Below are 54,319 nucleotides of genomic sequence, written 5' to 3'. Positions count from 1 at the left end.
AGCAGCAGACCCGCGAAAAAAGTCGGAGCCCCAAGCGCAAGATACAGAAAGGGCAGCACAAGGTTGGGGTTCACCAATTGCGCCCCGATCGTCGCCAGCGATCCTGACCAGAATATCAGCTGGTAGTTACGCCCCTCATTGGGCTGTTTCAGGGTGCCTTTGTCGCTCATGAGTTTCTGTTTGCTGTGCCGCTATCGGTAATGCTTACCCAGGCCGGGCCAAGGTGCAACCGTTCTTGGGGCCGTGCTGTGGTAGCAGGCGCGCAACTGCTGTCTAAATCGCCAAATGCTGCGCGATGTTGCTTGCCTTGCGGTGGCGCATGCAGGCAGGTTGAGGCCCAGAAAACAAGATCAATGAGGTGAGCGTGAACCGGTCCATCAGGAAGGGCGGGCCTGTCAGGGCCCTTGGTGCGATGTCTGGCACGTCGCTGGACGGTGTGGATACGGCTGTGGTTGAAACCGACGGGCACCGGATCTTCGGCTTTGGGGCGTCTGGTTATCGTCCTTATTCCGAGGGTGAGCGCGCCGATCTGCGCGCCGCTTTGGGGCAGTGGCATGGTCCGGTCGTGGATCGGGCCTCGGAGGTGGTCACCTTTGCCCATGCCGAGGCTTTGGCCGAGTATGAAGAGGTCGATCTGATCGGCTTTCACGGCCAGACGCTGGCGCATGATCCGCACGGGCAGGGCACGTTGCAGGTGGGCGATGGCAAAGGGCTGGCGCAGGCGTTGGGCGTGCCGGTGGTGTGGGACTTCCGCAGCGACGACGTGGCCATGGGCGGCGAAGGTGCCCCGCTGGCGCCGTTCTTTCACTTTGCCTGCGCCAAGTGGATCGGCGCGGCTGAGCCGCTGTGTTTTCTGAACCTCGGCGGGGTGGGGAACCTGACCTATGTGGATCCCGGCTTTGACGGCCCCGAGGCCCCCGGCGCGCTGCTGGCCTTTGACACAGGCCCTGCCAATGCCCCGGTGGACGATCTGATGCAGGCCCGGTTTGACCTGCCCATGGATCGCGACGGTGCAGTGGCGCAGGGCGGAACCGTCGAGATGGGCGCGCTGGAACTGTTCCTGTCCGAGCCCTTCTTTACCCGCATGCCGCCCAAGTCGCTGGACCGGAACGATTTTGCCGAGATGATCGGGCTGGTGCAGGAACTCTCTGACGCCGACGCGGTTGCCACGCTAACCGGCATGTGCGCCGCCGGCGTGGTGCAGGGCATGGAACACTGCCCCAAACCGCCCGCCCGCGTGCTGGTCACCGGCGGCGGGCGGCACAATCCGGTCCTGATGGAAATGCTGCGCGTCTCGCTCGACTGTCCGGTCGAACCGGTTGAGGCGGTGGGCCTCGACGGAGACATGCTGGAGGCCCAAGCCTTCGCCTATCTCGCCGTCCGCGTCGCGCGGGGGCTGCCTACATCTTGTCCGGGTACGACTGGGGTCAAGGCTTTGGTTGGGGGTGGTGTTGTGAGTGCGGTTTAGGCAGACGGATGATGGTCGGAAAGGTCTGATGACATCAACTTGCACAGGTCAGGAGTTCGGTAGGTTCACTTAAGCGAACGCGCGTACTCATCGGCAAACTCTGAATACCCGTCCGAGGTTGATTTCAAATGCGACCGAGTCCAGCCGTGCAAGGCGGGCAACTGGTGAAATGGCACGTTGGGAAAGGCGTGGTGTTCGGCGTGATAGGGCATGTTCCAGGCCAGAGAACGCACGACCCGGTTGGTGAAGGTGGTGCGCGAGTTCTCAAGCATATTGGCAACCGGCGGGCAGAGGCCATGCTCGGCCAATAGATAGAGCCGCAGAAAGGGCTGCCCGATCAGCACCGGAACCAGCCAAAGCCAGATCAACGCTGGAGTTAAGAACAGGTTCAGGCCCGCAAGGGCGTATAGGCCAAGGATCAGGCGCGCCTCAATCCGCATGGCGCGGTGTTGGCGGGCGGGCAGGTAGGGTGCATCGATCCGGCCGCGGGCGTTATCGACCAGAACCTTTGCCATTCCAGCCCAATAAGGCCAGCCGCTGAGATAGATCAGCAGATCACGCCAGCTGTCGGGCCGGGGCTTGCCTGCAAGCTCGGGGTCTTTGTCGGGGTGGTTGGTCCATTTGTGATGCGCCAGATGGAAATAACGAAACCACGTAAAGGGCAGGGCGATGGGGACTGAGACCAGATGGCCGACGACCTCATTCAGCCACCCGCTGCGAAAGGGGGTCTTGTGGGTGCATTCGTGGCTGAGCGTAAAGAGAAAGACCAAAAGCACGCCCTGAGGCAGCAAGAACACAGGCCACATCGGCACCCTGAGCGCGATACACAGAGACGATGCGCCCAATACAGCGGTGTAAAGCGCCAGATGCCGCAGCCCGGCGGCATTTGACCGCCGTTGCAGGCTGTCTTTCGCTTCGGGCGGGATCGACGCTATGAGGGCGCGGTGATCCATGCCTCAGCCGCGTGGGATCTCGAACCCGGGCGCGGCCAGAACAAAGCCATCGAACTCGAACCCTGGGGACACGGTGCAACTGACCAGAGTGAACTCTCCGGTCGTTTGCGCCGATTGCCAGTGGTTTTCGGGCACGATCACCTGTGGCGCGCCCTTGTTCAGATCCGGGGTCAGCAGGTGATCACTTGCTGGACCCTCATCCGAGGGGCTGAGCGACAGGGTCAGCGGAGCGCCTGCGTGATACAGCCAGATTTCTGTCGCATCGACCCGGTGCCAGTGGCTGCGCTCGCCCGCTTGCAGCAGGAAATAGATGCAGGTGCCGGTGGCGCGGCCTTCGTTCTCGGCGCGCCATGTCTCGCGGAACCAGCCGCCCTCGGGGTGGCGTTGCAGGTTCAGGTGGTCGATGATCTCTTGCGCGGTCATGGGGGCCTCTTGGTTGGGTAGCGCAGATTATGCATGCGGGCGCGCGATCCGCTATGGTATTCGCGTGTATCAGCAATATGTTTGCGACATGACCCTGACGATCCCGTTTGACAACAGCTATGCCCGGCTTCCCAACAGTTTCTATGCGCGGCAGGCCCCGATACCTGTGCGCGCGCCGCAGCTGGTGGCGTTTAACGACGACCTCGCGCGTATCCTGCGCATCACCCCCGGCGACGTGCAGGAAATGGCCGAAGCCTTTGCCGGTAACACCCTGCCCGAAGGGGCCGAGCCGATTGCGCAGCTGTATTCCGGCCATCAGTTCGGCAGCTATAACCCGCAGCTTGGCGACGGGCGCGCCGTTCTGCTGGGGGAAACGGTCGGTGCGGACGGTATCCGCCGGGACATCCAACTGAAAGGCTCGGGGCCCACCCCGTTCAGCCGCAGGGGCGACGGGCGCGCATGGCTGGGGCCGGTGCTGCGCGAATACGTGGTGTCCGAGGCGATGCACGCGCTGGGCGTGCCCACAACCCGCGCCTTGGCCGCCGTGGAAACCGGTGAGGTCGTCCGACGCGAGGGTCCGATGCCCGGTGCGGTTCTGACCCGCGTGGCGCAAAGCCATTTGCGGGTGGGCACGTTTCAGGTCTTTGCTGGACGGCGGCAGATCGACAGCCTCAGAAAGCTCACCGACTATGCCATCGCGCGCCATTACCCCGATGCTGAGGGGCCTATGGGTCTGTTGCGGTCGGTTCGGGACGCGCAGGCGCGGCTGATTGCGCAGTGGATGGGCGTAGGCTTCATTCATGGGGTGATGAACACCGACAATTCTTCGATTGCCGGAGAGACGATCGACTATGGCCCCTGCGCCTTTATGGACAGCTACCACCCGAATACGGTCTTCAGTTCCATCGACCGGATGGGGCGGTACGCCTATGCCAACCAGCCCGACATCGCGGTATGGAACTTGGCGCAACTGGCGACGGCGCTGATTCAGCAGGTGGACGATCCCGAAACCGCCGTGGAAGAGGCGACCGAGATCGTGCACGCGATGCCAGAGCTGATCCACCAGGAATGGCTGGCGCGCTTTCGGGCCAAGATCGGTCTGACCACGCAGGACGAGGGCGATGAGGCCCTGATCACCGACCTGATGAAGCGCATGGCGGAAAACCGGGCCGATTTCACCAATACCTTCCGCGCGCTGGGCAGCGATACGGCGCGCGACCAGTTCCTTGCGCCCGAGGCGTTCGACACATGGGCTGAAGGCTGGCAAGCGCGCCTAACGCGCGAGGCCGATCCGCACACCGTAATGCGCGTCGCCAATCCTGCCTTCATCCCGCGCAACCACCGGGTTGAGCAGATGATCGAGGCGGCGGTGCAGGGCGACTATGCCCCGTTCCATCGCCTGAACACGGTGCTGGCGAAGCCCTACGAGGACCAGCCCGAGGCGGTTGACCTGACCCGCCCGCCGACCGAGAAAGAGGTGGTTCATGCGACGTTCTGCGGAACATAATTGTTGATCCGCCGGAATTCTGTGCGTTCAGGGCGGCAATAGCGAAATCGATACATCTCGCGACTTACCAACCCAGCAGAATGCTGCATAATAGGTGCCATAAGGATTTGGTCTGACAGATTTGAAGGAGCAGGGCATGCGCTACTCCATATTATTGGAAGATTCTCAGGGCGTTTCGTATTTTGAAGACCGTGATGTTGACCTTGAACTCAAAACCTTTGCGCCGCCTGCAAAGGCGTTTCAGGTCTCGGACGAATTCGACGCCGCGCGCTTTGTCTTTCTGACCTTGCCTGCGGGATGGAAAGGCATTCAGCACCGTTCCCCCAAACGCCAGCTAGCGACAGTTCTGTCGGGTATCTTTCGCGTTGAGGCCGGATCGGGCGAGGTTCGCGACTTTACGGCCGGAGACCTGTTCTGGGCGGAAGATGTTACCGGAACCGGACATGCCTCATCCGCCGAGGGGGGTGATCCGGTCAATTTGATGGTGACGCAGTTTTGAACGGGGCCGGGTTGCCTGGGATCGTCAAATGATAAGCGTAACCGTTTCATGACTCACACCCTGCGGATCGCCAGTTACAACATTCAGAAATGCGTCGGGCTGGATTTTCGCCGACAGCCGCAGCGGATTATGCAGGTGATCCATGCGATGCAGGCCGATATCGTGGTGCTGCAAGAGGCGGATAAACGCCTGCCGCCACGCCCCGCAGCGCTGCCGCATTTCATGCTGGACGAGGCCGGGTGGCAGATCGTCGATCTGGGCGGTGCCGGCAGTCTGGGCTGGCACGGTAACGCGGTGATCTGGCGCGGTGATGCGATCCAGGTGCGGCAGACCGGGCATCACGACCTGCCGGGGCTTGAGCCGCGCGGCGCGGTGCGGGTTGAGTTTGACACGCCCATCGGGCCGCTGCGGGTGATGGGGATGCATCTTGGGTTGTTGCCTGCATCCCGCCGTCAGCAGATCACCCATATGCGCCGCTGCGACGAGGACCTGACACAGATGCCCACCGTCTGGGCCGGGGATTTCAACGAATGGTCGCGCCAGCCGGTGCTGGACCATCTGGCCCCCGAGATGCGGTTCCTGCCGCCGTTGCCCAGTTTTCCGGCGCCGCAGCCTTTGGGCGCGCTGGACCGCATCGCGCTGGGCGCGGGGCTTGAGGCTGTGACCCACGGTGTCCACGACGCGCGGCCCGCGCATATCGCCTCGGATCACCTGCCGATCTGGGCCGATCTCAGGGCTGTGCGGGAAACCGCAATTCCGCAGTAGCGCCAGCCGTTCAGACGGTTTAAGACAGAAACCCGAACTACTCCGAAGGGTCACTCATGTCCGATACGATCATCGCCCGCTGCGAAGCCAAAGGCCTGCGTATGACCGGCCAACGCCGCACAATTGCGCAGGTTTTGCAACAAAGCGAAGACCACCCGGATGTTGAAGAGCTTTATGCCCGGGCCTCAAAGGTGGATTCGGGGATTTCCATCGCCACCGTTTATCGCACTGTGAAACTGTTCGAAGAGGCCGGGATTCTGGAACGGCTGGAATTCGGCGATGGACGCGCACGCTATGAAGACGCCGAGCGGGACCACCACGATCACCTGATCGACATGCAATCGGGCGAGGTAATCGAATTCGTTGACCCCGAGATCGAGGCGCTGCAGGAAAAAATCGCGGCCAAGCTGGGCTATAAGCTGAAAGGCCACCGGCTGGAGCTGTACGGCGTTCCTCTGGATCAGGATTGACCCATCACAAATCGCGAAGGGCAGGCGCACGGGATTTCATGAATCCCGCGCGGATAGGGCTTGCCTGACACCCGCTCCTTCGGGTTGGGTGGGACAAGGCGCGGCGCGCGGGCCGCATGGCTTTACGGACATGACCATGAATAACGTACACGGCATCTTGCTGGTTGTCGCTGCGATGGCGGCTTTTGCGCTTGAGGATATGTTCATCAAGCTGCTGTCAGTGTCTGTGCCGACAGGGCAGATCATGCTGTTGCTGGGCCTGGCCTGCGGTGTGCTGTTTGCGCTGATGGCGCTGGTCACGCGCAAGCGCATCTTTGATCCGCTGGCATGGCGTCCTTTGCCGTTGGCCCGCGCCGGGGCCGAGACGGTGGGCGCGTTGACTTTCGTGACCGCCCTGTCGCTGGTGGATCTGTCCACCGTGGCCGCCGTGTTCCAAGCCATGCCACTGGCCGTCACCATGGGGGCCGCGCTGTTTTTGGGCGAACAGGTCGGCTGGCGACGGTGGAGCGCCATCGGCGTCGGGTTTGTCGGGGTGCTGATGATCATTCGGCCCGGCTTTGAAGGGTTTCAGCCTGTGTCGCTGTTCGTGGTCGCCTCGGTGATCGCTATCGCGGCCCGCGACCTGATGACCCGCAAGCTGGACAGCCGGATTGCGTCCTCGGTCGTGGCACTGCAGGCCTATCTTGCGGTGGCTGTGTCGGGGGTTGCGCTGATGGTGTTCTCGGCTCAGCCGGTGATCGTGCTTGAAGCCTCTCATCTGGGCCCGTTCCTGGGGGCCATCGGATTTGGTGTTTTGGGTTATTACGGGATCATCACCGCCATGCGGATCGGTGAGGCCTCGGCGCTGACCCCGTTTCGGTACACGCGCCTGATCTTCTCGATCATGGCCGGGATGTTGATGTTTGGCGAACGCCCGGATGCGATGACACTGGCCGGGGCCTCGCTGATCATCGGGTCCGGCATGTATACCTTCCTGCGCGAACGCAAACTGTCCCGCGCCTTTGCGCCCGCGACCTGACGGATTGTCGCAGTTTTGCGCAAACAGAGTACCTTTCGCGCCAAAGGATCGGCAATTGTCGTGTTAGCGATAACATGAATGGTTTACTTTTTACCCGGTGATGCTATGAGGCTGGCAAGTTATTGCAGCCACAGGGACGGGCCTCATGAGCACGATTATCGACATCCACGCACGCGAAATTCTGGACAGCCGGGGCAATCCGACGGTTGAGGTGGACGTGATCCTGGAAGACGGCACCATGGGCCGTGCCGCTGTGCCCTCGGGCGCGTCGACCGGGGCGTATGAGGCGGTGGAAAAGCGTGACGGCGACAAATCCCGCTACATGGGTAAAGGTGTGCTTGAGGCCGTTGCTGCCGTAAACGGTGAAATCGCCGAGGAACTGGTCGGCTTTGACGCGACCGAGCAGGTGGCCATCGACCAGGCCATGATCGAACTGGACGGGACCGAAAACAAAGGCCGTCTGGGCGCAAACGCCATTCTAGGTGTCTCGCTTGCCACGGCCAAGGCGGCGGCGGATTTCACAACGCAGCCTCTGTACCGCTATGTGGGTGGCACCTCGGCCCGTGTTCTGCCGGTGCCGATGATGAACATCATCAATGGCGGCGAACATGCCGACAACCCCATCGACATTCAGGAATTCATGATCATGCCGACCTCGGCCGCGAATATCCGCGAGGCGGTGCGCATGGGGTCCGAGGTGTTCCACACCCTGAAGAAAGAACTGTCCGCCGCAGGTCTGGCCACCGGTGTGGGTGACGAGGGCGGCTTTGCCCCGAACATCGCCAGCACCCGTGAGGCGCTGGATTTCATCCTCAAGTCCATCGAAAAGGCCGGCTACAAACCGGGTGATGAAATCCACCTGGCGCTGGATTGCGCCGCGACCGAATACTACAAGGACGGCAAATACGTTCTGGCGGGTGAGGGCACGACGCTCACCTCGGACGAAAACGCGGCCTATCTGGCGGCGCTGGTGAACGACTATCCGATCATCTCGATCGAAGACGGCATGTCCGAAGATGACTGGGATGGCTGGAAAGCCCTGACCAACGCCATTGGCGACAAGGTGCAACTGGTCGGCGACGACCTGTTCGTGACCAACCCCGCGCGCCTGGCCGAAGGGATCGAGCGTGGTTGCGCAAACTCGATGCTGGTCAAGGTGAACCAGATCGGCTCGCTGACCGAGACGCTGCGCGCTGTCGATATGGCCCACCGTGCGCGGTACACCAACGTGATGTCGCACCGCTCGGGCGAGACCGAGGATGCTACCATTGCCGATCTGGCCGTGGCAACCAATTGCGGTCAGATCAAGACCGGCAGCCTCGCGCGGTCGGACCGGTTGGCCAAGTATAACCAGCTGATCCGCATCGAGGAATCGCTGGGTGAGGTTGCCGAATATGCCGGGGCTTCGATCCTGAAGCGTTAAGTGTTACCCTGATCCGCAATTGGATTTGAGGATCAGGATTTGCTTAAAGTTATACAAGCCACAACGCCGGACCACTTCGAGTCTGTCCGGCGTTTGTGTTGGGATTATCGCGATTTTCTGTTGACGCTGGATCCGGTGTCCCAAGAGGTCGTGCGTACCTATTACCCTCGTGAAAAATATGCGCGCCTCATGGACGTGATTGAGGTTGAACACGGCGCCCCGCATGGCGGGGTGCGCCTGGCCTTAAAAGATGATCAACCCGTCGGATGCGGCATGTTCCATACCATCGCGCCGGGTGTGGCCGAGATCAAACGGGTTTATGTCTCTGACAGTGCACGGGGGACCGGGGCAGGCTATGCGATCATGCAGTCGCTGATCGAAGCCTGCCGAGCCAAAGGCTTTGACTTTATCCGCATGGACACCGGCAAACCGCTTGAGGCGGCGACTCGGTTATACCTGTCTATGGGGTTCCAGTTGCGGGACGCTTATTCAGATATCCCCAAGATTGCAGAGGGGCATCTGCTGTTCTTTGAATTGGCGCTGTGACCGGAATTTAATCTTTGCGCCACCACATTGAAAATGCTCGTAAATTACAGATTCTGGCAGGGTGTGCCGTGTTAAGTTCCAATATGTGTGAACTTATTCATACTTCGGCTGAATAGCATTGACGTAGGGTCACCACATTACAGAAAAGGAGCATACCATGAGTGGTTCAAAATTCCTTCTCGTAGCGTCGGTGATCAGTGTTTTTGTTTTGGCGGCCTGTTCCGGGCCCGGTCACTATCCAGTTTCGGGAATGCCTGCGTCGTCCAGTGATCCGGTGATGGATATGGATGTTCCCGGCATGGATATGGGGATCGAGGCGCGTTAAAGCACCTTACTCATCAGCATATAGCGATCACGTGGTTTGAACCCTGTGCGCAGGTAGAGGTTCTGCGTGGCCGCGTTGCTGCGGTCGACCTCAAGATGCAGCGCTGTCAGCCCCGCGCCCGCAAGGGCCTTGGGCAGGTCCAGCAGCACTTCGGTCGCGATACCACGGCCCCGGACGGCAGGTCGGATATAGATCTCGTCCACAAAGCCGTCCATGCCGCCAAACTCGACCGACCAGCCAAAGGTCAGCACGATATAGCCCAACGGGGCCCGTCCGGGCCCGATCAGGTAGACACAACCATGTGGTATCCCCTCAAGCAGGGGGGCCAGCGCGTTGCGGGTACGATCCACGTCCTGTTCGATGCCGGTTTCGGCATGGAAAGCTGTGACCAGCGCCATCAGGCGGTCCAGATCGTCAGGACGGGCAAGTTTCAGTGCGGCGCTCATAGGCGGGCCAGCCTTTCTGTCAGCAGGTCGAAAAAGCCATCGGCGTCAATTTCGCCCATGAACATGGCGTTGGGTTCATGCGGCGTGACCCGCCACCAGTCGGCAACGGTCATGCCCATGGTCAGCTCAGATTGGGTTTCGATCTGAACGTTGATGTGACGGCCTTTGAACAAGTCCGGGCGGATCAGATAGGCGGTCACGCAAGGATCATGCAGCGGCGCCCCCTCAGAGCCGTACTTTTCCTTATCGAACCGTTCGAAGAAATCTGTCATCTCGGCGACCGCGTGGCCGACTTGGGAATTCAGCGCGCGGAAGGCATCATTGCGGTGTTTCGTGACCAGCGCGTCATGGGTCACGTCAAGTGGCATGACGACAATATGTACGCCAGATTTAAACACGATTTCAGCGGCTTCCGGGTCGACGTAAATGTTGAACTCAGCCGCTGGTGTGATGTTGCCGACCTGGAAATACGCGCCACCCATCAGGACGATTTCCTGTACTCGGTCGATGATGTCAGGTGCTTTTTGAAAGGCGGTGGCGATATTGGTCAGTGGCCCCAGCGGGCACAGCGTCACCGTGCCAGGCTCATGCGCGCGCAGCGTGTCGATGATAAAGTCTACCGCGTGGCCGTCGGCCAAAGCCATGTCAGGGTCAGGCAGCACGGGGCCGTCCAGACCGGTCTTCCCATGTACATGTTCTGCCGTGACCAGATCGCGGTTCAGGGGGCGGTCACACCCTGCGTAAACGGGGATATGCGTATGCCCGGCCAGCTCGCAGACAATGCGGGCGTTTTTGGCGGTCAGTTCCAGCGGTACGTTTCCGGCGACGGCGGTGAGGCCCAGAACCTCGATCTCTTCGGGGCTGGCCAGCGCCAACAGAATGGCAACGGCGTCGTCCTGACCGGGGTCGGTGTCGATGATGATCTTGCGGGGCATGGTCGTCTCCGGGGTCTTGAAGCGCGGACACTCGCAAGTGTCACCGCGCTTGTCCAGCGGTTTCAGCCCCCGGTCGCCGCATCCACAGGCGGGAGTTTGCCATTGGCGCGATGCTCTTCGGTCTTCACCTCGTCCCACAGGGCATCCATCTCGGCCAGATCGCTTTGGCTCGGTGTTTTGCCACGCGCGGCCAGTCGCGCCTCGACCTGTTCAAAGCGGCGGGTGAACTTGGCGTTGGTGCGACGCAGGGCGGCCTCGGGTTCGATCCCCAGATGTCGGCCCAGGTTGACGATGACGAACAGCAGGTCGCCAAATTCATCCTCAAGCGCGTCGGCATCCATGTTGTCGCGGGCCTCTTCCAACTCGGCGGCCTCTTCGGTGATCTTGGCAAGCACATGGCTGGCATCGGGCCAGTCGAACCCCACGCGGGCGGCGCGTTTCTGCAACTTGTGCGCGCGCAGCAGAGCAGGCAGGTTCGCGGCCACACCGTCCAGCGCGCCTTTCTGCTCCTTGCCCGCGCGTTCCGCCGCTTTGATGGTTTCCCAGTCCAGCGTTTGTTGTTCTGCGGACTTGTCGCGGGATTCGTCCCCGAACACATGCGGGTGGCGGGCCACCATCTTGTCCGACATGGTGCGCACCACGTCCTGAAAGGTGAAATGCCCCGCTTCTTCGGCCATTTGCGCGTGAAAGACCGATTGGAACAGCAGGTCGCCCAGTTCGCCCTTTAGCTCATCATACGCCTCACGCTCGATGGCATCGGCGACCTCATAAGCTTCTTCAATCGTATAGGGCGCAATGGTCGAGAAATCCTGTTCGATGTCCCACGGGCAGCCGCTTTGCGGGTCACGCAGGCGGCGCATGATTTCCAGCAGACGCTCGATCCCGGCGTCACTGTCGTGGATCAGAGGATTTTCGGCCATTGCGAACCCTTTCGTTCCGGTGTCAGATGCATCCATTCCGCAGTCCCGATCAGGAGTCCACCCCCGATGCCCGTCGTCAACCGAATTGCCGATTTCGCCGCCGATATGGCCGCATGGCGCCAGCACCTGCATTCGATCCCGGAATTGGAGTTCGACTGCTTTGAGACCGCCGCCTTTGTCGCCGATCGCCTGCGCGAGTTCGGGGTGGATGAACTGCACGAAGGGATCGCCAAAACCGGCATCGTTGCGATCATCAACGGGCAGGCGGATGGGCCCACGATTGGCCTGCGCGCCGATATGGACGCGCTGCCGATCCCCGAGGAGACGGGTGTGGACTATGCCTCGACCAATCCGGGCAAGATGCACGCCTGTGGTCATGATGGGCATACTACGATGCTGCTGGGAGCGGCGCGCTATCTGGCTGAGACGCGGAATTTTGCAGGCCGCGTAGCGCTGATCTTTCAGCCGGCCGAGGAAGAGGGCGGCGGCGCGGGCGTGATGGTCGAAGACGGCATCATGGACCGGTTCGACATCGCGCAGGTCTATGCCCTGCACAACGCGCCGGGGTTGCCCGAGGGCGCGTTCTATACCACGCCGGGCGCGATCATGGCGGCGGTGGATACGTTTCACGTTTATATTCAGGGCGTTGGCGGCCACGGGGCCATGCCGCATGAGACCCGCGATCCGGTGATGGCCGCTTGTGGCATCGCGCAGGCGCTGCAAACCATCGTCAGCCGCAACCACCATGCGCTGGACGATCTGGTGGTCTCGGTCACGCAGATCCACACCGGCACGGTCAACAACGTGATCCCCGACACCGCCTATATAAACGGCACCGTGCGCACCTTTGACCCGTCGGTTCAGAAAATGGTGATGGAGCGGATGGAACAGATCGTAAAGGGGCAGGCGGCATCCTACGGGGTTAAGGCGTGTCTGGAGTATGAGGTCAATTATCCTGCCACGATCAATGATGCGGCCAAGGCCGGGTTCGCAGCGGATGTGGCCCGCGAAATCTCGGGCGCAGATAACGTGGTCGACAACATGACCCGCAACATGGGGGCCGAGGATTTTTCGTACATGCTGAACGCGCGACCGGGGGCGTATCTGAACCTGGGGCAGGGGGACAGCGCCGGGCTGCATCACCCGAAATACAATTTCAATGATGAGATAGCACCGGTTGGCGCGTCCTTCTTTGCGCGCATCGTGGAAAAAGCGCAGCCGCTGGGCTGATAAGGGACAGATATGGGACTGGAAGACGCAAAAAATCAGGTCGATGAGGCCTTTACCAACCCCGACCTCAAAGGGTTGTCGTTTGAAAACACGTTTGGCGGGGCGACCTCGTTCCTGCGGAGGCTGTATACCAAGGACCTCAAGGGCGTGGATATTGCCGTGACCGGTGTGCCGTTCGATCAGGCGGTGACCAACCGCCCCGGCACCCGGCTGGGCCCCCGCGCGATCCGCGAGGCCAGCGCACTGCAATCGCCGGATGCCCCCTATGGCTGGCCGTTTGATGCGCTCAGCGAGCTGGCGATCGTGGACTATGGCGATGTGGCCTACGATTATGCCAATATCCCGGCCTTTCCCGATACGCTGACCGACCATATCCGCACCATTCTGGCAGCCGATGTGGCCTCGGTTGCGTTGGGCGGGGATCACTATATCAGCTTTCCGATCCTCAAGGCGTATGCTGAGAAATACGGGCCGATGTCGCTGCTGCAATTTGATGCGCATACTGACACCTGGGCCGATGACGACATGACCCGGGTGGATCACGGGACGATGTTCTACAAGGCGGTGAAATCGGGGATCGTGGACCCGAAACGCTCGGTTCAGGTCGGCATTCGCACCACCAATGAGGACACTTTGGGCGTCAACATCATCGACGCGCGCGAGGTCTACGAATCCGGCCCCGCCGCTGTGGCGCAAAAGATCAAAGGTATCCTTGGCGACAGCCCGGTCTATCTGAGCTTTGACATCGACGGCCTGGACCCGGCCTTTGCCCCCGGCACCGGCACGCCGGTGTGGGGCGGGCTGAGTTCAATTCAGGCCCAGATCATCCTGCGGGACATTGCCGGGATCAACATCAAGGGCGGCGACGTGGTCGAGGTTTCTCCGCCCTATGACACATCCGGCGCGACGGCGATTGCCGGGGCCCACGTGGCGACCCAGATCATTTGCCTATTGGGGTGGAACAAGCTGCAGCCTTAACCTTTGGTTAGTCATCTTTCCGGTATCAGTTAACCCAAAAGACCGGACGGGAGAGATACGGGCATGACAGAGTTTAACCAACCCATCAGCGGCAATGATTTGGCGCGGTTTTCGGGGCCGAATACGTTCATGCGGCTGCCGCAGGCGGATACGCTGGCGGGGCTGGATGTGGCCGTTCTGGGCATTCCGCTGGACATAGGAACCTCGTGGCGGTCCGGTGCGCGGTTGGGGCCGAAACATATCCGCAGCGAAAGCGCGATGATCCGGCCCTACAATATGGCCAACGGGGCCGCACCGTTTGATCACCTGCAGGTGGCCGATATTGGCGATCTGGCGATCAATACCTTCTCTCTGGCCGACAGCCTGAAGATCATCAAGGAAAGCTATGATGCCGTTCTGGCGCAGGGCGTGATCCCTGTGGCGATGGGGGGCGATCACTCGATCACGCTGCCGATCCTGCGGGCCATCGCGGCCAAGCGCGGGCCGGTTGCGCTGGTGCATGTGGATGCCCATGCGGACGTCAATGACGAGATGTTTGGTGAGCGTGAGACCCACGGCACCATCCTGCGCCGCGCTTATGAAGAGGGGCTGATCGTTCCCGATAAGACCTTTCAGATCGGGTTGCGCGGATCAGGCTATGGGGCCTCGGATTTCTCCGAGGCGCAGGGATGGGGGTTCCGTCAATTCTCCGCGTGGGAGCTGTGGCAGCAGAACCTGACCGAGATCGGCTCACAAGTGCGCAAAACTGTGGGCGATCACCCGACCTATATCTCGTTCGATATAGACAGCCTGGACCCGTCATTTGCCCCCGGCACCGGCACGCCCGAGATCGGCGGCCTGACCACCCCGCAGGTGCTGCAACTGATCCATGCGATGGCAGGTCTGAACGTGGTGGGCTGCGATCTGGTCGAGGTCTCTCCGCCCTATGATCCCACGGGCAACACGGCTTTGACTGCCGCGAACCTGTTGTTCGAACTGCTGTGCATCCTGCCCGGAGTGACGTGACGACAGGGGCCGATGCGCCTTGCCGGGGGCCGCATTCCGGCTAGGGTGAGGTCAAAGATTGGGGTTGGGATGATGAAAATGCTTCTGTGGCTGATCGTGGCGGTGGTTGTGGCCGCAGGTGCCTATATCCGGCTTGCGCCCTCTGACCCCGCGCAATGGCACATCGGGGTTGCGAACGCGTCGGATGTGGACATGCAAGGCGGCGTGGTGCGTATCGTTGAAACCGGGCCGGACGGTCTGGCGCGGATAGATGCCCTAGCACGGGTCACCCCGCGTACCTCGGTTCTGGCTGGGTCGGTGGACGAGGGCATGATCACCTATATCACACGCTCCAAGGTGATCGGTTTTCCGGATTACACCACTGTCTGGCAGGATGGCGACACCCTGCGCATCCATGCCCGCCTGCGGTTCGGACGGTCAGATTTTGGGGTAAACCGTGACCGTGTTGAGGGGTGGCTGGCTGCTCTGTAGTCGTGAAGATAGGCAGCCCTGGGATACTTCGCGCCACATGGGCACGTTCAACGACATCTGGCACTGGGCGGTGAACATGCGGCCGTCGACCTGCAGGCAGATCATCTGACCCAATTCGATGCGCGTGCCGGATTTATCGGTGCAATAACAGTCCTGAACCTTGCCTTTGGGGCCGGTCACATCGGCCATAGCAGGGCCTGCGCAGAGCAGGAAAACAAGTACCAAACATCTCATGCGCGGCAGCTTAGCACAGGGACGGGCCTTGACCAAAGGCTTCGGATGATAGACACCGCGCGGATGATCCCCGAAGAACGCCTTGAACAGATCACACAGCGATTCCAGTACCTCGAAGCGGCCATGGCGGATGGTGCCTCGGGAGGGGATATTGCGACCCTTGCCAAAGAATATTCCGACCTCAAGCCGGTGGTCGATCAGATCATGGCCTGGCGTCAGCTGGTGGCCGATCTGGCCGAGGCCGAGGCGATGCTGTCCGACCCAGATATGAAAGAGCTGGCCGAAGAGGAAATCCCCGACCTTCAGGCCCGCATCCCCGATGCCGAGCACGCGTTGCAACTGGCGCTGTTGCCTCGGGACGCAGCCGATGCGCGGCCCGCGATGCTGGAAATCCGTCCCGGTACGGGCGGGGATGAGGCCGCTCTGTTCGCCGGTGACTTGCTGCGCATGTATCAGCGATATGCCGAAGCGCGCGGCTGGCAGTTCGAGATCATCGAGGAACAGGCCTCGGATCTGGGCGGCATCAAAGAGGTTGTGGCCCATATCAAGGGCGACAATGTCTTTGCCCGGATGAAGTACGAATCCGGTGTGCATCGTGTGCAGCGGGTCCCCGAAACCGAAAGCGGCGGGCGCATCCATACCTCCGCCGCCACGGTTGCGGTTCTACCCGAGGCCGAGGATGTGGACATCCAGATCGATGCAAATGACATCCGCATCGATACGATGCGCAGTTCCGGCGCGGGCGGGCAGCACGTGAACACCACCGACTCGGCGGTGCGGATTACGCACCTGCCCACCGGGCTGGTTGTGACCAGTTCCGAGAAATCCCAACACCGCAATCGCGAGATTGCGATGCAGGTGTTGAAAACGCGTCTTTACGATCTGGAACGTCAGCGGATTGACAGTGAACGCTCGGCTGATCGCGCCAGTCAGGTGGGGTCGGGGGACCGGTCCGAGCGGATCAGGACCTATAACTTCCCCCAAGGGCGGATGACGGATCACCGCATTAACCTGACGCTGTACAAGCTGGATCAGGTGATGCAGGGCGATCTGGAAGAGGTCATCGATGCCCTGACCGCTGATGATCAGGCGCGTTTGCTGGCGGAGATGGCGCAGTGATTGCCGCCCTGACAGCGGCGCAGGCTATGGTCGCGGCCACCGCGCGCCTTCGCGCGGCTGGTGTTGATGACCCGGCGCGGGATGCGCGTGTTCTGCTGGCCCACGCGGCTCGGATCGAGGCCAGCCGAGTCACCCTGATCGCGCCCGAGGAGCTTTCGCCAGAGATTGCCGAACGCTATGACCAGTTGGTCTCGCTGCGCGCCATTCGCGTGCCGGTGTCGCATCTGTTAGGGGAACGTGAATTCTATGGCCGCCGCTTTCGCGTCAGCCGCGATGTGCTGGACCCGCGCCCCGAGACCGAAACCCTGATCGAAGCTGCGCTCAGCGAACCGTTCGACCATGTGCTGGATCTGGGCACCGGGTCCGGCTGTATCCTGATCACTCTGTTGACCGAGCGTGGCAGCGCCTCGGGCGTAGGGGCGGATCTGAGCGAGGCCGCTTGTCTGCAGGCCAGCGCCAACGCGGTGCAGCATCGCGTTCAGGGACGGGCCGAGATTTTGCGCTCCGACTGGTTTGAAAACATTGAAGGGCAGTTTGATCTGATTGTTTCCAATCCGCCTTATATTTCACTTGCGGAAATGGACGATCTGTCGCCCGAAGTGCGCGAACATGAACCTCGCATGGCGTTGACCGATGAAGGCGACGGGTTAGGGGCCTATCGTCATATCGCGGCATCGGCCCCGGATTTCCTGATCCCCGGAGGGCGCATACTGGTTGAGATCGGTCCGACCCAGGGGCCAAGCGTAGCAGGTCTGTTCAGCGCGGCTGGGCTGGTGGGTGCGCGCATCATTCCCGATCTGGACGGCCGCGACCGTGTTGTTTTGGCCAGAATGCCGTGATTCCCGGGGCAGGTGAGGCCGAAAAGCGCCGATTGATGTAAAAAAGCTGCGAAATTTTGGACAAACCTCTTGTCTGGACACGCAGGACATGTTTACTCAGAGTTAGTCGGAGAGGTTGACGCTGGTTCAGCGGGCCCCTGACGCCAAGCCCAAAAAAGTCGACATCGCGTGACGGCTAGTGCCCTTGAGCAGTGCAGGACGCGACGTGATCGACACCGTATGACAAGGCTGACGTAAAGTAAGATGAGATCTTCCAAATCCCGCTCACGGGCCAAGAATAACCGCAATCGTCCTTCTGGCGGCAATGTTGTTAACCGGGTTTTTGACAGCTCGGGTCCCGAAGGCAAGGTGCGTGGCACGCCCCAGCAGATCATTGACAAGTACAACCAGTTGGCGCGCGATGCCCAACTGTCGAATGACCGCGTGGCGGCTGAAAACTTTCAGCAACATGCTGAACACTACCTGCGCATGCTGAGCGAAGCGCAGCGCGAGATCGAAGCGCGCCGCGAAGAGCAGGAACGCCAAAACCGCGAACGCCAGGCCGAGCGTGACCGCGAACGCGCCGAACGTCAGGAACGCGAAGCGGCCCGTCAGGCTGATCCTGCCGAGGCACCGCAGCCCGACGTGATGGATTTCGGAGCCGGGGCTGCTGCGCCTGAATCGGGTTTGGTTGAGACACCGGAAAGCAAAGGCAACGCGCCCGAAGCGGATGCTGCGCCTGAGAAGAAAGAAAAGCCCGCCCGCCGCCCGCGTGCCCGCAAGCCCAAAGCGGCACCGGCGGAAGAGGCCCCCAAAACCGATGGGGACGCGCCCGAAGCGGCTGAGTGAACGCTGCGGTAAGAAATGCCAAAGCCCCGGAGTTTTTCCGGGGCTTTTTCTTTGGCTCAGGTTTTCTTTACTTCGCGGGCCAGCGCGCAGAACGCCTCAAGCGGGACCTGTTCTGCACGTTCCGTCGGCTGGATGCCGGCGGCCAAAAGGCGGTCTTCGATATCCGGGGCCGTGCCCTTTAACGAGGCGCGCAGCATCTTGCGGCGTTGGTTGAACGCGGCGGCCACAACGCGCGACAGGGTCGCGGCATCCGCAGGATAGCGCGGTTCGGGCAGGGCGGTCAGATGGACCACGGCGCTTGAGACTTTGGGGGGCGGCGTAAACGCACCGGGCGGCAGGGACATGGCGATCCGGGCCTCGGCCCGCCATTGGGCCAAAATCGCCAGACGACCATAGGCTTTGCCGCCCGGCTGGGCGACGATCCGCTCGGCCACTTCGCGCTGAAACATAAGCGTCAGGCTTTGCCAGAACGGTGGCCATTCCGGCGGGGTCAGCCAGCGCACCAACAGTTCGGTGCCCACGTTATAGGGCAGGTTGGCCGCGACGCGGATCGGTGGGGTCAGATGCTCAAGCGGGTTGATTTCCAGCGCGTCGCCATTGATCACCTCAAGCTGGCCGGGATAGGCGGCGGCGATGTCGTTCAACGCAGCGATGCAGCGGGTGTCTTTTTCCACGGCAACAACCCTGCGCGCGCCCTCAGACAGCAGCCCGCGGGTCAGACCGCCCGGACCGGGGCCGATTTCCAGCACGTCGCATTCGGTCAGGTCCCCGGCCTGACGTGCGATCTTGGCGGTCAGGTTCAGATCCAGCAGAAAGTTCTGACCCAGAGATTTGCGGGCCGACAGCTGGTGGGTCGCGATGACCTCGCGCAGAGGAGGGAGGGTGTCTATGGCGCTCATGATGGTCTACCGTGGCGCGGTTTGAGGAGATGCGCCAGTTTTTTGCCTCCGGCGGGGATACTTTCAGACATGTGAAGGGTCATGCGCTTTGCGCCATGCGTTGGGCCAGCTTCAGCGCCTCGATCAGACTGGTGGGGGTGGCGATGCCTTGTCCTGCGATGTCCAGCGCGGTGCCGTGATCAGGCGAGGTTCGGATGAAGGGCAGACCCAGCGTAACGTTCACGCCCCGGTCGAAATCCAGCGTTTTGATCGGGATCAGCGCCTGATCGTGATACATCGCTATCGCCGCGTCATAGCGCGCGCGTGCGGCGGCGTGAAACATCGTGTCGGCAGGGTGAGGGCCGTTGGCCGTGTAACTGTCACCGGGCAGGTCCGCAATCAGCGGGGCGATCCAGTCAAGCTCCTCATGGCCCATCTTGCCGCCTTCTCCGGCATGGGGGTTCAGGCCCGCAATGGCGATGCGCGGATGGGCAATGCCGAACTGGCGGCGCAGCCCTTCGGCGGTGATCGCGATCGTCTCGCGCAGCAGGTCCGGGGTCAGGGCCGAGGGGACCTCGGACAGGGCGATATGAATCGTCGCGGGCACCACGCGCAGCTGATCACTGGCCAGCATCATCACCACCCGGTCGCGGTTGGCCAGCGCGGCCAGAAACTCGGTATGGCCGGGATAGGCAAAGCCCGCGCCGTCAATCAGCGCCTTTTTGTGGATCGGCGCGGTGCACAGGGCCGAGGCCGCACCGGATCGCACCAGCGACACGCCTTGTTCGATGGCGTCGATGACGTAGGGCGCGTTCGCCGGGTCAGGCTGGCCCGGAAGGTTTGGGGCCGGAAACTCCAGATGCAGAACGGGCAATGCCTTGGCGCTGGCCGTGGTCGCCTCAGACGGGTCTGAAATACGCGCCACAGGCGTATCAGGCGGCAGATGTGTTGCGTCGCCTATGTAGAAAAAGGGGCAGCTATCCCGCAGGTCCGACCACGCTTTGGCTGCGATTTCCGGGCCGATACCGGCAGGCTCACCGCAGCTGAGCGCGATCGGTGGCATCATTGTTCCACGATATTCGCTTCGGCGCGCAGCTGTGCCAGTAGGCTGTTCGAGAACGCTTCGAGACGCTGCTGGGTCAGCGCGTTCGCCACATCCGCGCGGCTGGTGTCTTCGCCCATGTCGCGGGTGCGGGTGCACAGCATCAGGAACATCAGCGTTTGACCGTTATTGCTGGTCAGGGCGGTGGACACTTCGTTCAGGTCCAGTTTGGCAAGCTCCAGCGCCACGTCGCGCGGGATTTCGGAAGGGCTGGCCTGAATGCGTTGCAGAACGTCCTCGGGCTGGTCTTTGGCCAGACCGTAGAGATCGTCACAGGTGTCGATCTCTTCGCGCAGGCGGGTGGCCTCGGCCAGTGTGTCAGCACTGCGACCACCGGGCAGGTGATAGATCGCGTAGTCAATCTCGGAGAAGGTGGTGTTGCTTGTTGCAACCTCGCGCAGGCCCCGCATCTGGAACAGGGCGATGGCGTTCGGCAGCGACAGGGGTTGGGTGATGTCGCCGTTCTTCAAGCCGATGATCACGGGTTGCAGAGCAGGTGGCAAGTTCGACAGATTCAGCCATTCCAGACGCCCGCCGTTTTCGCGGGTGGCGGCGGCGGAATACTGGATCGCCGCTGAGGCGAAGGCATCAAACCCTTCGAGTTGCGAGATTTCTTCGGCCAGCAGTTCCGCCTGCGCAACGGTTTGCTGGTTAACGGGAATGATGATTTCGGACAGCAAAACCTGAAGACCGCCGCCATCGGTCTGACCCAGGGCCCGGTTGATTTCGTCTTCTGTCGGACGTGCCTGCGACAGGAACCGCGCGCTGATATAATCGCGCCAGACCAATTGGTCGGCAACAAAGTCACGAACGGTTTCCTGATCGACGCCCTGATCGGCCAGCAGCTGCAGGAACTGGTCACTGGACAGCTGACCGCGGGCTGCAAATTCATCAATGCCCACCTGCACGTCTTCGGGTGCGACCTGAATGCCCGCTTCGCGCAGGACCTGACGACGTAACCTTTCGTCGATCAGCGCGTCGCGCACTTCTTCTTCGGATGATCCTGGCGCGCCCAGAGCCGTCAGGAACTGTTGGCGCTGGTTCAGCTCATACCATGTAATGCTTTCCTGATTGACCTTGATCGCCGGCGAAAACAGGCTTTGGGCCTGTGTCTGTGGTGCTGTCAACGCGATCACGACACCGACAAAGACCGGGGCGACCGGTTTAAGCCAACCGGAGCGAAGGAAACTGGAGAAACCTGTTGTCAACTGCATCTTCTCTTGAACTGTTGGCCGCCACCTTCGACGGAGTATCCCGTCAAGGCCACGGTAAAGCCGAATTCTGTCGAAGGCTCAATACTTGATGAGGAAGTAAATCGCCTGCTGACATTCATGTTAACCTGTACGCATTCATTGCGGTACGTGACACCCAACCCATAGCGGATGGGCTCAGATTCGCTCAGGTCATAGCGCGCCAGAGCGTTTGTGTTCCAGTTCTGATCCACTTGGTAGCGCCCGGTCAACCTGATTTCTGAAATCTCGTCATCAACATTTTCGTCCGGGTCCGGTTCCTGCCAGACATAGCTGCCTGCGACGGCGGCTGTCGGGCGGCGCCATGCGGCGCGCAGCTCGGCCTTGGCAAAGCTGAAATCGCCGTTCAACAGGCCGCGCCCCGCCAGTGACCAGCCATTGGCTGTTTCAATCTGGCCCGCCAGCAGCAGGTCGGAAGCGGTGCCTTGCAGCCCCGATGTCAGGTTGAAATCTGGATCGGCATCGGCGCGAAAGACCTGACCGATGGTGGCCAGTGCGCGCCAGTTATTGGCCGCGTATCGCGACCAGTTCACCCCGACGACCCCTGTCAGACCGTCTTCGCGCCGGTCAGGGGCGGGAAAGCGTGACAGGGACAGCAGGTTGCCCTGATCGAACTCCTGAAACGTGCTTTCATCATTGGGGACATTGTCATCGGTGACATGGGTCCAGCCAATCTGGGCGATCGGCTCCAGAATCTGGGTCGCGCCCGTCTGTTCGCGCCGCTGCATCGGATAGCGCAGCGTCAGCGCGGCCCTTGGGGTGGCGCGCGTCAGCTGGCTTGGGAATTCACTGTCATTGCGAATGTTGAACGTGTCGACCGAAGTGCCGATGCGCGCCTCGGCCCTCAGACCCGAGGCATAGGTCCAGTTGCGCAGCCATTCCGCGTCAAACGTAGCGCGGGCCACGTCACGGCCTATAATGTCTTCGTCGCTTGTACGCTCATGGGCGTGGGTGATGAAACCCAACCGGACCTCTCCACCTACAGCGGTCGGGAACAGGCGTTTCTGGTAATAGAGGTCAAACACACGCGACGGGATTTCATCCTGATCCTCACTGTCGCGCAGCGACTTGAAATGAATAAAGCTGGTGCGGAAAGCCGTGTCGCGTTTGAACCGTTCCAGCGCGACCTCACTGCGCAGCCGATCCACATCGGGCAGGCCGTAATCGGCCAGATAGGCATCATCCGATGTGGTTCGGATATTGAACGTGAACCGGTAACCGTCATTCAGGTTGTACCAGCCATTGGCAAACAGGAATCCGCGATCCTCGCCGGGTTGCAGGTCGTCGCGGGTATAAGCGCCGTTCAGCGTAATCCGGCCCCGTTTGAACGCCTGGCGATAGCGCAGCCCCAGCGTTTTGGTGCGGGATGACACGTAAGGGGTCACCGTCAGGTCTTTGTGATCGCCCAGCTTGATAAAATATGGAACCTGCAGGCCGGTGCCCAATTGCGACGTGGTGCGCAGCGAGGGCACAAGAAACCCGGTCGCGCGATCCAGCGTCGGGTCGGGAAGACGCAGATAGGGGAAATAGAAGACAGGCACATCCAGAACGCGCAGCTGTGCGCCTTCGAAATACAACTGCCGTTCCAGCTGATCATGCGTGACCTTGCGGGCGCGAATCTGCCAGATCGGCGGTTTGCCATTGGCGCAGACATGGCACGACGTGGCCGAGACTTTGCTGAGCTGCGTGTAACGCCCGCCCGCGCGCGTCGCCTGAACCGAGGCGATCTGCACCTGCTGATCAAACACCATACGGGCCCCGATCAAAAGCCCGTTCTGAATGCCATCATCCAGTTCCGCCGAATCTGCCAGAATGGTGGTGTTGCCTGCCTGATCGATCCGGATCGGACCTTCCAAAGACAACGCGCCCGACTCGCGATCAAAGGTGATGCGGTCGGCAGAGATTTTGACATCGCCCTGAAAGGCTTCGACATTGCCCTCGGCCACCAAAAGGCGTTCCGGTGTGATGAAAATCTGATCAGCGACCAGCAGGGCAGGCTGGTCCTGTTCCTGCGCGTTCTGAGCCGGTGTGGGTCCGGGCTGGGCCTGTGCAAGGGCCGCGGTCGGCAGAGCCAGCGCAACCGCGCCGGACAAAAGTAGCTGAGAGAGACGCCGCATCAGCCATCCTCCGCATGTAGCAAAAGCCCAAGGGACAGAAGAATGGCGGCAAAGGGCGGGGCCCAGGCTGCGACGAGTATTGGCAATTGACCGTTTTCCCCGAGTATTTGGGCAAAGTTCCGAACGAAGTAGATGGCAAAGCCCAGCAGAACCGCGGACAGAACCGCGATGCCTGTGCCGCCAAACCGCACATGGCGCATTGTAAACGCCGCCCCGATCATCACCATCGAGATCAGAAAGATGGGCCGGGCAAGTTCAACCTGCAGCCAGACTTCGTATTGTTTGGTGGTAAACCCGGCCTCTTTCAGATCGCGGATTAACTGCGGCAGGTCATAGACCGACACCAGCCCCTGTTGGGTCAGCGTGTCCAGAATGCGCTGCCGGGTCAATGTGGTCGGGATTTCGATTTGCTCATGGAACCGGGCGTCGCTTTCCGGGTTTGCATCATCGCGCAAAGACCAGATCTTGGCGTTGTTCAGCACCCAGACCCCATCCGACAGCCGCGCTTGGTCGGCCACGATCTGCTGGGTCGGTTTGCCGTCCGGTGAAAAGTCGATGATCGTAACCCCTGTGAGTTCCAGATCATCCGAATTCGTCGTGCCACGCGCATGGATCACAGATTGCCCGCTGGCCGACCCCTGCCGCAGCCAGACCCCTTCGCTGGTGATCGACAGGGCAGATTGTTCCTTGTTTTTGTACAGGCTGGACAGCCGCCAGTATTTCTCGGACGTGGCCGCCGCGATGGGGTTCAGCAGCGCAACCGCAAGGGCCCCGATGAGCAGCGCCAGCGTCACTGGTGCCAGCAAGGCGCGAATACCCGACCGTCCGATGGCGCGTGTCACCACCAGTTCTGAACTGCGCGCCAGCCCGACAAACAGCGCAATGGTGGACAGGATCACCAACAGGGGCATCATTTCGCTGATCGCGGCAGGCGTATTCAGCAAGGTTAGATAAAGCAAAGTGCCAAAGGACAGGTTTTCACTGTCGAACCGGCGGGCCTGTTCCACCAGATCGATCAGAATCATCAGTGTCAGAAAGATGCCGCCGATGACCAGAAAGCTCTGAATGAACCGGCGGGCGAAATAGCGGTCGAGGATCACGAAAGCGCCTCCACCAGTTGGGCGTGACAGGCGGGCTCTGCGGTGGCGGGGGCAGAATCACAAATGCCCGCGCGGATGCGCAACGGCTTATGCCTGCCCTGTCTTGCCAACGTGCTCTCCCCCGATCTTGCCGGAATTTTTGGGGGACTGTACTGCAATTGAAGCGCGGGGAAAACTGCTATCTGGTCAAGTCGCGCAGCGCGGGCTAGGTCTTGGGGAGCAGATTTTCAGGAGTTCGCAATGAGCAGTTTAATCCCGATCCAGTTTCAGGCCTTTGATGTGGACATGATGGCGCAGGCCGAAGGGCGTGTTGTTGTCGTGCTGCCACCCGAGGCAAAGATGGGGCCTGCTGTGCGCCGGGCCAACCGCCTGACCCGCGGTGCGGTCGCTCGTCTGATCGAAAGCGACCGGTTCGAAAAGGTTAAGCCGGGCGATGTCGTGTCGCTGGCGTGGCCCAGCGGTATGGCGGCCGAGGCACTGGATATTCTGGTTCTGCCCAAACGCCCCGACGCGGCCGAGGCGCGCAAGGCCGGGGCCAAGCTGGCCAAGCTGGCGGACAATCAGCCCCTGCTGGTCATGGCCGGAAATCAGGTCCGGGTCGAGGAACTGGCGCTGGGGATCGCCCTGCGCAGCTATGATTTTGATGCTCACAAGTCCAAGGATGCGGCTGAGGTTGGCGCGGTCACCATCGCCCACCAAAAAGCCGATGAGGCACAGGCCGCCTTTGCGCCGCTTTATGCCATCGCGGACGGTGTGCGTATGACGCGTGACCTGACCAATGAACCGGCCAATGTTCTGACAACCACCGAATTCGCCGATCGTCTGGATGAGATGAAAGAGCTGGGCCTTGAGGTCGAAGTGCTGGAAGAGGACAAGCTGGAAGAGCTGGGCATGCGCACGCTGCTGAGCGTCGGGCAGGGCTCGGCAAGCCCCTCGAAGGTTGTGGTGATGCAGTGGAAGGGCGGCGACAAGGACGACGCGCCGCTGGCCTTGGTCGGGAAGGGTGTTGTGTTCGACACCGGGGGGATTTCGCTGAAACCTGCGGGCGGCATGGAAGACATGACAATGGATATGGGCGGCGCGGGCGTGGTCGCGGGCACCATGCGGGCGCTGGCCAAGCGCAAGGCCAAGGCCAATGTGGTCGGGCTGGTCGGACTGGTGGAAAACATGCCCTCGGGCAATGCCACGCGTCCCGGCGATGTGGTCAAGTCGATGAAGGGCGACACGGTCGAGATCATCAACACCGATGCCGAGGGCCGCTTGGTTCTGTGTGATGTGATGTGGTACGCGCAGGAACGCTTCAGCCCCGTTGGCATGATCGATCTGGCCACCCTGACCGGTGCGATCATCATTGGTCTGGGGCATGAGAATGCGGGTGTCTTCTCGAACAACGACACGTTCTGCGACGCGTTCCTGAAATCGGCCAAGGCCGAGGATGAGGGCGCGTGGCGGATGCCGCTGGGCGATGCCTATGACAAGATGCTGAAATCGCGCATCGCGGATATGAAGAACGTGGGCGGGCGTCCGGCGGGCTCGATCACGGCGGCGCAGTTTCTGCAACGGTTCGTGAAAGAGGAAACCCCGTGGATTCATCTGGATATCGCGGGTGTCGCCTCGGTATCGTCGGAAACATCCTATGCGCCCAAAGGGGCGACCGGCTGGGGCGTGCGTGCGCTCAGCCGGTTTGTGCAGGACAATTTCGAGTAAGCAGATGGGCGCTGTCTATTTCTACCACCTGACCCGTCAGCCATTGGAGTACACCTTGCCGGTTCTGCTGGACAAGGCGCGGCAGGCCGGGTGGAAGATTGCCGTGCGGGGCACCGATCCCGCGCGGATGGACTGGCTGGACGAAAAACTGTGGCTGGGGCCTGATGAGGGGTTCCTGCCACATGGCCGCGCGGGTGGGCCACATGACGCAGCGCAGCCGATATTGCTGACCACCGGGCCAGAAGCGGCCAACGCGCCCGCCTGTGTGATGGCCGTGGATGGTGCGCAGGTCGAGCCGGATGAAGTCACCGCGATGGAGCGGGTGTGCATTCTGTTCGACGGCAATGACGATCAGGCAGTGCAGCACGCGCGGGGGCAGTGGAAGGCCCTGACCGGGGCGGGTTGTTCGGCGCAATACTGGTCCGAGGAATCGGGCCGCTGGGAAAAAAAGGCCGAGGCCTAGGCCCGCGCCGGGATTTTCAGGAGAGTAACAGATGGAAATGAAGCCCCTGGGCCGCACCGGCATCATGGTGACCGACCTGTGCCTTGGTACGATGACTTTTGGCACCCAGACGTCCGAGGTTGATGCACATACCCAAATGGATATGGCGCTGGAGGCCGGGATCAATTTTGTCGATGCCGCCGAGATGTATCCGGTGAACCCGATCTCAAAGGAAACCGTGGGCCGGACCGAAGAGATTCTGGGCAATTGGAACGCTGCCAACCCGGCCCGTCGGGGCGATTACGTTCTGGCGACCAAGCATTCCGGTGCCGGTTTTGCCCATGCCCGCGATGGCGCGCCGATCACGGCGCAGACGATCCCGGTGGCCATCGAGGGCTCGCTGCGGCGGTTGCAGACGGACTGTATCGATCTTTACCAGTTTCATTGGCCGAACCGGGGCAGTTACATGTTCCGACAGAACTGGAACTATGCCCCGTCCGGGCACAACACCAACGAGGTTCTGGACAATATGCAGGACTGCCTTGAGGCCCTGCAGGCGCAGGTCGACAAGGGCAATATCCGCGCCTTTGGCCTGTCGAATGAAAGCGCATGGGGTACGGCGCAGTGGGTGCGGATCGCCGAGCAGATGGGCGCGCCGCGGGTGGCTTCGGTTCAGAATGAATATTCGCTGCTGTGTCGGCATTTCGATACGGACATGGCGGAACTCAGCGTGCATGAGGATGTGGGGCTGATGGCCTTTTCACCGCTGGGGGCGGGGTATTTGACCGGCAAGTATCAGAGGGGTGCTGTACCTGATGGGTCGCGTAAGTCGCTGAACCCGGAAATGGGCGAGCGTCAGACGGATCGGGTTCTGGAGGCCGTTGGGGCCTATCTGGAGATTGCTGAACGCCACGGGATTGATCCGATTCACATGGCACTGGCCTGGTGCCGGACACGCCCCTTCATGATGTCGGCAATCTTTGGGGCGACCTCGGTGGCGCAGCTTGCGCATATTCTGGACGGCAAGGACATGCGGTTGTCGGATGAGGTTCTGGCCGAGATTGGCCAGGCGCATCGCGCGCATCCGATGCCCTATTAGGGGGCTCTGCCCCCGCCGCGCTTTGCGCGCCTCCCCCGGGATATTTGGGGACAGATGAAGGGGATCCGGTCAGTGATGGGTGTGGGGCGCGCGCTCTTGCCTGAGGTCGCGGGCCGATTGGCCATGTGCGGTGCGGAAGGCGCGGGCAAAGCTGGATTGTGAGGCAAAGCCGGTGGCCAGCGCCACGTCCAGCAGGGACATATCCGTGTCGGTGACCAGACGGCGGGCCTCGGCCAGGCGCAATTGCAGGTAGTGGTCCTGCGGCGTGGTGTTCAGACGCAGGCGGAATTGTTGCTGCAGGGTGCGGGGGCTGGTGCCCAGCGTTTCGGCGATGTCCGCCAAGGGGAGGGGCTCGTCCAGAGACGATTCCATCAGCGTATTGGCCTTGGCGGTCAGGGCGGTATGGCGGTGGGGGGCACCGGTGCGGCTTTGGGGTTTGGCCGGGTCCGGCGCGCCCTCGTAGAGGAAGAGGCCCGCGACCCGTGCGGCAAAGCCTGCGCCGTGGCGCGCGGCGATGATGTGCAACATCATCTCAACCGCCGGGATCGCGCCGCCTGATGTGAGGCGGTTTTCCGAGACGGTGAACCGGTCAGGGCGCACGTCGACCTCAGGGAAGCGGGTTGCGAAATTGTCCAGGTCTTCCCAGTGGGTTGTGGCAGAATGGCCGTCCAGCAAACCCGCTTCGGCCAACAGCCAGGGGCCGCCGTCAATGCCAGCCATGGTGGCGCCTGTTCCTGCAATGCGGCGCAGACCGGCCAGCAGGCTGGGCGTGGCGTGGCGTGCCAGTTGGAACCCGGCGACGACGATCATCAGATCGCAGCTTTGCAGACGCGCCAGAGGGATACCCGGAACCGTCAGCGCACTGGTCAGCATCGCGGGCTCGGCCGTTGCGGTTACATAGTCCCAGTCAAAGGCCGGGCGATCCGCCAGCCGGTTGGCGGCGCGCATCGGATCAACCGCCGAGGCAAAGCTGAGCGTGTTGCATTCATCCAGCACCAGCACCGCCGTTTTCAGGGCGCGATGTTCGGGTTGGAGTATGTTTTTTGCGGATTTCATCAAGTTCGATTCGCATTCTGGCAAGTGTTTCCACAAGGCTGCGTCAGACTTGCAGGCAACGCAAATCGATTGCCGGGGAGAAGTCTGGGGAAAACTCAGGGCAAAACCGGGTATAAGCTGGGGAGAACGCCATGCCTTTGGAAATGAACCGCGAGGTCTTTATCACCTGTGCCGTCACCGGCTCGGGCGGGACGCAGGATCGCAGCCCGCATGTGCCGCGTTCACCGCAGCAGATTGCCGACAGCGCGATTGCCGCGGCCAAGGCGGGGGCGGCGGTGGTGCATTGCCATGTGCGCGACCCTGAAACCGGCGCGCCCTCGCGCGATCTGGGTCTGTATCGCGAGGTGACAGAGCGGATTCGCGAGGCCGAGGTCGATGTGGTTCTGAACCTGACCGCCGGGATGGGCGGGGATATGGTCTTTGGCCCGACCGAGCATCCTCTGCCTTTGAAAGAGGATGGCACTGACATGATCGGCGCGGCCGAGCGGGTGCAGCATGTGGCGGAATGCCTGCCGGAAATCTGCACGCTGGATTGCGGCACCATGAACTTTGCCGAAGCCGATTATGTCATGACCAACACGCCGGGCATGTTGCAGGCGATGGGCCGGATGATGACGCATCTGGGCGTGAAACCCGAGATCGAAGCCTTTGACACCGGCCATCTGTGGTACGCCAAGCAGTTGGTGAAAGACGGAATTCTGGAGCCCAACGCGCTGGTGCAGCTGTGCATGGGCGTGCCGTGGGGCGCGCCGGACGATCTGAACACCTTTATGGCGATGGTGAATAACGTGCCCGACGATTGGACGTTCAGCGCCTTTGGTCTGGGGCGCAATCAGATGGCCTATGTTGCAGCCTCGGTGTTGGCGGGTGGCAATGTGCGCGTCGGGTTGGAGGACAACCTGTGGCTTGAAAAAGGTGTGCTGGCTGAGAACTGGCAACTGGTCGAGCGGGCAGGGTCCATCATCGAGAACATGGGGGCCAAGGTCATTGGGCCTGCTGAGGTGCGCGAGAAGCTTGGTTTGACCAAGCGTGCGCCGGTGTCGAGGTAAGCGTGGATTGGGGGCCAGCCCCCAAACCCCCGGGATATTTTTAGCCAGATGAAGAGGCGGATCGACGTGAAAACAGCGGCAATCATTGGTGGCGGGGTCATTGGCGGCGGGTGGGCCGCGCGGTTCTTGCTGAACGGTTGGGACGTGCGGGTCTTTGACCCCGACCCCGAGGCCGAGCGCAAGATTGGTGAGGTTCTGGACAATGCGCGGCGTTCACTGCCGGGGCTGAGCGATGTTCCCTTGCCGGCTGAGGGCGCGTTGAGCTTTCATGATGACATGGCCGAGGCCGTGCAGGGTGCGGATTGGATTCAGGAAAGTGTGCCGGAACGGCTGGACCTGAAGCTAAAGGTTTACAAAGGTCTGCAAGAGGCGTGTGATCCGGGTGCGATCATTGGGTCCTCGACCAGCGGGTTCAAACCGTCGGAATTGCAAGAGGGCGCGTTGCGGCCCGAGCAGATCGTGGTGACGCATCCGTTCAACCCGGTGTACCTGCTGCCGCTGATTGAACTTGTTCCGACCGACAAGAACCCGCCCGAGATGGTGGCACGCGCGCAGGAACTGCTGAAATCTGTGGGCTTCTTCCCGCTGCATATTAAGAAAGAGATCGACGCCCATATCGCTGACCGCTTTCTTGAGGCCGTCTGGCGCGAAGCGCTTTGGCTGGTCAAGGACGGCATCGCCACCACCGAAGAGGTCGATGAGGCGATCCGAATGGGCTTTGGCATTCGCTGGGCGCAGATGGGCCTGTTCGAGACGTATCGCGTGGCCGGGGGTGAGGCCGGGATGCGGCATTTCATGGCGCAGTTCGGACCGGCGCTGAAATGGCCCTGGACCAAGTTGATGGATGTGCCAGACTTTACCGATGAACTGGTCGACATGATTGCTGATCAGTCGGATGCGCAATCGGGGATGCATACCATCCGTGAGTTGGAGCGTATCCGCGACAACAATCTTGTGGGGATGATGCGGGCGCTGAAGGCGCAGAATTATGGCGCGGGGGCGGTGCTGAACCAGCATGACGCGATGCTGAAGCCGGGGGCGTTGCCGACGATCGATCAGGCCGATTTGACCCAGCCGATCCTGACCTTGTCGCGCGCCGTGCCGCTGGATTGGACCGACTATAACGGTCACATGAACGAGGCCCGGTATCTGGAGGCTTTTGCCGCCGCCACCGACCGTTTCATGGAGGTCATAGGCTGTGACGCTGACTATATCGCCTCGGGCGGCAGCTATTTCACTGCTGAAAACCACATCCGCTATGTGGATGAGGTGCATGCAGGCGCAAAAATTCAGGTGCGCACGCAGATGCTGTTGGGGCAGGGCAAGAAGCTGCATGTCTTCCACAGCATGTTTGAGGGCGACAAGCTGTTGGCCACGGGTGAAAGCTTCCTGCTGCATGTCAGTCTGGACACCCGCCGCCCCAGCGCCCCCTCGGCCGAGATCGAGGCCGCGATGGCCCGGATAGCCGAGGCGCAGGCCGGTTTGCCATATCCCGAAGGCGCGGGTGCCGCGATCCGTAAACCTGCATGAGCCGGCGGGTTCTGATCACGGCCGGTGCCTCGGGCATCGGCCGGGCCATGGCCGAGGCGTTCGATGCTGCAGGGGCGCAGGTCTGGGTTGCTGATCTGGACTCGGCTGCCTTGCTGGATTGCCCCGCGCATTGGAAGCAGTCGCAACTGAACGTGTCTGACGAAGCCGCTGTGGCCACGCTGTTTGCTGAGATTGACCAGGAATGGGGTGGCCTTGAAACGCTTTGTGCCAATGCGGGGGTCGCGGGTCCCACCGCTTTGGTCGAGGATATAGCGCTGGAGGATTGGCGCGCCTGTCTGGCAGTCAACCTTGAGGGCGCGTTTCTCTGTGCGAAATACGCGGCCCCGATCCTGAAACGGCAGGGCAGCGGGGCGGTGGTGATCACCTCTTCTACGGCGGGACAGTACGGCTATCCCAACCGCGCACCTTATGCAGCGGCGAAATGGGGGGTGATTGGGTTGGGCAAGACGCTGGCAATGGAGCTGGGGCCCTTTGGCGTTCGCTGCAACACCATCTGCCCCGGCGCGGTCGAAGGCCCCCGGATGGACGGCGTTCTTGCCCGCGAAGCCGCCGCCAAAGGCATGAGCCGCGATCAGGTCTACGACGGCTACGCCTCGGGCACGTCGATGGGCCGGTTTGTCGAGGCGCAGGACATCGCCAATATGGCTGTTTTCCTCGCCTCGGATGCGGCGCGGCTGGTGTCGGGTCAGGTGATTGCCGTGGACGGCCATACGGTGAACCCCGACCCGAAAATTTAGGCCGTATCAGCCCTGATTTGGCCCCCGGATCTGGCGGATGGTCTGACGGACCGCCTGCCAGTCTTTGGCTTCCTGAACATTTCCCGCGGCTTCACATTCGCGCATGCGCTGCGCTGCTTCGGCCTCGGCCCGGTCACCATGAGCGGTATAGAGCGCCCGTGCGTATTGAGCGGTTTGTAATGCGTCCATTCCTGTCGTCCTCCGTCTGTTGTCGGAATACCCGAAGGTTCGCGCCAAAGCACGATACCACATCAGGGCGGATCGCGCAGTCCTAGTGTTCGGAGATCATAGCCCGCAGCTGTTTCAGGTGATCGGGAAAGTCGCGCGCGGTCAGATCGGCCTCGCGCACGAGGCGGTCGAAATGGCGGGTAAAGGCCTCAATCCGGTCGCGGTCGCGGAAGGCCATGTAATGGCTTCCGGCGTAGAACACACATAGAAGTGGGCCGAAAATAGTGACTGGAGCGGAGTAGAGCCGTTTCGCATCAAACAGATAGATGCGCAGGCGGGGATATAGCTGCTCGCAAATTTCCAGCAGGTGATCGATCTGTTCCAGCCGTATTCTGGGGCAAAGTCCTTCATAATAACTGGTGGCCCGCGCGAAACTGTCGATTTCAAACAGCGGCATGGCGATTTCATAGTCAGATTGCGCTCGGCGCATCCAGGTCAACCGGTCCTCTGAGGCGCCGATGGCCTGATCCGCCGTGCGGCCCAGATGCGGGGCATATTCCCATTCCAACACCGCGCGGGTTTTCAGCATGTCCGGCAAAGTCGCTGGAACATAACGGATTTTGTAGCCCGCTGCCTCTTGGTGCCATTCGAAAATCCGTTCATCCACCAGCGCGCGGGGGGCCTCGGTCACGGTCAGAGAGCCGGCCAGCAATTCCGCCGCGCTTTCGGGCCGGTCCGACAGGCTCAGCAGCCAGTCCGCCGACACGCCAAGGGCCGAGGCACAGCTGCCCACCACATGCGCATTGGGCAGACGCGCGCCCGCATCGGTCAAAAGTTGCGATACTGTTGATCGATCCACGCCGATATGTCGGGCCAGCGCGCTTTGGCTGACGTGGCGCTCCTCCATCGCGCGGGCAAGGCGCAGGCGGAACTGGGCGGCGCGGTCTCTTTTGTCTATTTTATCCTGCATATGTTTGAAAATATCACATTTGATGAATTTTGTTAATCATATTCAGAATTTTCAACGACCTCGATCAGTCGTAATTTTGAAGACATAACAACAAATTGGGTGACGGAATGGAAACACGACGCAGATCGGTCGTGAAGGCGGTGCTGTGGAATGCGATGGGGCTGGCCGTAATGACTCTGGTTGGTCTTGTCGCAACCGGATCGGCGGCCATCGGGGGAACGCTGGCGATTGTGAACACGGCCATCGGCCTGACGATGTATGTGATTTACGAGCGTATCTGGGCAGGGATCACGTGGGGCCGCAATGTCTAGGGCGACGCCGGAATGGGGCACCTTGGCCCTGATCGGGTTCTGCTATGGGACGTGGCTGGCCGTGATGTTCCTGTTGCCGCTGTGGCTAGCGATTCCGGCCATGGGGCTGGTCGCGGCCTTGCATTCGTCACTGACCCATGAGGCGCTGCACGGCCACCCGTTCCGCACGCGTTGGCTGAATGAGGCGTTGATGGCGTTGCCCTTGACGCTGTTCATCCCGTATCAGCGCTTTCGCGACCTGCACCTGGCGCATCACCGGGATGAGACGCTGACCGATCCCTATGATGACCCCGAGACGAACTATCTGGACCCGCAGGTCTGGGCGGCGCTGTCGGGCTGGCAGAAACGCTTGCTGAGGGCGAATAATACGCTGCTGGGCCGCATGGTTATGGGGCCGGCGATCGGGCAGGTCACGTTCCTGCGCGCTGAGCTACGTGCCGGGCGTGCTGTTCTAAGGGCCTGGGCGTTACATCTGGTCGGAGTCGCTGTGGTCGTAGGGGTTGTGGCACAGTCCCCGATGCCTGTCTGGGCCTATCTGGTTTCCGCCTATGCCGGGCTGGGGTTGATCAAGATCCGCACCTTTCTGGAACATCGTGCCCACGATTGCTCCGGCGCCCGCACGGTGATCATCGAAGATCAGGGGCCGCTGGCATTCTTGTTTCTGAACAATAACCTGCACGTGGTTCATCACATGAATCCTTCGGCCCCATGGTATCGGCTACCGCGCCTCTACCGTGCCGAAAAGGCGCGGTATCAGGAGCGGAACAAGGCATATGTCTATCGATCATACACGCAGATTTTCCGGTCGTATTTCCTGCGGGCCAAAGACCCGGTGGCGCATCCGCTCTGGCCAAAGGGTTGATTTGACGACACAAGGGACGCCATGAGTTTATGGATTCCCGTCACCATCGCAGCCGCGTCGTTCCAGACCGTGCGGTTCATGCTGCAAAAGTCTCTCAGTACCGTCAAGCTGACAGCCGCGGGGGCGACTTTTGCCCGGTTTGCCTATTCCCTGCCGCTGGCGCTGTTGGGGTTGTTTGTGGCGTTGCAGGTCACGGGGTACAGCCTGCCGCCGCTGACGGGGTGGTTCTGGGTGTTTGCGGTCATCGGCGGCACCTCGCAAATCCTTGCGACGATCTGTGTGGTCGCCCTGTTCAAACAGCGCAATTTTGCCGTTGGGATCACCTTTAAGAAGACCGAAGTCATCCAGACTGCAATCCTCGGATTTCTGGTTCTGGGTGATCAGGTTTCCATCGGAGCGCTGGGGGCGATTTTGATTGGGCTGCTGGCGGTGCTGCTGCTGTCGAAATCGCCCGAGGGGGACGGGGCGTGGTGGCAGCACCTGACCAACCGCGCGTCACGGCTGGGGCTGGGGTCGGGGGTGCTGTTTGCCTTTTCCTCGGTCAGCTATCGCGGCGCCTCGTTGGAGCTGGGCGATATGGACGCGTGGTTTCGCGCCTTGGTGACGCTGGCCGTTGTCGTCAGCTTTCAGTTTCTCAGCATGGGTCTGTGGCTGCTGTGGCGTGACCGGGCCGAGCTGTTGGCCGTCTGGCAGGCGCGCCGCACGGCTGTTTTTGTCGGCCTGACCAGCCTGTGCGGATCGTTCTGCTGGTTCTTTGCCTTCACGCTGCAGAACGCGGCCTATGTCAAAGCGTTGGGGCAGGCTGAGCTGCTGCTCAGCCTGTTTGCGTCGCTTTTGTTTTTCCGGGAAACCATCACCCGGCGTGAAATCGCCGGGATGACATTGCTTGGTGTCTCGATACTGGCGCTGGTGCTGGCAATTTAGGTCGTGGTTGATTTCACGAGCGCAGAGCACCGGTTCAACGCAATCAAATACGACTAGCCAGCGCGGCGCTCATCAAAGCTGAGGGCGATAAAGCTGGGCAGGTGATCGCCCATGCCCACTACCGCAGGGCCATTGTCTTCGCGACGGCCACGACCGCGCGGTTCTTTGTCCCTCTTGCGGTCAGGCTTTCTCTCGGTCTTTTTCTCATCCGAGGGTTTGGCCTTTCTCTCGCGCTTGGGGGCCTCGTCCTTAGGCGCGTCCTTGATCGGATTGTCGAGCCGGGGAATTTCCTTCTGGATCAGCTTTTCAATCGCATCCAGCGCCTTTTCATCACGGCCCGAGCAGATGGTGATCGCCTTGCCCTCGCGCCCGGCGCGGCCTGTGCGGCCGATGCGGTGTACGTAATCCTCGGCATGGCCAGGCACGTCAAAGTTGAACACATGGCTGACCGACGGAATATCCAAGCCGCGCGCGGCCACATCTGATGCCACCAGCAGGCGCAGTGATCCGTCGCGGAACCCGTCCAGCGTTTTCATCCGCTGCGACTGGTCCAGGTCGCCATGGATGGCGGCAGCGTTATAGCCGTATTTCTTCAGCGATTTCGCGCAGATGTCCACATCCGTCTTGCGGTTGCAGAAGATGATCGCGTTGGAGCATTTGTCGCCCTCGGCATCGATCAGCGCGCGCAGAACATTGCGCTTGGCGCTGGCCTCACGGTCGCGGCGCCCGCCCTTGAACATGACCACGCCCTGTTCGATGGTCTCGGACGCGGTGGCCTGACGGGCAACCTCGATCCGGGCAGGGGCGGACAGGAACGTATCCGTGATGCGCTCAATCTCGGAGGCCATGGTGGCTGAGAAGAACAGCGTCTGGCGGGTGAAAGGCGTCAGTGAGAAGATGCGTTCGATGTCGGGGATGAACCCCATATCCAGCATCCGGTCGGCTTCGTCCACCACCATGATCTGCACGCCGGTCAGCAGCAGTTTACCGCGCTCGAAATGGTCCAGCAGCCGGCCCGGTGTGGCGATCAAAACGTCCACGCCGCGATCGATCAGGGCATCTTGTTCCTTAAAGCTGACACCGCCGATCAACAGCGCTTTGGTCAGTTTCACATTCTTGGCATAGGTGTCGAAATTCTCGGCCACCTGTGCGGCCAGTTCCCGTGTCGGGCACAGCACCAAAGATCGCGGCATCCGCGCACGGGCGCGCCCACGGGCCAGCAGGGTGATCATCGGCAGCGTGAAGCTGGCGGTTTTGCCCGTGCCGGTCTGGGCGATGCCCAGAACATCCTTGCCCTCAAGCGCAGGCGGAATCGCTCCGGCCTGAATCGGGGTGGGGGTTTCGTATCCGGCTTCCTCAATGGCTTTGAGGACCTTCGGGTTCAGGTTCAGTTCGTTAAACTTTGTCATGTATGTCCGGTTCAAGCGGACACTAGACCTGGCCCGCGCGTCAGAGGTTTGCCGGGCCCGGATGGCCATGCGCGCACTTGCGCAAATTCGGCTTGGAGGGGGACATAACAAAATCGTAGGTCGGGGTCAAATGAAGACCTTTTCAGGGTCTTCAGCCTGTGCGGAATGCGGATTTCGCGCAACAATTCAGACACTTCCGGGGAAGTGTTTCGCAAGCTTGGCCTCCAGATCCAGGGGCCGGTGCCGGATAAGACCATGCTGTTCCAACCGCGCGCGTACCTCGGGGTCGGTGCCGCTGATCTCGTTGAAAAAGGCGCGCAGCCCGTCCATGCCGTCCTCAGCCTCAATCCAGCTGAGCAGCTCATTCATGTTCATCCCGCCCTGATCGCGCGGTACATTCGGGGACATGCCGGGCTGATACGAGCCACGCGCAAGCCGGAAACGGTAATGAGTTAGCCAATGATCCCAGCTTGTTGCGTGGCGATGGCACAGGTCCAAACCGGGCAGTTCAACCTTGCAGGGCAGAAGAGACCCATCCTGAAACAGGTTGTGAATGCGGAAATTGATCCTGGGCAGGCCGGTGCGCGTGAAAAGCTTGCCCTGTACATGGCTAAAGAAACCGCCCAGAACAAACCCGCCATAATTCGGGTACAACGTTTGCAAAAGGGCGTCGCGGTCTTTGCCTTTGGGGATATGCGCCTTGTACAGATCGTCTCCGGCCATTGCCTCGGCCGGGCGCATGCGGATCGCGGGTGTGTCGTCTGGAGCTGTGGACAGGATGTCACTGACAGCGCGCTCAGCCCACAAAAACTCATCCACATCGATATGGGCCAGCCAGTCCAATTTGGACCGGCGGTAGGACAGCGAGGCATTCGCCGTCTGTCGCGTTTGATGCCGGTCAGGGCGTTGGCGTTTCCGATTTGCCCAGAACCCGTCGTCGCAATTGCGCACTTCGATCTTGGGGTGCCGGTTCAAGGCGTTGAAAGCCTTGGGGCAGGGTTCATCCAGATAGATGTCCAGCTGATCCGCGCCAAGGTCCAGATGATAGGCCGCAAACCGCAGGATGTCCGGGGCAGATCCCCGGACGGTCGCAACGATGCCCCAGGTCGGCTTACCGACCATATGCAGCCTGTGACGGGCTCACGTCATCATTTCCTTGGTCGCGGTCAGGCTCAGCTCGGGGTAGTCGCGTACGACCCGGTCGATGTCCCATTGCAGCCGCGTCAGATAGACGATGTCGCCGTCGTGATCATGGGCGATATGCTGCTTGTTGGCGTTGACGAATTTGTCCACCGCCAGCTTGTCACCACTGACCCAGCGGGCCGAGGTGAACTGAGACGCCTCAAACCGCACCGGCAGGCCGTATTCCATCTCAATCCGGCTGGCGAGCACCTCGAATTGCAGGGCGCCGACGACGCCGACAATAAAGCCCGAACCTATCGAGGGTTTGAACACCTTAGCCGCGCCTTCCTCGGCAAATTGCATCAGAGCCTTTTCCAGATGCTTAGCCTTCATCGGGTCGCCTGCGCGGACAGTTTGCAGCAGTTCCGGCGCGAAAGAGGGGATGCCCTTGACGCGGATCGCCTCACCCTCGGTCAGTGTGTCGCCGATGCGCAGTTGCCCGTGGTTGGGGATGCCGATGATGTCACCGGCCCAGGCCTCCTCGGCCAGTTCACGGTCGGATGCCAAAAACAGAACCGGGTTCGAGATCGCCATCGGTTTCTTGGTCCGCACATGCGTCAGCTTCATGCCCCGCTTGAAATGGCCAGATGCCATGCGGACAAACGCCACCCGGTCACGGTGCTTGGGGTCCATATTGGCCTGCACCTTGAAGACAAAGCCTGCGACCTTCTTTTCATCCGGCGCGATCTGGCGGGGTTCCGCGGACTGAACCTGCGGCTGCGGGCCATAAGCGCCGATACCCTCCATCAGTTCCTTCACACCGAAGGAATTGATGGCTGAGCCGAACCAGATCGGGGTCATGTGCCCTTCCAGCACCGCTTGCGGGTCGAGTGCAGGCAGCAATTCGCGCGCCATTTCGACCTCTTCCAACAGCTTTTCAAGCAGGTGCTCGGGCACATGTTCGGCCAGCTTGGGGTCGTCCAACCCGTCGATCTGAATGCTTTCGGCCACCTTGTTGCGGTCGGCGCGGTCCATCAGCTCCAGCCGGTCGCGCAGCATGTCATAGCAGCCGATAAAGTCGCGTCCCACGCCGATGGGCCACGCGGCGGGCGTTACGTCGATGGCCAGCATTTCCTGAATCTCGTCGATGATCTCGAACGTATCGCGGCTTTCGCGGTCCATCTTGTTACAGAAGGTCAGGATCGGCAGATCGCGCAGGCGGCAGACCTCGAACAGTTTCTGCGTTTGGCTTTCCACGCCCTTCGCGCCGTCGATCACCATCACGGCGGCGTCCACCGCGGTCAGCGTGCGATAGGTGTCTTCCGAGAAATCGCTGTGACCGGGCGTATCGACCAGATTGAATCGGAAATTCCCATAGTCAAACGACATGGCGGATGCGGAAACCGAGATGCCCCGATCTTTTTCCATCTGCATAAAGTCCGAGCGCGTGCGCCGCGCCTCGCCCTTGGCGCGCACCTGACCAGCCATCTGGATCGCGCCCCCGTACAGCAGGAACTTTTCCGTCAGCGTCGTTTTGCCCGCATCGGGGTGCGAGATGATGGCGAATGTCCGGCGACGGGCGATCTCGGGCGGCAGGGAGGGTTGGTTCGAGGTATCAAGCATAACGCGCGTATAGGCGGGGAAACCCGCCGAGGCAAGACAAAGGGGGTGGTTCGAATCATGCGTCTGTGGCTATAAGAACATATAGTGAACAAATGATGGAGAAGATCAATGAATTTAAAAGAAATCGCAGACGAACTGGTTGCTGGTTGTCGCGAGGATCGCGCCAAGGAGAACCTTGAAACGCTCTATGCCGAGGATGCCGTTTCGGTCGAGGCGCAGGATTTCATGGATATGGGCCGCGAAACCCATGGGCGTGATGCGATCCGGGGCAAACACGAATGGTGGGAAGGGGCGCATGAGGTGTCCGGTGCCTCGGTCAGTGATCCGATGCCCCATGGTGAAGACCGGTTTGCCGTGATCTTCGAAGTGCAGGGCAAGGTGAAGGAAACCGGCGAAGAGTTTGATATGAAAGAGGTTGGTGTCTATCACGTCGCCAATGGAAAGATCGTGCGCGAGGAGTTCTTTTACTGACACGCGCTGAAATCTGGTCTTCCCCGTCTGGCCGGTGCTAGACATGGCGATAACAACGGATGGGGAGGATCATATGGATCTGGGTATCAAGGGAAAACGCGCGCTGGTCTGCGCCAGCAGCAAGGGCTTGGGTCTGGGTTGTGCCGAGGCTTTGGCGGGCGCAGGCGTCGATCTGGTGATGAACGCGCGTGGTGCTGAGGTGTTGGAGGCCGAAGCCGCGCGTTTGAGGGCCGAGTATGGCGTGGACGTGCAGACCGTCGCCTGCGATGTGACCTCTGCCGACGGGCAGGCGCAGGTGATCGAGGCCGCGCAGGGTGTTGATATCCTAGTGACAAACGCGGGTGGCCCGCCTCCGGGCATGTGGTCGGATTGGGATCGGGATGATTTCATCAAGGCGTTGGATTCCAACATGCTGACGCCGATTGCGTTCATGAAGGCGCTGCTGCCGGGCATGATGGACAAGGGTTGGGGGCGCGTGGTCAACATCACCTCGCAATCGGTGCGCGCGCCGATTGCCGTGCTTGGGCTGTCGAACGCCGCGCGCACCGGATTGACCGGCTATGTCGCGGGAACCGCGCGGCAGGTAGCCCCGCAGGGGGTGACGATCAACAATCTGCTGCCCGGCATTCACGCCACTGATCGCGCGGATTCGCTGGATAGCGGTGTGGCGTCTCAACAGGGGATTTCGATGGATGACGCCCGGGCCCAACGCGCGGCCACGATCCCGGCGCGGCGCTATGGGTCACGGCAGGAATTCGGCGCGACCTGCGCCTTTTTGTGCTCGCAACATGCCGGGTTCATCGTGGGGCAGAACATCCTGCTGGATGGCGGCGCAACGAACCTGACGATGTAGTTATGGCAAGTGGCTTTTCTCTGAAAGACCAGCTGTTTAACCGGGAAAAGACCCGCTACCTGGCCGGTCTTTTTGCGCAGGCTGATCCGTCCTTTGACCCGGATGCGTTCGAGGCACAGGTGATGTCGCGCCTGCCAGAGCTTGAGTTGAAAGAGCGGATGGCCTGGATCGCGGACTGCCTGCAACAGGCCGTTCCCGGCGACTTGCCGCAAATTGCACCGGTTCTGCTGCGCGCTTTGCCACCACCGCTGGACCCGACCAAAACGGATGATGATTTCGGCGATTTCATCTTTGCGCCTTTAGGAGATTGGGTTGTGTCCGTCGGGTTGGATCATCCCGATCTGGCGCTGGATGTGCTGGAGGAACTGACCCAGCGCTTTTCCATGGAATGGGCCATCCGCCCGTTTCTGAACGCCCACCCCGAACAGGTGCTTGCGCGATTGCAAGTGTGGTGTGCGCATGACAGCTATCACGTGCGCCGTCTGGTCAGTGAAGGCACGCGGCCCCGTTTGCCATGGGGGCAGGCCGTTGGGCTGGCGCTTTCCGATCCATTGCCTCTGCTGGATCAGTTGCATCGCGACCCGACGCGCTATGTCACGCGGTCGGTGGCCAACCACCTGAATGACATCACCAAGAAAGATCCCGATCTGGTGCTGGATCGCCTGCGGGCCTGGTCCCAAGCCAAACGACAGGATCACGATGAGCTGAGCTGGATGACCACCCATACCCTGCGCGGGCTGGTCAAATCGGGCCATCCACAGGCCCTGAAGATGCTGGGCTATGACCCCGATGCTGCGGTTTCAGTTCAGGTAGAGGTCAAGGGCGAGGCCCGGATTGGTGAGGTGTTGGAGTTCGATACCGTCCTCAGCGGGGAAGGGGGTCAGCCTGTTCTTGTGGGCTATATCATTCACTTTCAACGTCCTGGCGGCAGAACCTCAGCCAAAGTGCACAAGCTGAAACAGACCGCGCTGCGTGACGGGCCACTGACACTCAGCAAAAAGCACAAGCTCAAGGGCAACGCGACGACCTTCACATTGGTCCCCGGTGCGCATCGGCTTGAGATTCAGGTCAACGGGCGCGTCTGTGCCGGTGTCGATTTTGATTTGCTGGGTTAGGTTTCCGCAAACAGAGTCCATCGCCTCGGCTGATCTCTTGCACCTGCGGGACAGGGTTGTTATCCCGGCCTAAGCCCGATGAATTCGCTCGGGAAATTGCATTGGGATGTATCGGTGACAGGTGACGCAGCTCCTCCTCGGCTAGAAATCCGCAATCTGGTGGCCCGGTATGAGGGGCGGGTTGTTGTGGACAATGTCTCTCTGACGGTTCAGGCGGGAACGGTGACCTGCTTGTTGGGCCCGTCTGGCTGCGGAAAATCGACCACGCTGCGCATGATTGCCGGGGTCGAAATGCAGGAATCGGGCGAGATTTTCGTGGATGGCAAGCTGATCTGCGACACGGTATTCCGTGTCCCGCCTGAACGCCGCGCCATTGGTCTTATGTTTCAGGACTTTGCCCTGTTCCCGCATCTGAGCGTCGCCGACAACGTGGGTTTTGGCCTGAAAGGCAGCAAAGAGGCCAAGCGCGCCCGGGTCGAGGAGCTGCTGCGCAAGGTCGATCTGATTCACTTCATCGACAAGTTCCCGCATCACCTGTCAGGAGGGGAGCAGCAGCGCGTGGCGCTGGCCCGTGCATTGGCGCCGCGCCCTCGGATCATGTTGATGGATGAGCCGTTCTCGGGTCTGGATAACCGCCTGCGGGATGGCATCCGGGATGAGACGTTGGCCATTCTCAAGGAAGAAGACGCCGCCGTGGTGCTGGTCACGCATGAGCCGGAAGAGGCGATGCGCATGGCCGATGAGATCGCTTTGATGCGGCGCGGCAAGATCGTGCAGCAGGGCGCGCCCTATAATGTTTATACCCGCCCGGCGGACAAGGCGGCGGTGGCTTTTTTCAGTGATGTCAATGTCTTGAAGTCCCAAGTCAACGGGGCACTGGCCGATACGCCTTTTGGTCAGTTTCTGGCCCCGGGTCATGCCGACGGGACGGATGTTGAGATCGTCTTTCGCCCGCAATATGTGCGGCTGGACTTTGATCGCAACGGCAAAGGGCCCGTGCCCACTGTCTCAGACGGGGTTGCAGCGCGCGGCGTGGTACAGCGCGCGCGTTTTCTGGGCAATGAAAGCCTGATCGAGTTTCGGATGGATTATGACGGCTCGATCCTGAAGGCCACGGTGCCGAATGTGTTTGTACCGCAACCGGGACGGGTGATGTGGCTGACGGTGCGCCGGGATCGGTGCTTTATCTTCCCGGTTTAGGCTTTGAAATCACAGTTTAGGTCAAAGTGGTGCGCGAAAGCCTCAGATTGCTGGCGCGCTTTGCTTGCCGCCGCGCAGGGGCGCGTCTATCAAGGTCAAAACGCTGCGGTGGATGGGGCATATGCGTATTCTTTTGACCAATGATGACGGGATCAACGCGCCGGGTCTGATCGCGCTGGAAAAGATCGCGGCGGATCTGGCCGGACCGGATGGTGAGGTCTGGATCGTCGCACCTGCGTTTGAGCAGTCTGGCGTTGGCCATTGCATCAGCTACACCCGCCCGATGATGGTCGCCAAACTGGCCGAGCGTCGCTATGCCGCCGAGGGGTCGCCGGCCGATTGTGTGCTGGCTGGTCTGCATGACGTGATGAAGGACGCGCCCCCCGATCTGGTGCTTTCGGGTGTGAACCGGGGGAACAACTCGGCGGAAAACACGCTCTATTCCGGCACAATCGGCGGCGCGATGGAGGCGGCCTTGCAAGGCGTTCCCGCGATTGCCATGTCGCAATATTACGGTCCACGCAATCTGGGCCTGGATGACCCGTTCGAGGCCGCGACCCGATACGGGGCTGATCTGGTGCGCAAGATTCTGGACGCAAATCCGGCAGAGCAGGGCGATTACCGCCTGTTTTACAACGTGAATTTCCCGCCCGTCCCAGCGGATGAGGTGCTGGGCACCCGTGTTGCACCGCAAGGCTATCGCCGCGACACACATTTCTCGGTTGAGCCGCACAGCTCGCCCTCGGGGCGGCGGTTTCTGTGGGTCAAGGGCGGCTATCAGCATAACCCGACCGCGCCTGGAACGGATGCGGCGGTCAATCTGGCGGGTTATATCTCGGTCACGCCGATGCGGGCCGATCTGACGGCGCATGACACATTGCAGGCGTTGAAGACAATCGAATGAGCGGACTGGACCCCGAAACAACCATGCAATTCCTGTTCGCCTTGCGCTCGCGCGGGGTGACGGATGCGCGCGTTTTGGCAGCGATGGAACAGATCGACCGGGGCCGGTTTGTCAAAGGTCTGTTTGCTGATCGCGCATATGAGGACACGCCGCTGCCGATTGCCTGCGGCCAGACGATCAGCCAGCCCTCGGTCGTGGGGCTGATGACACAGGCGCTTGAGGTCAGCCCTAGGGATACGGTGCTGGAGGTTGGCACTGGCTCGGGCTATCAGGCGGCGATCCTGTCCAAACTGGCGCGCCGGGTCTATACGGTGGAACGGCATAAGCGGCTGGTGCGTGAAACCGGGCAGCTGTTTCGCGATATGGGCCTGACCAATGTGACCGCGATGCTGACCGACGGGTCCTTTGGTTTGCCCGAACAGGCACCGTTTGATCGTATAATTGTGACAGCTGCGGCAGAAGACCCGCCCGGGCCGCTCTTGGCGCAGCTGAAAATCGGCGGTATCATGGTATTGCCGGTGGGACAGTCGGATACGGTTCAGACCCTGATCCGGGTCCGGCGTACCGAAACCGGTCTGGACTATGACGAGTTGTTGCCCGTCCGCTTTGTGCCCTTGCTGGAAGGGCTGGGAAAAGACGGGGCCTAAAGGATATTCATTGCGCCGGAACCCCGGAAAACAGGGGCAGGTGCCGAGGACAGTAAAATGAGAGCAGTTTCCAAATCAGCGATGCTTCGCTGCGCGACAGGGGTTGTGGTTGTCGCCGTTCTGGCCGGATGCGAAGGCCCGTTCGACTATGACCTGCGGGGCAATGTGGGCGGATTTTCGACCGCCAACGCCGCACAATCCGTGACCGCGAGCCGCCCGGCGCCGGATGCGCGCGGGGTGATCACCTATCCCAATTATCAAGTGGCCGTTGCCCGTCGGGGAGACACGGTTGGCGATGTGGCCGCGCGGGTTGGTCTGCCGGTGACGGAACTGGCCAGTTTCAATGGATTGCAGCCCACCGATCCCTTGCGCGATGGCGAAGTGATTGCCTTGCCGCGCACCGTCAGCGCGGCCAACACGGTCGATATCGCCACTATTGCCGGAACCGCGATTGATGAGGCCCCGGCGGATGGAAGCGTCCGCACTTCGACACTGGAGCCTGCCCAGCCGACGGCGGCTCCAGCTCCGACACCGCCTGTCGCATCGGGACCTGAACCGATCCGCCATCAGGTTAAACGGGGCGAGACGGCCTTTACCATCTCGCGCCTTTACGATGTGCCGGTTGATGCGCTGGCCGAATGGAACGGGTTGGATACCGAATTCACCGTGCGCGAAGGACAGTTCCTGCTGATCCCGATCAAGAACCAGCCTGCGCCGCAACCGGCGGCTGTGCCCGCGACCAATGTCACGCAGCCGGGGCAGGGATCACCCACCCCGACACCGCCGAGCGCCACCCAGCCTTTGCCCGATGAAGAGATTGCACCGGCTGTGCCTGCACCTGATGTTACGGCCGAGGCGCCGACCAACCAGAGCAACTCTGCCCTTGGTTTGCCGGTTACCGGGACGATCATCCGGACCTATGAAAAGGGCAAGAACGAAGGCATCGACATTGCCGCCTCGCCGGGCACGCCTGTCAAAGCGGCAGAGGCCGGAACCGTTGCGGCGATTACGGCGGATGCCGACCAGGTGCCGATCATCGTGATCAAGCACAATAATGACTTGCTGACAGTTTATGCCAATGTCGACAAGGTCTCAGTCAAAAAAGGCGACCGGGTGCGGCGCGGACAGCAGATCGCAGCCCTGCGGGGCGGAGATAATTCCTATGTGCATTTCGAGGTGCGTCAGGGGTTCGAGTCCGTTGATCCGGAACCCTATTTCAAGTGAGGGGAATGGCCCGGTCCGGGCCATGCCTCCGGCGGGGATATTTTTGGCCAGATGAAGGGCGGATCAGCCCTGTGGATCAAAATCGCTCAGGCGTTTGCCGGGTTCGTCGGTGAACAGTTCGGGCAGGGGCCGTACGGATTCAATCAGGTCGATGCGGAAGGTGCGAAAACCCTCGCGTAGCTCGCACCAGGCGGTCAGGGTCCAGACGCGGCCCCAATATTCCATATGCAGCGGGCGGATCGTGCGGTCGGTCAGGATGCCGTCGATGCGACGGTAGCTGAGGTGCAGTTTCTGGCGCGATTTGATGGCGGCGCGGATCGGAGCCATATGCGCCAGCCCGCGCGCAGCATCGGCAAAGGGATAGACGGCGAATTTCCAGGCATCGGCCTCGGCCACCACCTGCGTGGGCAGGACGGCATCAATCTTGTCGGCCAGTGTTTCGGCGGCGGCCTTCAGATCGGGGTCGGCTGCCTGCGCAACGATGGCCATGCCGAGGTTCAGCGCCTCAAGCTCGGCTGGTGTCAGGTTCAGAGGGGGCAGGGTGATCTGTTCGCGCACCATATAGCCCACGCCGCGCTCGCCCTCGACCGGGACGCCCGAGGCCACCAGAGTGTCCATGTCGCGATAGATCGTGCGGACCGACACCTCAAGCTGGTCCGCGATGTCCTGCGCGCGGTGCAGTTTGCCGTCGCGCAGGATCTGGATGATGTCAAACAGCCGGTCGGTGCGGCGCATCGGGTGTCCTGTTTGTCATGAGGCGCTGATGCTCCAATGAATCGCATCGTGGCGCATGGTGACCGTGTCGGGCGCGATGGCCCCCATTACGGCGGGTGCGAAATCCTGCTGAGGGAAAGCGGCAGCCGCAGCCTGGGCGCTGTCCATGTCATCCCAGATGACCGTATCGGTCCAAAGCCCGTCTTCGCCCGCGCTGAGACGGCGGAAAACAAATCCCTTTGCGTTGCGGACGAAAGATTCCGTGCCTTTCATGATCTTAACGAACTCTTCCTGTGTTACGCCGGCTGCGAGTTTGAAGGTGACGGATTCAGCGATTTGTGTCACGTGACGCTCCTGTTTGCTTGAGACAGGGGTGTTCTACGCCTTACCAACTGACATAAACCTGTCAGTTGAGAATTGCCAGTGGGCAAAAACCGCATGATCCGTTCACATTCGCGGTCGGATTTGATCTGGCGCACTTTTGCCAGCCGCCCAGCAGGCGTAGACACAGTTCCAGATAATAGTCCCGGCGCGCTGCGCCGATGCAGAAGGAGACAAGACATGCTTAACAATATCGGCCTTCCCGGTCTGCTGCTGATCGCCGTTGTGGTGCTGGTGCTGTTTGGCCGCGGCAAGATCAGCTCGCTCATGGGTGAAGTGGGCAAGGGCATCACCTCGTTCAAGAAGGGCGTCAAGGAAGGCGCGGATGAGCTGGAGCAGGACGCGTCCGAGATGGCCAAGGACGTCACCCCCGAGACCGACAAAGACAAGGCCTAAGCGCAGATGTTTGATCTGGGCTGGACCGAGCTTCTGGTCATCGGCGTTGTTGCCCTGATCGTTGTGGGGCCAAAGGACCTGCCGGTGCTGTTCCGCAATGTGGGGCGCTTTGTCGGCAAGGCCCGTGGCATGGCGCGCGAGTTTTCCAGCGCCATGAACGAGGCCGCTGATCAGGCCGGCGTGAACGAGATCAAGAAGGGTCTGAACGCGGCCACCAACCCAGTGGGCAGCGCCATGGATGGCGTGAAAGAGGCCGCGCAGGACTTGGCCAAAAGCATCGACCCGACCAAGTTCGACCCCGAGAGCGAGACCGGCAAGCTGGCGGCTGAACGGGCAGAGCAGGCCAAGAAGATCCAGGCCTCGACCGCGCGCGCCGCGGCCGAGCGCAAGGCCAAGGAAGCTGCCGATGCGCTGGCCAAGGCCGAAGAGGCCGAAGCCGCGTTGAAAACCGAAAGCAAGACATGACGAATACCGACGAGATCGAGGACAGCTCGGCCCCATTGATCGAGCATCTGGCGGAACTGCGCACGCGGCTGATCCACTGCGTTGTGGCGTTTCTGATCGGAATGATCATCTGTTTCACGGTGGCCACGCCGCTCTTTAACTTTCTGACGCATCCGCTGTGCGATGTTCTGGCCGAACGTGGGCAGGATTGCGGGCTGATCTTCATCTCGCCGCAGGAAGGGTTCTTTGTCGCCATCAAAGTCTCGCTGCTGGGTGGGTTCATTCTGTCTTTCCCCTATTTGGGGATGCAGATGTGGCGGTTTGTGGCACCGGGGCTTTACAAGTCGGAAAAGAACGCCTTCCTGCCGTTCATGCTGGCTTCGCCCTTCATGTTCCTGCTGGGCGCGAGCTTTGCCTTTTACGTGGTCACGCCGTTGGCATATGATTTCTTCTTGGGATTCCAGCAATTCGGAGCGGAAGGCGAAGCCGTAACCGAAGGCGCAACCGCAGCACCGCTGAGCGTGGTGTTCCAGGGTTCGGCGCAGGAATATCTGAACCTGACGATCAAGTTCATCGTAGCCTTTGGTCTGTGTTTCCAGCTGCCGGTTCTGCTGACGCTGATGGGCAAGGCCGGGCTGGTATCGGCCGAAGGGCTGGGGTCGGTCCGCAAATACGCGGTGGTCGCCATTCTGGTGCTGGCCGCACTGGTCACCCCGCCGGACGTGATTACGCAGGTCATCCTGTTTGTGGTGGTCTACGGGCTTTACGAAATCTCGATCTTCCTCGTCGCCCGTGTTGAGAAAAAGCGCGAAGAACAGCTGCGCGCCGACGGGTATTATGACGACGAAGAAGAAGCCGACGAAGAGATCGTCCGCGAAGAAGACGGCAAGTAACCCTGCCTCAAGCAATGAAAAGGCGCGCCACCTCCGGGCGCGCCTTTTTCGTTTCGGGCTCTTGTTGCGCTGCCTCGAACGTGGTTTGAACGCCAAAACACCCGGAGGCCCCCATGGACGACCACGCCCTGAATCGCATCGCCAACGCTTTGGAACGGATGGCCCCGGCACCTCTGGCGGCCCCCGATTTCGCATCGGCCCCGGCCTTTGTCTGGCATGTGGACCCAGACCGGCTGGAACCCGTCAAACAGGTCAACCGGGTCGACCTTGATCTGCTGGTGGGCATCAACCGGTCCCGCGACACCCTGCTGGACAACACGCGGCGCTTTGCGGCCGGATTCAAGGCCAACAACGCACTGCTTTGGGGCGCAAGGGGTATGGGAAAGTCCAGCCTCGTCAAAGCGGTTCACGGTTCCCTGCAGGCGGATTTCCCGGACCTGAAACTGGTCGAGCTTCAGCGCGAGGATATGGGCTCGGTCGCGCGCCTGCTGAACCACCTGCGCGCCGCGCCGCACCGGTTCATCCTGTTCTGCGATGACCTGTCGTTCAGCCATGATGACCAGCACTACAAATCGCTCAAGGCGGTGCTGGATGGCGGCATCGAAGGCCGCCCGGAAAACGTGGTGTTCTACGCCACGTCAAACCGCCGCCACCTGATGCCAAGGGACATGATCGAAAACGAACGCTCCAGCGCCATCAACCCGTCTGAGGCGGTGGAAGAAAAGGTCTCGCTGTCGGACCGCTTCGGCCTGTGGCTGGGCTTTCACCCCTGCGATCAGGACGAATACCTCGCCATGATCGACCGCTATTGCGCCGCTTACGGGGTCTCCGCCGATCCTGAAACCCTGCGCGCCGAAGCCATCGAATGGCAAGCCACCCGCGGCGCACGTTCGGGCCGTGTGGCATGGCAATTCTTCGTCGATCTGGCCGGGCGTACCGGAACCCATATCGGATAACCCGCCCGCTTCATCTGTCCAAAAATATCCCCGCCGGAGGCATGGCCCGCAAGGGCCATCCTTTACAGCGATGCCAGAATGCGCGCCGCTTCATCTGCCGGGCTGGTCAGACCCTCACGATCCTCACCGGGATGGAACCGTGCGCGCACTGCGGTGGGCATAGGCGCGGGTTCAACGATCGACACGCGCGGCCCGGTCTTCTCGGTCTCCAACGCCCAGCTGCGTGCCAAAGCCATCTGTGCCGCCTTGGTCGCGCCATAGATGCCATAGAATTTTTCACCCGCCTTGGGATCGTCAAAGAAAACGGCATGGCCGTCTTCACCCAGCAACGGCGCGATGTACGGGATCAGAATCGAAGTGGCCGTGGCGTTGATGTTCATCGCCTTGGTCCATTCCTTGGGATCAACAAAATTGGCAGGCGTCAGGGCCGACGTATGAACTGCCGTGTGCAGCCAAAGATCCACCTTGCCCCAGCGGTCATGAATGCCTCGGCACAGGGTTGCCATGGCGTTCGGATCGGCGATGTCCATCGGGGCGAGGGTGGCCGCGCCGCCTTTGGCCTGAATGCGGTCGTCCAGCTCTTCCAGCCCGCCGGTGGTGCGGGCGACGGCGACAATGTGGTATTCGGGTGCCAGCGCCTCGGCCAAGGCCGCGCCCAGCCCGCGTGAGGCCCCGGTGATAAGGGCAATTTTGGTCTGATCGGTCATGACAGCGGTTTGAACCCCTGCGCCCAAAGCGTCAAGCCAGATTAGCTGCCGGGTATCGCGATGCGCCGTGTCTGGCCGCTTTGTCGCAGCATGACGCCGTCTTCGTCGATGGCGACAACCGTGCCGGATGACACACGGCTGCCCAGCTTAACCTTTTTGACGCGTCCCGAAGACAGGCGCATCAGCGCGTTCATCTCGGCTTTGGGTCCGAAAACACCAAGAACCGAGACCGCGTTTTTCTTGAGCGCGCCTTTTTGCGTGGCCGCGCTTTTGACAGTGGCGTTAGACATGAAATGTGGCCCGGCCGCAGCGGCCCGACCCCTTGTTGTGAGTGGTTGGTGAACGATGGCCTAGCAAAGCCCGGCAGTGAGAAAAACCCCAACCCCCGTTCACGAAACCGACAGCAATCTGCCCCCTGACGAAGCCTTTGGGATTGCGTTTTCTTCCCCAAAGGGTTGTGCGCGAAATCCCACTCATGCAGGTCGAAGCCGCGCAAAATAAAGGCCCGCGCCACAGGTGGGTGCGGGCCTTTGAACACTGCGATTCGATTGGTGCCCTAGCCGGATGCCAGCTTTGCCGCGTTCCATGACCCGCCTGGCACCTGCATATCCGCGCGCTTTTTGGTGACGCGGCTGCTGTTTTCCAGGCTGTCCAGGTAATCACCGCTGACGCTGCCGGTGATGTAATTGCCGTCAAAGCAGGAACAGTCGAACGTCTCGATCTCGGGGTTGCCTTCTTTGGCGGCCCAGATCAGGTCGTCGAGATTCTGATAAAACAGCGCGTCTGCGCCCAGTTCCTGACGGATTTCTTCGATCTCTTTGCCATTGGCAACCAGCTCATGCTTGGTGGGCATGTCGATCCCGTAGACATTCGGGAATTTCACCGGTGGAGAAGCGCTGGCGATATAGACCTTTTTGGCACCGGCCTCGCGGCACATCTGCACGATCTTCTTGATCGTGTTGCCGCGCACAATTGAATCGTCGATCAGCAGCACATTATGCCCTTTGAACTCAAGCGGAACGGCGTTCAGCTTGCGGCGCACGGATTTCTGACGCTCTTCCTGACCGGGCATGATGAAGGTCCGACCCACATAGCGGTTTTTCACCAGACCTTCGCGATAGGGGATGCCAGTGGCCTTGGCGACCTCAAGCGCGACGGGGCGGGCGCTGTCGGGGACCGGGATGATACGGTCGATCTCAAGCCCTGCCGCCTCGATCTGCCGCGCCAAGGTCTGGCCCATGCGCATTTGGGTTTTATAAACCGACACGCCATCCAGCAACGAATCCGGGCGCGCCAGGTAGACATATTCAAAAATACAGGGCGTCAGTTGCCCTTCGACCGCCTGAAAGCTGTGCATATTGCCGTCGAGATCGATCAGGATCGCCTCGCCGGGTTTCACATCGCGCAGCTTTTCGAACCCGTTGATGCCAAAAGCCACATCCTCGGACGCAAAGGCATAATCGTCTCCGTCGCCGTCCACATCGCGCTTGGCGACGGACAGGGGGCGGATGCCATAAGGGTCGCGGAAGGCCAGCATGCCAACGCCCGCAACCAGACAGATCACCGAATAGGCGCCCTGAACCCGCTCCATCGTCATCTTGACGCCGGCAAACAGGTTGCGGATCGGCTCGGCATTGCCGTTCACCTTGATCGCATCGGCCACCTTGTCGGCCAGCACGTTCAGCAGAATTTCCGAATCCGATGTGGTGCGCAGATGGCGGCTGTACTTTGCGGTTACCTTTTCGCGCTGTTCAGCGGTGTTTGTGATGTTGCCGTTATGGACCAGATAAATCCCGTAAGGCGCGTTCACAAAGAAGGGCTGTGCCTCGGACGCGCTCAGCGAGCCTGCGGTGGGATAGCGGACATGGCCCATGCCGATTTTGCCCAGAAGGGTCTCAGCGTCCTGGGCGTTGAACACATCCTTGACCAGACCGTTGGCTTTTTTCTCGCGAAAGAACTCGTCATTATAGGTGACGATCCCCGAGGCGTCCTGCCCCCGGTGCTGCAGCATCAGCAGCCCGTCATAGATTTCCGCAAAGACATCATGTGTCCTGCTTGCGATCCCCAAAATCCCACACATCTACGGGCTCCAAATTTCTGCGACACTGTCACTGGCGGTGATGATCTGAACCTCTGCATGGGCGAACCTGCGCACCGTGTGGCCGCAAGGGCCGCGGATGCAAACGCGCCGTCGATGACCGGGTGGGCGCGAAGGAAAACAGGTGCAGCAAGATCGGTGACTCCGATTCCATGTCAGTTCGGCCTCCACATACTGCCTTAGCAGGGCTGTGTCATCAAAGGATCACAATTGTTACTTTCATCCGGTGGATTTTGCCGGATGAGGCATCAAAAGGTGACATGGGACCGGGCTTGTGCTGTCATAATGGCAAGTCTGAAGGTCGAAAGACATCTGACAACGAACGAGGCCGAGCCATGTGGCAACACAAGCAGGGACAAAAGAAAGAAGAAACCATCAAGCGCCGGTGCCATCGGTGCCGGGGGATGGGGCGTTCGCCTTGTCCGATCTGCAACGGGTCCGGCGAGGTGATCAAGACCCGCGATATCCACGGCGCACCGATCATGGGCCGGTGTGAGGGGTGCTTTGGCCTGAAAAACACCCGGTGTAGTGTCTGCGGCGGGGAAGGGTTCATCAACGAACGCGTCTGACAGGCAGACAAGAAAAAGCCCGGTCATTGCCGGGCTTTCTTTTATTCGGTTGTTGCGGGGGCGGCCTCTTCCGTGGCCGGAGCCGCGGGTTCCGGCGTGGGGCTGCCGGAATGTGCACCGCAGCTTGCCACCAGTTCTTCATATTGCTGTGTGACCCAACCCAGCGCCTGTTCTGGGTTCTGTTCTTCGATCCGGTCGCTGAACTGTTCGAACACCTTGGCCGAGCGGCTTTCGTCCACGATTGTATAAGACTGACCGGTCATTACCGTATCGTAGACAAAGAAGGCGATGGCCACCAACAGGATGCCGCGCGCGATCCCGAAGAAGAAGCCAAGTGCCTGATCCAGACCGCCAATGGCCGAGCGCTGTACGATCGATGAGAACAGCGGGGTGAAGATGCTGACCACGATCAGTGCCACCGCGAAGACGGCGGCAAATCCGGTGATGACCGACAATTCACAGCTGTCGCGCAGGAAATCTCCGACGACCGGAATCTCTTTGACCAGCGGAACAACCTGGGGTGCAAAAATAAAGGCCAATACGGCGGCTGCGACCCAGCCTGCAATGGCCAAAACTTCACGTAAAAATCCGCGTGAATAGGCCAAAAGGCCTGACACGACGATAATCAGGGCTACCACCCCGTCGATAATTGTAAAACCTTCCATGGCCCTCGCCTGTATTTTTTTCAGCCCCTCAAGGCGTTATCTTAACCTGCTCCGAAGGTTTCGCCAACAAACCCCACCAAATCAGAGGGTCGGGTGAGTGTCAGACCTGCCACAGTGCCGGTTTTGCCACCCGCCGGAGCAATGGCCGATGTGAAACCAAGTTTTTGCGCTTCTTTCAACCTGTTTTCGGTTTGCGGGGCCGG

Annotated in this window: 62 protein-coding genes (2 of these 62 cut by a window edge); 37 read left to right on the top strand and 25 right to left on the bottom strand. The window is 60.9% G+C overall.

Translation table 11 applies throughout. From position 1 onward, the window contains the following. Positions 1–170 carry the 5' end (the start) of an MFS transporter gene (locus ACRZ94_RS07115; protein ID WP_480796996.1) on the bottom strand. 1,096 nt of this gene lie to the left of the window's left edge, so 170 of the gene's 1,266 nt are visible here — the first part of the coding sequence; it begins with the start codon at positions 168–170; the stop codon falls past the left edge of the window. 194 nt (positions 171–364) lie between these two features. Here ACRZ94_RS07115 and ACRZ94_RS07110 point away from each other — a divergent pair, with 194 nt between their 5' ends. Beyond that, positions 365–1,468, top strand: a complete 1,104-nt coding sequence (locus ACRZ94_RS07110) for an anhydro-N-acetylmuramic acid kinase (RefSeq protein ID WP_480796995.1) — start codon at positions 365–367, stop codon at positions 1,466–1,468. Between the two features lie 65 nt (positions 1,469–1,533). On the opposite strand, the gene ACRZ94_RS07105 is transcribed toward ACRZ94_RS07110, so the two are convergent. After that, positions 1,534–2,421, bottom strand: coding sequence for a fatty acid desaturase (locus ACRZ94_RS07105; RefSeq protein WP_480651753.1), 888 nt, complete (start codon positions 2,419–2,421; stop codon positions 1,534–1,536). Positions 2,422–2,424: 3 nt separating this feature from the next. Further along, positions 2,425–2,844 (bottom strand): cupin domain-containing protein, encoded by a 420-nt coding sequence (locus ACRZ94_RS07100; RefSeq protein WP_480651751.1) that lies wholly within the window; start codon positions 2,842–2,844, stop codon positions 2,425–2,427. 88 nt (positions 2,845–2,932) lie between these two features. Here ACRZ94_RS07100 and ACRZ94_RS07095 point away from each other — a divergent pair, with 88 nt between their 5' ends. From ACRZ94_RS07095 to ACRZ94_RS07060, 8 genes are all read left to right on the top strand, one after another. Continuing rightward, a complete protein-coding gene (locus ACRZ94_RS07095; RefSeq protein WP_480796994.1) occupies positions 2,933–4,351 on the top strand; it encodes a protein adenylyltransferase SelO in 1,419 nt (472 codons plus the stop codon). Positions 4,352–4,487: 136 nt separating this feature from the next. Continuing rightward, complete coding sequence (locus tag ACRZ94_RS07090; protein WP_480796993.1) at positions 4,488–4,850, top strand: cupin domain-containing protein; 363 nt, start codon at positions 4,488–4,490, stop codon at positions 4,848–4,850. A 48-nt stretch (positions 4,851–4,898) separates the two neighbouring features. Then, positions 4,899–5,615, top strand: a complete 717-nt coding sequence (locus ACRZ94_RS07085; protein ID WP_480651747.1) for an endonuclease/exonuclease/phosphatase family protein — start codon at positions 4,899–4,901, stop codon at positions 5,613–5,615. A 56-nt stretch (positions 5,616–5,671) separates the two neighbouring features. Further along, positions 5,672–6,085: a Fur family transcriptional regulator gene (locus tag ACRZ94_RS07080; RefSeq protein WP_480651745.1), complete on the top strand. Its 414-nt coding sequence runs from the start codon at positions 5,672–5,674 to the stop codon at positions 6,083–6,085. 136 nt (positions 6,086–6,221) lie between these two features. Continuing rightward, on the top strand, positions 6,222–7,103 hold the full coding sequence (locus ACRZ94_RS07075; protein WP_480651743.1) for a DMT family transporter: 882 nt from the start codon (positions 6,222–6,224) through the stop codon (positions 7,101–7,103). 145 nt (positions 7,104–7,248) lie between these two features. Beyond that, positions 7,249–8,526 carry a phosphopyruvate hydratase gene (gene eno, locus ACRZ94_RS07070; protein WP_480796992.1) on the top strand — a complete coding sequence of 426 codons (1,278 nt, stop codon included), beginning with the start codon at positions 7,249–7,251 and terminating at the stop codon, positions 8,524–8,526. Between the two features lie 120 nt (positions 8,527–8,646). After that, positions 8,647–9,072, top strand: coding sequence for a GNAT family N-acetyltransferase (locus ACRZ94_RS07065; protein ID WP_480796991.1), 426 nt, complete (start codon positions 8,647–8,649; stop codon positions 9,070–9,072). A gap of 157 nt (positions 9,073–9,229) precedes the next feature. Next, complete coding sequence (locus ACRZ94_RS07060) at positions 9,230–9,397, top strand: hypothetical protein (RefSeq protein ID WP_480651737.1); 168 nt, start codon at positions 9,230–9,232, stop codon at positions 9,395–9,397. On the opposite strand, the gene ACRZ94_RS07055 is transcribed toward ACRZ94_RS07060, so the two are convergent. The 3 genes from ACRZ94_RS07055 to mazG all read right to left on the bottom strand — a co-directional run bounded on the left by ACRZ94_RS07055 (position 9,394) and on the right by mazG (position 11,698). After that, positions 9,394–9,843 carry a GNAT family N-acetyltransferase gene (locus ACRZ94_RS07055; RefSeq protein WP_480651735.1) on the bottom strand — a complete coding sequence of 150 codons (450 nt, stop codon included), beginning with the start codon at positions 9,841–9,843 and terminating at the stop codon, positions 9,394–9,396. The genes ACRZ94_RS07060 and ACRZ94_RS07055 overlap by 4 nt on opposite strands. Next, the gene (locus ACRZ94_RS07050) at positions 9,840–10,778 is read right to left on the bottom strand and encodes a nucleoside hydrolase (RefSeq protein ID WP_480651733.1); all 939 of its coding nucleotides are present in this window, start codon (positions 10,776–10,778) and stop codon (positions 9,840–9,842) included. Before ACRZ94_RS07050 ends, ACRZ94_RS07055 begins: the two co-directional genes overlap by 4 nt. 62 nt (positions 10,779–10,840) lie before the next feature. Continuing rightward, a complete protein-coding gene (gene mazG, locus ACRZ94_RS07045) occupies positions 10,841–11,698 on the bottom strand; it encodes a nucleoside triphosphate pyrophosphohydrolase (RefSeq protein WP_480652874.1) in 858 nt (285 codons plus the stop codon). A 66-nt stretch (positions 11,699–11,764) separates the two neighbouring features. Between mazG and ACRZ94_RS07040 the strand changes: the two genes are divergently transcribed. The 4 genes from ACRZ94_RS07040 (at position 11,765) to ACRZ94_RS07025 (ending at position 15,382) form a co-directional block, all read left to right on the top strand. Further along, positions 11,765–12,928 (top strand): M20 aminoacylase family protein, encoded by a 1,164-nt coding sequence (locus tag ACRZ94_RS07040; protein WP_480796990.1) that lies wholly within the window; start codon positions 11,765–11,767, stop codon positions 12,926–12,928. 12 nt (positions 12,929–12,940) lie between these two features. Beyond that, a complete protein-coding gene (gene speB, locus ACRZ94_RS07035) occupies positions 12,941–13,906 on the top strand; it encodes an agmatinase (RefSeq protein ID WP_480796989.1) in 966 nt (321 codons plus the stop codon). Between the two features lie 63 nt (positions 13,907–13,969). Next, positions 13,970–14,911, top strand: a complete 942-nt coding sequence (speB, locus tag ACRZ94_RS07030) for an agmatinase (protein WP_480796988.1) — start codon at positions 13,970–13,972, stop codon at positions 14,909–14,911. A 72-nt stretch (positions 14,912–14,983) separates the two neighbouring features. After that, positions 14,984–15,382 carry a DUF1499 domain-containing protein gene (locus ACRZ94_RS07025; RefSeq protein ID WP_480651725.1) on the top strand — a complete coding sequence of 133 codons (399 nt, stop codon included), beginning with the start codon at positions 14,984–14,986 and terminating at the stop codon, positions 15,380–15,382. On the opposite strand, the gene ACRZ94_RS07020 is transcribed toward ACRZ94_RS07025, so the two are convergent. Next, positions 15,329–15,616 (bottom strand): hypothetical protein, encoded by a 288-nt coding sequence (locus ACRZ94_RS07020; protein WP_480651724.1) that lies wholly within the window; start codon positions 15,614–15,616, stop codon positions 15,329–15,331. The genes ACRZ94_RS07025 and ACRZ94_RS07020 overlap by 54 nt on opposite strands. Before the next feature lie 63 nt (positions 15,617–15,679). Here ACRZ94_RS07020 and prfA point away from each other — a divergent pair, with 63 nt between their 5' ends. From prfA to ACRZ94_RS07005, 3 genes are all read left to right on the top strand, one after another. Beyond that, the gene (prfA, locus tag ACRZ94_RS07015; RefSeq protein ID WP_480652872.1) at positions 15,680–16,735 is read left to right on the top strand and encodes a peptide chain release factor 1; all 1,056 of its coding nucleotides are present in this window, start codon (positions 15,680–15,682) and stop codon (positions 16,733–16,735) included. Then, complete coding sequence (gene prmC, locus ACRZ94_RS07010; RefSeq protein ID WP_480651722.1) at positions 16,732–17,574, top strand: peptide chain release factor N(5)-glutamine methyltransferase; 843 nt, start codon at positions 16,732–16,734, stop codon at positions 17,572–17,574. Before prfA ends, prmC begins: the two co-directional genes overlap by 4 nt. A gap of 243 nt (positions 17,575–17,817) precedes the next feature. Next, a complete protein-coding gene (locus tag ACRZ94_RS07005) occupies positions 17,818–18,402 on the top strand; it encodes a DUF4167 domain-containing protein (RefSeq protein WP_480796987.1) in 585 nt (194 codons plus the stop codon). Between the two features lie 56 nt (positions 18,403–18,458). On the opposite strand, the gene rsmA is transcribed toward ACRZ94_RS07005, so the two are convergent. The 5 genes from rsmA to lptG form a co-directional block, all read right to left on the bottom strand. Beyond that, positions 18,459–19,301 carry a 16S rRNA (adenine(1518)-N(6)/adenine(1519)-N(6))-dimethyltransferase RsmA gene (gene rsmA, locus ACRZ94_RS07000; RefSeq protein ID WP_480796986.1) on the bottom strand — a complete coding sequence of 281 codons (843 nt, stop codon included), beginning with the start codon at positions 19,299–19,301 and terminating at the stop codon, positions 18,459–18,461. A 79-nt stretch (positions 19,302–19,380) separates the two neighbouring features. Next, a complete protein-coding gene (gene pdxA, locus ACRZ94_RS06995) occupies positions 19,381–20,346 on the bottom strand; it encodes a 4-hydroxythreonine-4-phosphate dehydrogenase PdxA (protein WP_480796985.1) in 966 nt (321 codons plus the stop codon). Continuing rightward, entirely contained in the window at positions 20,343–21,596 is a 1,254-nt protein-coding gene (locus ACRZ94_RS06990; RefSeq protein WP_480796984.1) for a peptidylprolyl isomerase, read from the bottom strand. The genes pdxA and ACRZ94_RS06990 overlap by 4 nt, the downstream gene beginning before the upstream one ends. Continuing rightward, entirely contained in the window at positions 21,587–23,749 is a 2,163-nt protein-coding gene (locus ACRZ94_RS06985) for an LPS-assembly protein LptD (protein ID WP_480651712.1), read from the bottom strand. The genes ACRZ94_RS06990 and ACRZ94_RS06985 overlap by 10 nt, the downstream gene beginning before the upstream one ends. Further along, complete coding sequence (gene lptG / locus ACRZ94_RS06980) at positions 23,749–24,849, bottom strand: LPS export ABC transporter permease LptG (RefSeq protein ID WP_480651710.1); 1,101 nt, start codon at positions 24,847–24,849, stop codon at positions 23,749–23,751. Before lptG ends, ACRZ94_RS06985 begins: the two co-directional genes overlap by 1 nt. A gap of 240 nt (positions 24,850–25,089) precedes the next feature. Here lptG and ACRZ94_RS06975 point away from each other — a divergent pair, with 240 nt between their 5' ends. The 3 genes from ACRZ94_RS06975 to ACRZ94_RS06965 are packed head-to-tail and all read left to right on the top strand — an operon-like array spanning position 25,090 to position 28,097. Further along, positions 25,090–26,556 carry a leucyl aminopeptidase gene (locus ACRZ94_RS06975; RefSeq protein WP_480651708.1) on the top strand — a complete coding sequence of 489 codons (1,467 nt, stop codon included), beginning with the start codon at positions 25,090–25,092 and terminating at the stop codon, positions 26,554–26,556. Positions 26,557–26,560: 4 nt separating this feature from the next. Next, positions 26,561–27,019, top strand: coding sequence for a DNA polymerase III subunit chi (locus ACRZ94_RS06970; protein WP_480796983.1), 459 nt, complete (start codon positions 26,561–26,563; stop codon positions 27,017–27,019). Between the two features lie 31 nt (positions 27,020–27,050). After that, positions 27,051–28,097: an aldo/keto reductase gene (locus ACRZ94_RS06965; RefSeq protein ID WP_480796982.1), complete on the top strand. Its 1,047-nt coding sequence runs from the start codon at positions 27,051–27,053 to the stop codon at positions 28,095–28,097. A 69-nt stretch (positions 28,098–28,166) separates the two neighbouring features. On the opposite strand, the gene ACRZ94_RS06960 is transcribed toward ACRZ94_RS06965, so the two are convergent. Then, complete coding sequence (locus tag ACRZ94_RS06960) at positions 28,167–29,153, bottom strand: GlxA family transcriptional regulator (protein WP_480796981.1); 987 nt, start codon at positions 29,151–29,153, stop codon at positions 28,167–28,169. 131 nt (positions 29,154–29,284) lie between these two features. Between ACRZ94_RS06960 and bcoG the strand changes: the two genes are divergently transcribed. From bcoG to ACRZ94_RS06945, 3 genes are read left to right on the top strand one after another with little or no spacing between them, the layout of a single operon-like run. Beyond that, positions 29,285–30,202 (top strand): 3-dehydrocarnitine:acetyl-CoA trimethylamine transferase BcoG, encoded by a 918-nt coding sequence (gene bcoG / locus ACRZ94_RS06955; protein WP_480651700.1) that lies wholly within the window; start codon positions 29,285–29,287, stop codon positions 30,200–30,202. A gap of 48 nt (positions 30,203–30,250) precedes the next feature. Then, on the top strand, positions 30,251–31,732 hold the full coding sequence (locus ACRZ94_RS06950) for a carnitine 3-dehydrogenase (RefSeq protein ID WP_480651698.1): 1,482 nt from the start codon (positions 30,251–30,253) through the stop codon (positions 31,730–31,732). After that, entirely contained in the window at positions 31,729–32,490 is a 762-nt protein-coding gene (locus tag ACRZ94_RS06945; protein WP_480796980.1) for an SDR family oxidoreductase, read from the top strand. Before ACRZ94_RS06950 ends, ACRZ94_RS06945 begins: the two co-directional genes overlap by 4 nt. Before the next feature lie 6 nt (positions 32,491–32,496). On the opposite strand, the gene ACRZ94_RS06940 is transcribed toward ACRZ94_RS06945, so the two are convergent. Next, positions 32,497–32,679 (bottom strand): hypothetical protein, encoded by a 183-nt coding sequence (locus ACRZ94_RS06940; protein ID WP_480651695.1) that lies wholly within the window; start codon positions 32,677–32,679, stop codon positions 32,497–32,499. 82 nt (positions 32,680–32,761) lie between these two features. Next, positions 32,762–33,628, bottom strand: a complete 867-nt coding sequence (locus ACRZ94_RS06935) for a helix-turn-helix domain-containing protein (RefSeq protein ID WP_480651693.1) — start codon at positions 33,626–33,628, stop codon at positions 32,762–32,764. A 107-nt stretch (positions 33,629–33,735) separates the two neighbouring features. Between ACRZ94_RS06935 and ACRZ94_RS06930 the strand changes: the two genes are divergently transcribed. Genes ACRZ94_RS06930 through ACRZ94_RS06920 form a run of 3 tightly spaced genes read left to right on the top strand, consistent with a single transcriptional unit; the run spans position 33,736 to position 35,725 of the window. Next, complete coding sequence (locus ACRZ94_RS06930; RefSeq protein WP_480651691.1) at positions 33,736–33,939, top strand: DUF2061 domain-containing protein; 204 nt, start codon at positions 33,736–33,738, stop codon at positions 33,937–33,939. Continuing rightward, positions 33,932–34,801 carry a fatty acid desaturase gene (locus ACRZ94_RS06925; RefSeq protein ID WP_480651689.1) on the top strand — a complete coding sequence of 290 codons (870 nt, stop codon included), beginning with the start codon at positions 33,932–33,934 and terminating at the stop codon, positions 34,799–34,801. Before ACRZ94_RS06930 ends, ACRZ94_RS06925 begins: the two co-directional genes overlap by 8 nt. A gap of 21 nt (positions 34,802–34,822) precedes the next feature. Further along, positions 34,823–35,725 (top strand): EamA family transporter, encoded by a 903-nt coding sequence (locus tag ACRZ94_RS06920; RefSeq protein ID WP_480651687.1) that lies wholly within the window; start codon positions 34,823–34,825, stop codon positions 35,723–35,725. Between the two features lie 53 nt (positions 35,726–35,778). Here ACRZ94_RS06920 and ACRZ94_RS06915 read toward each other — a convergent pair whose 3' ends face one another. From ACRZ94_RS06915 to ACRZ94_RS06905, 3 genes are all read right to left on the bottom strand, one after another. Further along, positions 35,779–37,134, bottom strand: a complete 1,356-nt coding sequence (locus ACRZ94_RS06915) for a DEAD/DEAH box helicase (RefSeq protein ID WP_480651685.1) — start codon at positions 37,132–37,134, stop codon at positions 35,779–35,781. 186 nt (positions 37,135–37,320) lie between these two features. After that, positions 37,321–38,256, bottom strand: coding sequence for a glycosyltransferase family 2 protein (locus ACRZ94_RS06910; protein ID WP_480796979.1), 936 nt, complete (start codon positions 38,254–38,256; stop codon positions 37,321–37,323). Between the two features lie 18 nt (positions 38,257–38,274). Continuing rightward, positions 38,275–39,879 carry a peptide chain release factor 3 gene (locus ACRZ94_RS06905; RefSeq protein ID WP_480651681.1) on the bottom strand — a complete coding sequence of 535 codons (1,605 nt, stop codon included), beginning with the start codon at positions 39,877–39,879 and terminating at the stop codon, positions 38,275–38,277. A gap of 108 nt (positions 39,880–39,987) precedes the next feature. On the opposite strand from ACRZ94_RS06905, the gene ACRZ94_RS06900 reads away from it, so the two are divergent. The 7 genes from ACRZ94_RS06900 to ACRZ94_RS06870 all read left to right on the top strand — a co-directional run bounded on the left by ACRZ94_RS06900 (position 39,988) and on the right by ACRZ94_RS06870 (position 46,293). Further along, a complete protein-coding gene (locus ACRZ94_RS06900; RefSeq protein ID WP_480796978.1) occupies positions 39,988–40,350 on the top strand; it encodes a SnoaL-like domain-containing protein in 363 nt (120 codons plus the stop codon). 73 nt (positions 40,351–40,423) lie between these two features. Beyond that, positions 40,424–41,203 (top strand): SDR family oxidoreductase, encoded by a 780-nt coding sequence (locus ACRZ94_RS06895; protein WP_480652870.1) that lies wholly within the window; start codon positions 40,424–40,426, stop codon positions 41,201–41,203. A gap of 2 nt (positions 41,204–41,205) precedes the next feature. Further along, positions 41,206–42,318 carry a DNA alkylation repair protein gene (locus tag ACRZ94_RS06890; RefSeq protein WP_480651677.1) on the top strand — a complete coding sequence of 371 codons (1,113 nt, stop codon included), beginning with the start codon at positions 41,206–41,208 and terminating at the stop codon, positions 42,316–42,318. Positions 42,319–42,396: 78 nt separating this feature from the next. Further along, positions 42,397–43,518 carry an ABC transporter ATP-binding protein gene (locus tag ACRZ94_RS06885; RefSeq protein WP_480651675.1) on the top strand — a complete coding sequence of 374 codons (1,122 nt, stop codon included), beginning with the start codon at positions 42,397–42,399 and terminating at the stop codon, positions 43,516–43,518. A 121-nt stretch (positions 43,519–43,639) separates the two neighbouring features. After that, the gene (surE, locus tag ACRZ94_RS06880) at positions 43,640–44,422 is read left to right on the top strand and encodes a 5'/3'-nucleotidase SurE (protein ID WP_480651673.1); all 783 of its coding nucleotides are present in this window, start codon (positions 43,640–43,642) and stop codon (positions 44,420–44,422) included. Beyond that, complete coding sequence (locus ACRZ94_RS06875) at positions 44,419–45,069, top strand: protein-L-isoaspartate(D-aspartate) O-methyltransferase (protein ID WP_480796977.1); 651 nt, start codon at positions 44,419–44,421, stop codon at positions 45,067–45,069. The genes surE and ACRZ94_RS06875 overlap by 4 nt, the downstream gene beginning before the upstream one ends. Positions 45,070–45,126: 57 nt before the next feature. Beyond that, entirely contained in the window at positions 45,127–46,293 is a 1,167-nt protein-coding gene (locus ACRZ94_RS06870) for a peptidoglycan DD-metalloendopeptidase family protein (RefSeq protein ID WP_480796976.1), read from the top strand. Between the two features lie 63 nt (positions 46,294–46,356). Here the strand turns inward: ACRZ94_RS06870 and ACRZ94_RS06865 are convergent, their stop codons facing one another. Together ACRZ94_RS06865 and ACRZ94_RS06860 are read right to left on the bottom strand one after the other, a co-directional pair. Then, positions 46,357–47,028 carry a helix-turn-helix transcriptional regulator gene (locus ACRZ94_RS06865; protein WP_480796975.1) on the bottom strand — a complete coding sequence of 224 codons (672 nt, stop codon included), beginning with the start codon at positions 47,026–47,028 and terminating at the stop codon, positions 46,357–46,359. 15 nt (positions 47,029–47,043) lie between these two features. Then, positions 47,044–47,352, bottom strand: coding sequence for a hypothetical protein (locus tag ACRZ94_RS06860; protein WP_480796974.1), 309 nt, complete (start codon positions 47,350–47,352; stop codon positions 47,044–47,046). A gap of 216 nt (positions 47,353–47,568) precedes the next feature. On the opposite strand from ACRZ94_RS06860, the gene ACRZ94_RS06855 reads away from it, so the two are divergent. The 4 genes from ACRZ94_RS06855 (at position 47,569) to ACRZ94_RS06840 (ending at position 50,077) form a co-directional block, all read left to right on the top strand. Beyond that, positions 47,569–47,784 carry a twin-arginine translocase TatA/TatE family subunit gene (locus ACRZ94_RS06855; protein ID WP_170354368.1) on the top strand — a complete coding sequence of 72 codons (216 nt, stop codon included), beginning with the start codon at positions 47,569–47,571 and terminating at the stop codon, positions 47,782–47,784. Positions 47,785–47,790: 6 nt separating this feature from the next. Then, a complete protein-coding gene (tatB, locus tag ACRZ94_RS06850) occupies positions 47,791–48,249 on the top strand; it encodes a Sec-independent protein translocase protein TatB (RefSeq protein ID WP_170788694.1) in 459 nt (152 codons plus the stop codon). Next, positions 48,246–49,121: a twin-arginine translocase subunit TatC gene (gene tatC, locus ACRZ94_RS06845; RefSeq protein WP_480651663.1), complete on the top strand. Its 876-nt coding sequence runs from the start codon at positions 48,246–48,248 to the stop codon at positions 49,119–49,121. Before tatB ends, tatC begins: the two co-directional genes overlap by 4 nt. A 113-nt stretch (positions 49,122–49,234) precedes the next feature. Then, the gene (locus ACRZ94_RS06840; protein ID WP_480651661.1) at positions 49,235–50,077 is read left to right on the top strand and encodes an ATP-binding protein; all 843 of its coding nucleotides are present in this window, start codon (positions 49,235–49,237) and stop codon (positions 50,075–50,077) included. 62 nt (positions 50,078–50,139) lie between these two features. Here ACRZ94_RS06840 and ACRZ94_RS06835 read toward each other — a convergent pair whose 3' ends face one another. The 3 genes from ACRZ94_RS06835 to purF all read right to left on the bottom strand — a co-directional run bounded on the left by ACRZ94_RS06835 (position 50,140) and on the right by purF (position 52,864). Continuing rightward, positions 50,140–50,784 carry an SDR family NAD(P)-dependent oxidoreductase gene (locus ACRZ94_RS06835; RefSeq protein WP_480651659.1) on the bottom strand — a complete coding sequence of 215 codons (645 nt, stop codon included), beginning with the start codon at positions 50,782–50,784 and terminating at the stop codon, positions 50,140–50,142. Between the two features lie 41 nt (positions 50,785–50,825). Further along, positions 50,826–51,074 carry a hypothetical protein gene (locus tag ACRZ94_RS06830; RefSeq protein ID WP_480651657.1) on the bottom strand — a complete coding sequence of 83 codons (249 nt, stop codon included), beginning with the start codon at positions 51,072–51,074 and terminating at the stop codon, positions 50,826–50,828. A 266-nt stretch (positions 51,075–51,340) separates the two neighbouring features. Then, positions 51,341–52,864 carry an amidophosphoribosyltransferase gene (purF, locus tag ACRZ94_RS06825; RefSeq protein ID WP_480796973.1) on the bottom strand — a complete coding sequence of 508 codons (1,524 nt, stop codon included), beginning with the start codon at positions 52,862–52,864 and terminating at the stop codon, positions 51,341–51,343. Positions 52,865–53,286: 422 nt separating this feature from the next. Here purF and ACRZ94_RS06820 point away from each other — a divergent pair, with 422 nt between their 5' ends. Then, positions 53,287–53,451 carry a hypothetical protein gene (locus ACRZ94_RS06820; RefSeq protein ID WP_480796972.1) on the top strand — a complete coding sequence of 55 codons (165 nt, stop codon included), beginning with the start codon at positions 53,287–53,289 and terminating at the stop codon, positions 53,449–53,451. A gap of 41 nt (positions 53,452–53,492) precedes the next feature. Here the strand turns inward: ACRZ94_RS06820 and ACRZ94_RS06815 are convergent, their stop codons facing one another. Continuing rightward, a complete protein-coding gene (locus tag ACRZ94_RS06815; RefSeq protein WP_480651654.1) occupies positions 53,493–54,116 on the bottom strand; it encodes a CvpA family protein in 624 nt (207 codons plus the stop codon). 41 nt (positions 54,117–54,157) lie between these two features. Beyond that, positions 54,158–54,319, bottom strand: the end of a protein-coding gene (gene radA / locus ACRZ94_RS06810; protein WP_475209158.1) for a DNA repair protein RadA. 1,200 nt of this gene lie beyond the right edge of the window; only the last 162 of its 1,362 coding nucleotides appear in the window; its start codon lies off the right edge, out of view — the gene reads right to left on this strand; it ends in the stop codon at positions 54,158–54,160.

The organism is Ruegeria sp. CH10 (assembly GCF_056537125.1).
This window is presented reverse-complemented; position numbering and strand designations above follow the sequence as displayed.

Coding starts and splice junctions, on each gene's coding strand:
- ACRZ94_RS07105 (WP_480651753.1), bottom strand. CDS start 2,421: ATGGATCACCGCGCCCTCATAGCGTCGATCCCGCCCGAAGCGAAAGAC.
- ACRZ94_RS07100 (WP_480651751.1), bottom strand. CDS start 2,844: ATGACCGCGCAAGAGATCATCGACCACCTGAACCTGCAACGCCACCCC.
- ACRZ94_RS07095 (WP_480796994.1), top strand. CDS start 2,933: ATGACCCTGACGATCCCGTTTGACAACAGCTATGCCCGGCTTCCCAAC.
- ACRZ94_RS07090 (WP_480796993.1), top strand. CDS start 4,488: ATGCGCTACTCCATATTATTGGAAGATTCTCAGGGCGTTTCGTATTTT.
- ACRZ94_RS07085 (WP_480651747.1), top strand. CDS start 4,899: ATGACTCACACCCTGCGGATCGCCAGTTACAACATTCAGAAATGCGTC.
- ACRZ94_RS07080 (WP_480651745.1), top strand. CDS start 5,672: ATGTCCGATACGATCATCGCCCGCTGCGAAGCCAAAGGCCTGCGTATG.
- ACRZ94_RS07075 (WP_480651743.1), top strand. CDS start 6,222: ATGAATAACGTACACGGCATCTTGCTGGTTGTCGCTGCGATGGCGGCT.
- eno (WP_480796992.1), top strand. CDS start 7,249: ATGAGCACGATTATCGACATCCACGCACGCGAAATTCTGGACAGCCGG.
- ACRZ94_RS07060 (WP_480651737.1), top strand. CDS start 9,230: ATGAGTGGTTCAAAATTCCTTCTCGTAGCGTCGGTGATCAGTGTTTTT.
- ACRZ94_RS07055 (WP_480651735.1), bottom strand. CDS start 9,843: ATGAGCGCCGCACTGAAACTTGCCCGTCCTGACGATCTGGACCGCCTG.
- ACRZ94_RS07050 (WP_480651733.1), bottom strand. CDS start 10,778: ATGCCCCGCAAGATCATCATCGACACCGACCCCGGTCAGGACGACGCC.
- mazG (WP_480652874.1), bottom strand. CDS start 11,698: ATGGCCGAAAATCCTCTGATCCACGACAGTGACGCCGGGATCGAGCGT.
- ACRZ94_RS07040 (WP_480796990.1), top strand. CDS start 11,765: ATGCCCGTCGTCAACCGAATTGCCGATTTCGCCGCCGATATGGCCGCA.
- speB (WP_480796989.1), top strand. CDS start 12,941: ATGGGACTGGAAGACGCAAAAAATCAGGTCGATGAGGCCTTTACCAAC.
- speB (WP_480796988.1), top strand. CDS start 13,970: ATGACAGAGTTTAACCAACCCATCAGCGGCAATGATTTGGCGCGGTTT.
- ACRZ94_RS07025 (WP_480651725.1), top strand. CDS start 14,984: ATGAAAATGCTTCTGTGGCTGATCGTGGCGGTGGTTGTGGCCGCAGGT.
- ACRZ94_RS07020 (WP_480651724.1), bottom strand. CDS start 15,616: ATGAGATGTTTGGTACTTGTTTTCCTGCTCTGCGCAGGCCCTGCTATG.
- prfA (WP_480652872.1), top strand. CDS start 15,680: ATGATCCCCGAAGAACGCCTTGAACAGATCACACAGCGATTCCAGTAC.
- ACRZ94_RS07005 (WP_480796987.1), top strand. CDS start 17,818: ATGAGATCTTCCAAATCCCGCTCACGGGCCAAGAATAACCGCAATCGT.
- rsmA (WP_480796986.1), bottom strand. CDS start 19,301: ATGAGCGCCATAGACACCCTCCCTCCTCTGCGCGAGGTCATCGCGACC.
- pdxA (WP_480796985.1), bottom strand. CDS start 20,346: ATGATGCCACCGATCGCGCTCAGCTGCGGTGAGCCTGCCGGTATCGGC.
- ACRZ94_RS06990 (WP_480796984.1), bottom strand. CDS start 21,596: ATGCAGTTGACAACAGGTTTCTCCAGTTTCCTTCGCTCCGGTTGGCTT.
- ACRZ94_RS06985 (WP_480651712.1), bottom strand. CDS start 23,749: ATGCGGCGTCTCTCTCAGCTACTTTTGTCCGGCGCGGTTGCGCTGGCT.
- ACRZ94_RS06975 (WP_480651708.1), top strand. CDS start 25,090: ATGAGCAGTTTAATCCCGATCCAGTTTCAGGCCTTTGATGTGGACATG.
- ACRZ94_RS06970 (WP_480796983.1), top strand. CDS start 26,561: ATGGGCGCTGTCTATTTCTACCACCTGACCCGTCAGCCATTGGAGTAC.
- ACRZ94_RS06965 (WP_480796982.1), top strand. CDS start 27,051: ATGGAAATGAAGCCCCTGGGCCGCACCGGCATCATGGTGACCGACCTG.
- ACRZ94_RS06960 (WP_480796981.1), bottom strand. CDS start 29,153: ATGAAATCCGCAAAAAACATACTCCAACCCGAACATCGCGCCCTGAAA.
- bcoG (WP_480651700.1), top strand. CDS start 29,285: ATGCCTTTGGAAATGAACCGCGAGGTCTTTATCACCTGTGCCGTCACC.
- ACRZ94_RS06950 (WP_480651698.1), top strand. CDS start 30,251: ATGAAGAGGCGGATCGACGTGAAAACAGCGGCAATCATTGGTGGCGGG.
- ACRZ94_RS06945 (WP_480796980.1), top strand. CDS start 31,729: ATGAGCCGGCGGGTTCTGATCACGGCCGGTGCCTCGGGCATCGGCCGG.
- ACRZ94_RS06940 (WP_480651695.1), bottom strand. CDS start 32,679: ATGGACGCATTACAAACCGCTCAATACGCACGGGCGCTCTATACCGCT.
- ACRZ94_RS06935 (WP_480651693.1), bottom strand. CDS start 33,628: ATGCAGGATAAAATAGACAAAAGAGACCGCGCCGCCCAGTTCCGCCTG.
- ACRZ94_RS06930 (WP_480651691.1), top strand. CDS start 33,736: ATGGAAACACGACGCAGATCGGTCGTGAAGGCGGTGCTGTGGAATGCG.
- ACRZ94_RS06925 (WP_480651689.1), top strand. CDS start 33,932: ATGTCTAGGGCGACGCCGGAATGGGGCACCTTGGCCCTGATCGGGTTC.
- ACRZ94_RS06920 (WP_480651687.1), top strand. CDS start 34,823: ATGAGTTTATGGATTCCCGTCACCATCGCAGCCGCGTCGTTCCAGACC.
- ACRZ94_RS06915 (WP_480651685.1), bottom strand. CDS start 37,134: ATGACAAAGTTTAACGAACTGAACCTGAACCCGAAGGTCCTCAAAGCC.
- ACRZ94_RS06910 (WP_480796979.1), bottom strand. CDS start 38,256: ATGGTCGGTAAGCCGACCTGGGGCATCGTTGCGACCGTCCGGGGATCT.
- ACRZ94_RS06905 (WP_480651681.1), bottom strand. CDS start 39,879: ATGCTTGATACCTCGAACCAACCCTCCCTGCCGCCCGAGATCGCCCGT.
- ACRZ94_RS06900 (WP_480796978.1), top strand. CDS start 39,988: ATGAATTTAAAAGAAATCGCAGACGAACTGGTTGCTGGTTGTCGCGAG.
- ACRZ94_RS06895 (WP_480652870.1), top strand. CDS start 40,424: ATGGATCTGGGTATCAAGGGAAAACGCGCGCTGGTCTGCGCCAGCAGC.
- ACRZ94_RS06890 (WP_480651677.1), top strand. CDS start 41,206: ATGGCAAGTGGCTTTTCTCTGAAAGACCAGCTGTTTAACCGGGAAAAG.
- ACRZ94_RS06885 (WP_480651675.1), top strand. CDS start 42,397: ATGAATTCGCTCGGGAAATTGCATTGGGATGTATCGGTGACAGGTGAC.
- surE (WP_480651673.1), top strand. CDS start 43,640: ATGCGTATTCTTTTGACCAATGATGACGGGATCAACGCGCCGGGTCTG.
- ACRZ94_RS06875 (WP_480796977.1), top strand. CDS start 44,419: ATGAGCGGACTGGACCCCGAAACAACCATGCAATTCCTGTTCGCCTTG.
- ACRZ94_RS06870 (WP_480796976.1), top strand. CDS start 45,127: ATGAGAGCAGTTTCCAAATCAGCGATGCTTCGCTGCGCGACAGGGGTT.
- ACRZ94_RS06865 (WP_480796975.1), bottom strand. CDS start 47,028: ATGCGCCGCACCGACCGGCTGTTTGACATCATCCAGATCCTGCGCGAC.
- ACRZ94_RS06855 (WP_170354368.1), top strand. CDS start 47,569: ATGCTTAACAATATCGGCCTTCCCGGTCTGCTGCTGATCGCCGTTGTG.
- tatB (WP_170788694.1), top strand. CDS start 47,791: ATGTTTGATCTGGGCTGGACCGAGCTTCTGGTCATCGGCGTTGTTGCC.
- tatC (WP_480651663.1), top strand. CDS start 48,246: ATGACGAATACCGACGAGATCGAGGACAGCTCGGCCCCATTGATCGAG.
- ACRZ94_RS06840 (WP_480651661.1), top strand. CDS start 49,235: ATGGACGACCACGCCCTGAATCGCATCGCCAACGCTTTGGAACGGATG.
- ACRZ94_RS06835 (WP_480651659.1), bottom strand. CDS start 50,784: ATGACCGATCAGACCAAAATTGCCCTTATCACCGGGGCCTCACGCGGG.
- ACRZ94_RS06830 (WP_480651657.1), bottom strand. CDS start 51,074: ATGTCTAACGCCACTGTCAAAAGCGCGGCCACGCAAAAAGGCGCGCTC.
- purF (WP_480796973.1), bottom strand. CDS start 52,864: ATGTGTGGGATTTTGGGGATCGCAAGCAGGACACATGATGTCTTTGCG.
- ACRZ94_RS06820 (WP_480796972.1), top strand. CDS start 53,287: ATGGGGCGTTCGCCTTGTCCGATCTGCAACGGGTCCGGCGAGGTGATC.
- ACRZ94_RS06815 (WP_480651654.1), bottom strand. CDS start 54,116: ATGGAAGGTTTTACAATTATCGACGGGGTGGTAGCCCTGATTATCGTC.